Below are 57,671 nucleotides of genomic sequence, written 5' to 3'. Positions count from 1 at the left end.
TGGAAGCTGCAACCACGGCGTACTCGCAGCCCAATGGAAGCAATCTTGCTACCACTGCGGGGGCCGCCCTCAGTCAAATACACTCCGGGAGCATCAGCGCGGGGGGCGGCAGCAATGCCAAAGGCCTTAAGCATCGCGACAGTGGCGCTCTCCAGTGCCGTCACAAGGTCACGTACGCCAATTTTGGCCCGACGCAAATCCAGAAGTGGATAAACTACCAATTGCCCAGGGCCGTGATAGGTAACCTGCCCACCACGATCCACCTGAACTACCGGGATATCCCCAGTATTCAGCAGGTGTTCGGCTTTGCCGGCCTGTCCTTGGGTGAATACAGGCTCGTGCTCCACACACCATATCTCATCAGAGCTATTTTCATCGCGGAGGTCAGTGTAGCGAGACATCGCGCGCCAGACGGTCTCGTAATCTCGCTTGGCGAGGTTGCGCACAACGGTCATCAAAGCACCATATGCACCGCTGGGTGCTCTTTCAACTCTTCAAACAGAGCTTTGAGCTGATCTTCACCGGTAGCGAGGATAAAGAATGTCATTGCGGTGAATTTACCGGTGCTACTGTCGCGCAGGGTAATTCGATCTTCATCCAGCCCGGGGGCATGGCGACGCATCACTTCCAGTACAAACTCGTGCGCTTGGTCATTGGCATCCCGCACCACTTTGACCATATAGTCTTCGCAGGGAAACTCAATTTTCGGGGGTTGCTGATTGGGGTCTTGGCTCATACCACTCTCCGAGGTCCGGCTGTCAGGTATTAAGAAGAAGCTTAGGCACAGCCGGGCGACGATTATACAGCGAGCAGTGTGCAGTGGACAGGGAGTGGCAGGGGGAAGTAGGCAGAGAGTTCGGGGAGCTGGCCAGGGGTGGCTAACAGCCACCCCTATCTCATAAGCTTGGTGAAGTTAGTTAAAGAAGCTGATCACGAAGCGCTTGATGGAATCCCACATCCGCTTAAAGAAACCGGCGCGCTCCACATCCTCCGCCGCTACGGCTTTCACATCGGCAACTGTCTGGCCATCCAGAGTCACAACAACTTTGCCCACTGGTTGGCCTTTCTTAATCGGAGCCTCCAGCTCACCATCAACAATCAGATCAGCTTTAATACCCTCTTCACCACCGCGGGGGATAGTGACAAAGATATCCTTCTCCACTGCGATACCAACGTTGGGCTCCTTGCCACCCCACACTCGCTCGGTTTGCAGGACTTCACCCTGGCCGTACACCTTGTGGGTCTGGTAATAACGAAAACCGTAAGCTAGCAGCTTCTGAGTCTCCGAAGCCCGCTTCTCGTCACTGTCAGTACCCACCACGATTGCAATCAAGCGCATACCACGCTTCATCGCAGAGGCCACCAGGCAGTAACCGGCCTCTTCAGTGTGACCGGTCTTGATGCCATCTACCGCAGAGTCACGCCACAACAGGCGATTGCGATTGGGCTGGTTGATACCGGAATAGCTGAAATACTTTTCAGAGTAGATATCGTAGTGCTCAGGGTGATTGGCGATCAGCGCGCGGGCCAGGATGCCCAGATCACGGGCAGTAGTCATATGCCCTTCAGCGGGCCAGCCAGTGGCATTAACAAAATTGGTATTTTCCATACCCAGAAGTTCTGCCTGCTGGTTCATTACCTCAGCAAACACTTCTTCACTACCAGAGACATGCTCCGCCAGGGCAATACTGGCGTCGTTTCCGGATTGAATAATAACTCCGCGCATCAGGTCCATAACTGGAACCTGGTCGCCAACCTTGACGAACATCTTCGAGCCGCCCTTCCGCCAGGCCTTCTCGGAGATACGCACTTTGTCATCTTCTTTGATACTGCCTTTGAGCATCTCTTCCGAGACAATGTAGGCCGTCATCATTTTGGTAAGACTAGCGGGGGGCACCTCTTTATCCGCTTCGTGCTCTACCAACACCTGGCCGGTATTGGCATCCACAAGTAGGTATGAGGTGGCCGCCAGCTGGGGCGGAGCCGGAATGAGTGATTGCGCCTGGGCCAGGCCCGCACAAAGCAACAGGAAAGAGCAGGCGATAATCCGTGTGATCATAGGTGAGAGTCTCGTTAATCCTCGTGTTCGTAGGCTGGCTGTTAACCCAATATTCATTTTAAAAGATTAATACACGACCATGGTCTGTCACCAAATGCCGTCAGCCAGGAATGTTGACAAAATACAAGAAAATTCGCGCCATTGCGCAGTATTTTGTAAACGGCTATTCAACTGACCGTCACCTATAGTAGCGGTCGCTGACTGCCAGAGCCTAGTGCAGGGCTCGTTGAAACATCAGACTTGGCTATTTATTCATATACCACCTGGGGATCACCCAACTGGTTCTTCTGCACGGTTTCCCGAGCGGTAGCCAGAGCCCTCTGCTGAGAAATTGGCCCAATACGCACCCGATAAAATGTCTTGCCACTACGCGTTACAGGACTGACAGAAACAGGATAGTCAATTGAAGCCGTCAGCTGTGCACGGATCTTCTCCGCCTGGCTGGCATTACGGTATGCACCAACCTGAAGAAAGGTATTTTCCGGTAACTGAATCGTCGTATCCTGCGGCAGGCTACGTGTAACGTCACCGGCCAGTATAGTTTCAGTCACAGGAGGCAGAGAGGCCGGGTCCAGCGCTTCTACCTCAACCCGTGCAATCCCCTTATCCACATACCCCAACTTCTGAGCGGCAGTATAACTTAGGTCGATAATACGCCCATGCACAAAGGGGCCACGATCATTTACGCGCACAATAATACTGCGGCCATTATCCAGGTTGGTTACCTTGGCATAACTGGGTAGTGGCAAAGTTTTGTGCGCCGCGGACATGGCGTACATGTTGTAGATTTCCCCATTGGCAGTACGGCGGCCATGGAACTTGGTGCCATACCAGGAGGCTTGGCCCCTCTCCTTATAACCTTTGACCGCATTGCGCACATGGTAAGTAACGCCCCTTACTTTGTAGGGAGATTTGTTTCCGGCTGGGCCAATGGGCTCGCGTACAGGAGTTGGCTCAGGTGTAGCCAGCATATCCACCGGGGCTGCTGGACCGCTATCCTCAACGCTGTCGAAATCTGAATCGGCTTGCTTACCCGGCTGGGTTTGCGGCCCCCCACAGGCCATCAAGAATAAAGCGGCGAGGAGGACCCCACGCCGCAAACTGCACTGAAACATAATCCCCCCGGCGCGCGGCAACCACTAGTTGCCGTCTCCAAGCCGCTATTATCTGAAACTACTTAATAAAATAGAAAGTTTTTGATTACAGGTGGCGCCATTGGTTCCACGATACTGGCAGTTTTTGCCGGTATGCGGCTATTAAGCTCTGCCTAGGATTTCCCTCCACGCGCTTTGACGATTTCCTGAGCCAATTCATTTACCGCCATAGCGTAGAGGCGGCTGCGGTTATAAGTGGTAATGGTGGAAAAATTATTGAGCCCCAACCAGTACTGCTTGCCCTGCTCTGTCTGCAGGGAGAAGACAATTGCCGGCATTTCCGGAGCAACCTGACTCGTCGCGTTGAAGCCTTTTTCTGCCAGCTCTCCCACAGTCCACTCTGGCAACAGGGTGTCATTGACGATTGTCATATCCGCATTGGGGCGCGGGCTCGCCAGCACGGTAACCGGCTCACCGGGTTTCCAGCCATGTTTGGCTAGATAGTTAGCCACACTACCAATAGCGTCAGTAGTGTTATTCCAGATATCCACCTTGCCGTCATTGCTGAAGTCCACGGCATAGGCACGGTAGCTCGAAGGCATAAATTGCCCGTACCCCATTGCACCAGCATAGGAGCCCCTAAGTGCAAGGGGGTCCATTTCCTGATCCCGGGTCAGAAGCAGGTAATTTTCCAGCTCTTTGGTAAAAAACTGTGAGCGGCGTGGGTAATTGAAAGCCAGTGTAGAAAGCGCATCCAGCACCCGGTAGCCTCCCATATTGCCACCGTAGCGGGTTTCGATACCGATGATGGCAACGATCATTTCAGCCGGCACACCGTATTTGTTCTCGGCTTCAGCCAGGGCTTCCTTGTTCTTATCCCAGAAATCAACACCACCGGCGATGCTCTGTGGGGTCAGAAATAGCTTGCGGTATTCATACCAGGGCTTGGCTTTTTCAGCCGGGCGCCTGATTGCCTTGAGTATCGAGTCTTTGCGCTTGGCCTCACGCATTAATTCCTGCAGCTCTTTGCGGTCAAATTGGTGCTCTTCCACCATGTACTCTACGAATTTCTGTGCATCCGCATTGTCACCATGACCGGGCTCCTGTGCGCAGGCGGCCAGGGCCAGCCCCATCCCAACCAATAGTCCCGAGGTCCACTTCAAAACGACCGCTCCTGTCTTCATCTCGCGTCTCTACACATCCAGTTATTAATGGTCAGCGCAAACTTTCAAAAATGCACTCTGCGCCGTTCTGTCCCTACAGCCATGAGGATACCGAATCCTGCCATCAAGGTAATCAGTGAGGTTCCCCCGTAGCTGATAATTGGCAAGGGTACCCCCACCACTGGCAGTAATCCTGTAACCATACCAATGTTTACAAACACATAGACAAAAAAAGTGAGCGTTATACTCCCCGCCAATAGGCGACCAAATAGGTGTTGCGCCATAAAGCTGATATAAATGCCACGCGCTATAACCAGGACGTAGAGTAATAGCAGCAACAATACACCGCGCATACCCCACTCCTCCGCCAGTACCGCAATAATAAAGTCGGTGTGGCTTTCCGGCAGGAAGTCCAACTGAGATTGAGTTCCCTGTAAATAACCTTTGCCATAGACGCCACCCGAACCAATAGCAGCTTTGGAATTAAAAATATTCCACCCTGCGCCAAAGCGGTCATCATGGGGGTTGAGCAGAGTTAGGATTCGCTGGCGCTGATAGTCACGGAGGCCCCACTGCCAGATCGGCCAAGCCGAAACCAGAACACCCAAGCCCGCAGCACCAATCATTTTCCAGCTCAAACCAGCGAGATAAAGTGCAAACAGGCCTGAGGCCGCAATCAAAATTGAAGTGCCCAAATCCGGCTGGCGCACAATCAGCGCAGCCGGCACTGCCACAATGGCCAAGGCTCCAAAAACAGTCATCAAAGATGGTGGTTGCGCACGCTGGTGCAAGAATGCAGCCACCATCATCGGCACCCCCAACTTCATAATTTCTGATGGCTGGAAGCGGAAGCCGGCAATTTCCAGCCAGCGCTGCGCACCCTTCGCACCAGTGCCAAATAGCAGCACCCCGACTAGCAAGGCACAGCCCCCTAAATAAGCCCATGGCGACCAACGCCGGTAAAAATCCAAGGGTATCTGGGCAACAATAAACATGCCCACAAATGCCAGACACATAAAAATAGACTGGCGCCGCACATAGTTTATATCTCCACCGGAAGCACTAAAAAGCACTCCCAGGCCAACCGAAGCCAACACCAATAGCAGCACTAACAAGGGCACATCAATATGCAGGCGACGAGCCAGGCTTACCGGCTTCCTGAGGCTGCCATGTGCATCGGACAGCCGGTGGGAAAAATCACGGCTAGCCATTATCCGCCCCCTCAGAAAAACTTACATCTGCGGTCGTATTGACTGCTGATTCGGTTCGCGGCACCCACTCAGCAAATAATTCCCTAGCCACCGGCGCAGCCACCCCACCACCGGCTTCACCGTTCTCTACCAATACCGCAACAGCGATACGTGGCTTTTCCACCGGCGCAAAGGCCACAAACAGCGCGTGGTCGCGATGACGCTCCTGTAGCGCCTCAGAGTCATAGCGAGCTCCCTGGGCGATACCCACCACCTGGGCAGTACCTGATTTACCAGCGACACGAAAATCCAGATCTTTGCCAGCTCGCTTACCTGTGCCATAGCTTCGATTAACTACAGCATCCATCCCCTCAAATACCAGATCCCAATTATCCGGATGAGCTTCCAGGTTGTGCAGTATTTCCGGAGGCTGTTCGGCCCCATTAATGGTTTTCACTATCTGGGGACGATAGTGAGTACCGCGATTCGCTAAAGTAGCGGTCATAACTGCCAACTGTAGCGGAGTGGCCAGTACAAATCCCTGTCCCAGCACCGCGTTGAGACTATCCCCCGGGAACCAGGGCATGCCTCGCGCACCGCGCTTCCAGTCCCGAGAGGGAAAAAGGCCAGAACGCTCCATCGGCAGGTCAATACCGGTTTTGGAGCCCAGGCCAAAGTGGGTTGCAATGTCGTGCATGCCGTCGATATCCCAGCGGTGTGCCATATCCCAGAAGTAAACGTCACAGCTCTGTGCCATCGCCTGGATCAGGTCCACCTTTTCACCATGCCCCCAGCGGACATGATCCCGATATATACGAGGATCATTCGGCAGTTTATAGAAACCCGGGTCCTTGATTTTGGTCTCGCGAGTGATAAGTCCCGCCTCAAGCCCTCCAAGCCCCATTAATGGCTTCAGGGTTGAGCCGGGCGGATATTGTCCTTGCACTGCGCGATTAAAGAGCGGCACATCAAGTGAGTCGCTGAGGGCCCGATAATCGGCAAAGCTAATTCCGGTTACAAACAGATTTGGGTCGAAGGAGGGCTTGCTGACAAATGCCAAAACACCACCGGTGTTAACATCGATCGCCACTACAGCCCCACGGCGATCTCCCAGTGCATCGGAAGCCACCTGTTGCAGGTGCGCATCCAGATGCAGGGTCAAGTCGGCGCCGGGCTTGGGATCCTGGCGTTCCAATACGCGCAATACCCTTCCCCGCGCATTGATCTCCACATTTTCATAACCCACCTCACCGAGCAGGGTTTTCTCGTAAGAGCGCTCCAGTCCCACTTTGCCGATACTATTGGTACCGCGATAGAGACGCACGTCTTCTTCAGTGAAGTTACTCAGGTCGCGATCGCTAATGCGACCTACATAACCAACACTATGGGCAAACAAATCCCCCAGCGCGTAATAGCGCACCAATTCGGCCTGCACTGAAACGCCGGGCATACGAAACTGATTAACGCTTATCCGTGCGATTTCCTCTTCGCTCAAACGAAAGCGGAGAGGCACCGGCTCAAACGGCCGACGGCGCTTCATGCGCTTGCGGAATTTAGACACATCGCTATCTTCGAGGCGAATTAAATGACCGATTAATTCAAGGGTTGCGTCCAGATCCTGCACTCGTTCACGGACAATAGAAAGATTGAAACTGGCCCTGTTGTCAGCCAGTAATATTCCATTGCGGTCGTAAACCAGCCCCCGTGTGGGAGCCACCGGGCGCACCTGAATACGGTTCTCATCGGACTGGGTGCGGTAATCGTCGTAATTAACAACTTGCAGGTTATAGAAACGAGCTACCAGAACAGCCAGTAAGGCGATCACACCGACAATAGCCACCAACATACGGTTGCGAAATAACCGCTGCTCCGTGTGTGGGTCCTTAAGGTGATGGTCGTGAGGCATTAGAATTTATTTGAATGAATTTGACTGGCGCGCGAAAAGTCTAATCGCCTACATTACCACAGGGAATGTACGGAGAGAGAACTCGAATTGGCAAATCTCTCCGCCATTCATCGCAAACACTTTACTTGTGGTAAGGGTGCCCCGCCAAAAGTGTCCAGGCCCTATAAACCTGCTCTGCCAAAACCACTCTAACCAGAGGGTGTGGCAATGTCAGTGGTGACAGGGACCAGCGCTGATGTGCATTTGCCAAGCACTCCTGGGAGAGGCCATCGGGACCACCGATCAGCAGGCTGACATTTTCTCCCAGCAGTTGCCAGTCGCGCAGCTGACCAGAAAGCTGCTCGGTACTCCAGGGTTTGCCCTTCACATCCAGTGCCACTACATGATCGCGCGGACCGAGGGCTGCAAGCATTGCCTCCCCCTCTTTTTTCCGCGCCTTTTCGATCAACGCTGCAGAACTTTTCTGGCCGCGTTGCCCAAGAGGAATTTCCACCATTTCCAAGGATATTTCGCGGGGCAAACGCTTGGCGTATTCGGCATATCCCTCCTGAACCCAGCCGGGCATTTTCCCCCCGACGGCAAGAATTCGGATCTTCACCCCACTTAGTCCTTGTGAGGGTCACTGCCATCGGCATCATCACGGGTATTCGGTGTCATCGACCAGAGCTTTTCCAGGTCGTAGAAATTACGCACATCAGCCAACATGACATGTACGACTAGATCGCCATAGTCCACCAAAACCCACTCGCCCTGCTCTTTGCCCTCAACACCAATCGGGCGCACACCTTCCAGCTTAAGTTCATCCACCACATTCTCTGCCAGGGACTTCACCTGACGGCTGGAGGTACCTGTACAGATCACGAGGTTGTCCATTACATCGGAGAGTTCAGATACGTCCAGCGCAACAATGTCTTTGCCTTTCAGATCTTCCAGAGCCTTGAGCGCGATATCTTTAATATTTGTCATAACACCTTGATTCATTACTGGTCACCAATGGCAACCGCTTTTGTATAGAGTTGATGGTCTTCAATGTATTGCAATACGGTGGCCGGCAACAAAAATCGCGGCGACCGACCACTATTCAATAACTGGCGAATTTCAGTCGCCGAGATAGGCAACATGGTCTGCTCGCGCAATACCAAGCTTCCATATGCCTGCTCGTGCAAATCTTTTGCTGCCCCTTGATGGCTCTGTAGCAAGTCCATCAGTTCTGGATTGCCCCCCGCATCACCGCTTTCTGGAAGATGCCAGCCGGGGCGGGTCACTACCACCAGGTGTGCAAGCTCCAATAGCCTCTGCCAGCGGTTCCACCTATGCAGGGTCAACAGGGAATCAGAGCCCATACAAAAACTGATGGATACGTCCGAACCCAGTTCTTTGCGCAGCTCCTCCAGGGTATCCACCGTATAGGTATCACCGCCACGATTTAGCTCCCTCTCGTCCAGCTGCAGCTCATCACAGCCCTGCAGGGCCAAAGCCAACATGTCGCTGCGCTGGCGCGAGGAAACCCCGGGACTTTGGCGATGGCGTGGCTGGTGGCTGGGAAGCAGGCGCATTTCATCGAAATCCAGGGCCTGGCGCAGTTCCAGCGCCATGCGCAGGTGGCCAAAGTGCACCGGATCAAAAGTGCCGCCGAACAGGGCTATCGTATGCCGCTTAGTCGCCAAAATTACCTCGTTACTGGCTCATGAATGAGGGCCGGAATTAACGGCGAATGTGCCCATCCCCAAACACAATCCACTTCTGAGAAGTGAGCCCCTCCAGCCCCACCGGGCCTCGGGCGTGGATTTTATCAGTACTGATGCCGATTTCCGCCCCCAGTCCATATTCAAATCCATCGGCAAAGCGTGTTGATGCATTGATGATCACCGAGCTGGCATCGACTTCCGCCAGAAAGCGACGACTGCGCGTGTAATTTTCAGTAACAATCGCCTCAGTGTGTCCTGAGCCGTAGCGGGCGATATGGTCCATCGCAGCATCCATATCTGCCACCACCCGAATGGACAGTACCGGGGCCAGGTATTCTTCACTCCAATCACTTTCTTTGGCCTCTGCGCACTGGGGCAGTATCTCGCAGGTACGGGCACAGCCACACAATTCCACACCTTTAAGCTCATAGGCTTCTGCCAAACGCGGCAGCATTCGCTCTGCAATCCCCTCCGCCACCAGTAGGGTTTCCATGGCGTTGCACACGCCATAGCGATGGGTTTTGGCATTCAGGGCAATCTCAAACGCCTTCTGTTCATCGGCCAAGTCGTCGATATAAACGTGACAAACACCGTGCAGGTGTTTGATCACCGGTACTCTGGCCTCACGGCTGACCCGCTCAATCAGGCCAGTGCCACCTCGAGGAACGATTACATCCACATAATCTGGCATGGAGATCAGGGCACCAACTGCCTCGCGGTCACTGGTGCCCACCACTTGCACCGCCGTTTCCGGCAATCCCACTTCCCGGAGCCCCTGGGTAATACAGGCCGCGATCGCCTGATTCGAGTGCAATGCCTCACTGCCACCACGCAAAATAGTGGCGTTACCGGATTTCAGGCATAAACTCGCCGCATCAATCGTCACATTAGGGCGGGATTCATAAATAATCCCCACCACTCCCAGGGGTACACGCATCTTGCCCACCTGGATACCACTGGGGCGATAACATAAGTCCTCAACTTCTCCCACTGGGTCAGGCAGGTCCGCAACCTGCAACAACCCCTCGATCATTGCGTCGATGCGCTCATCATTGAGTTCCAGCCGATCGAGCAGCGCCGCATCCAGACCGCGTTCACGACCCGCCTGCATATCCTGAGCATTGGCCTCAGCCAGTTGAATCCGTTGAGCTTCCAATTCTGCGGCAATTGCCCGTAGAGCGCGGTTCTTACTATTGGTATCGGCTCTCGCCATTAGTCTTGAGGCAGAGCGAGCGGCGCGGCCCATCTGTTCGAGTTTGACGCGGGTGGATTGCTGATCAGTGGTATTGGTGGCGGTCACTTGGCGCTCCGTGCGAAATCCGGTCGGCCGCGCAGTATACCCCAGTGGCTATGGGTTGAAACGGCATAAATATAGGATGCCAACGGAAAACAGGTCGCATTCTTACTCCCTCGCCCAGCGGTCCAGGTTCTCGGCGATACTAGCGAGACGCATCAAGGGGTCCTCAACGGCCAACAACTCTACTCGCGCCTTATCCTCTAGGGGAAGCAACTGGGCGAGCTGCCAGGAGAGGGCATCTGCAGAGTCGACACTATCGAACTTGAGTGACAACATCTCAGCGCGATCCTTCAGCTCATCAAGCACCGATAGCAAGCCATCGCAGTCTGCGGGAATGGGTTTGGGCTCTTCGTTTGGCAACCATTCAACCTCCCCGAACAATAAACCGTTATCAGCGCGCTCGGTGCTGGCAATGCGGAAGCGACGCCGACCAACCACCTGTACATTTAATAATCCCCCCTCTCCCTGGCTCCAGTCGACAATGTGTACATAGACACCGAGCGGCCATACGGAGGCGTGTCCTACCTCCCCTCCGGAGCGGATCAATACAACGCCGAAGCCGCTATCACTTTTCAGTGACTCGCTGACAAGATGTAGGTAACGCTGTTCAAAGATACGCAATGGCAGGGTGACCCCCGGATACAGGGCCATACTCAGGGGAAAAAGGGGAATCTTTTGCAATGCTGTTCTCACCAGTTAGCTCATTTTGTAAAGATACCACCCACAGTACTACTCCTAGATAAATAGGAAGGGCGTTTTAGCGCCAATCCGCAGAACTGCGACAGAGTTTCCGCTTTATCCAAGTAATTGCCGGTGGCATGCTCGCCCTACACCCATTAAGCTGCTGCGGTTTATCAACCGAATGGAGACTATTGATGCCCAAAGCAACAGCCCGCCATATTCTGGTAGAGAGCGAAGGCAAGTGCCTGGAACTGAAGCAACAAATCGAGAATGGTGCAGATTTCGGCAAAATCGCCGAACAGCACTCCCAGTGCCCATCAGGCCGTTCCGGTGGGGACCTGGGCGAATTCAGCAAAGGCATGATGGTGCCCGAATTTGACAAGGTCGTATTCTCCGAGGAGCTCCACAAGGTGCACGGCCCGGTGAAAACCCAGTTCGGTTACCACCTGCTGGAAATTACCAGCCGCCAGGATTAATTGCTTGCGAATTAATCTACAAATAAAAAGCCGGGCAACAGCCCGGCTTTTTATTTGTAGAGAGGGGAATTCCCTCAAGCCTTGGCTGCGCCCTCAGGAATGTCCACTTCTCCCTTGTCCACTGAAGAGCCAGCACCCAGCGGCTTAAATATCACCAGCAACAACGGCAGCAGAGTGAGTGATCCAAGCAATGCTGCAGACATCGCCAGTGCGGTCAGTAAGCCAAAGTAAATTGAAGGCACAAACTTGGACAGCGCAAGAATTGAGAAGCCGGCAATAATCGTAATTGCCGTATAGAACATCGCGCGGCCAATAGTCGCATGGCTGCGATGCATGGTCTCCAGGTAATTGCCGTCTTTGGCGAATTCCGCACGGAATCGGTACAGGTAGTGAATCGCATGATCCACACCGATACCCACAGTAATCGCGGCGATGGTGATAGTCATCATATCCAGTGGAATACCGGCGAGACCCATACCACCTAATACCACACAAGCAGCGAGCATATTAGGCACCAGCGCAATAATAGCGATCGACAGGGAGCGGAATAACACCAGGAACATCAGCAGGATGCCCACAAATACCGCACCCAGCGTCAGGATCTGGGACTTAAACAGGCTCTGCAGCATATTGTTATACAGCACCAGCAAGCCGGTCTGGTGGATATTTTCCGGCGCTATGCCCATTTCATTGTGGGCGTAGTTGTAGATACGCTCGATCAATTCGCTACGGCGCAAATTCGGATCGGTTTCCATCACCCGCAAAGTGATACGCGCCTGGTTGTTCTCAACAGAGAGATAGGGATTAACCAGCACGCTACTGATTTCAGGCGGCAGGCTGGTGTTGGCTACTGCCAACTCAAAGTCATTGAGCTGACCGCCTTTTAAATCGCGAGCCACCTTAAACAGGGTCGCCAGGGACTGGACCTTGCCAATTTCCGGCTGCTGCTCCAGGTAATCGTGTAACTGTTCCAATTTGGTGAGGCCGGCCACAGTAAACCAGTAACTCTGCTCCTGGGACTCCTCTTCTCCACCGAAAGGATCATCAGAGGCGAAGGGATCTTCTTCAACCGCGAACGGGTCCTCCTCCGCCTCCATGGCAAAAGGATCCTCCTCACCTTCGAAGGCCGGTTCCGCTTCCTCCGGCTTGTCGAGGATAATATCCAGGGTCACAGTGCCACCCAGGCGGCGGTCAATCACCAACATGCCCTGGTAGATTTCAGTGGAGTCATCAAAGTAATCGATAAAGCGGTTTTCCACTTTCAGCTGGGAAATACCCACCACACTGACCACAGCTGCCAACAGGGAAACGCCCAGTACGATGAATTTATGGCGCTCAGCAAAGCTGGAGAAACGCAGGGTAAACGCGTGCGAATTATCCTGGCTCACCTTGCCCTGGCGCTTGGGCAGGATCATCAGGAAGCTGGGGATAATCAGGAATGACAACACCAGGGCCAGAGTTACACCCATGGTCATCATCCAGCCGAAATCAATCACCGGACGGATACCGCTCACCACCAACGACACAAAAGCAACGATCGTGGTCAGGGCAGTGTACAGACAGGGCTTGGCCATAAAGCGCACCGTCTGCAGCACCAATTCCTCGCGCCCCCATTGCGGATTCTGCGCAATATATTCGCGATAGCGCACTGCCAGGTGGATGGTGATCGCCAGGGTAATAATCAGCAGTAGCGCAACAAAATTGGCGGAGATCACCGTCATGCGCCAGTCGAGCCAGCTGAGCAGTCCCAAAATCATCACTGCTGTAGTGACACAGGTAAGTAGCGGCAACAGTACCCAGCGCGGCTGGCGGAAAATCAGTAATAAGGTAAGGATAATAAAGGCGAGGATACCCACACCAAAAACCACCAGATCACTCTTGATAAAGGTAATCATGTCTGAGGTGATCATGGTTACACCACCGAGGAACAGTTCCGCCTCGCCTTTATAACTGGCGAGAATCCCACGCACCTCATCAACCCGTGCCCGCGCTTCCAGCTCCTGGGCCGTTCGGTGTTCCAGATAAACTGCGCTTACCTCTTCCAGACGCTTAGCCTCTTCCGGGCTCAAACCCTCGCTATTGCGCTTGCGGCGCAGGGCGTCGCGCTCGCGCACCAATTCGATACCACGGCTGTCCAGTTTCAGGTTGGCAAGCAGCGCGGTCGTCTGGCCATCTGGACTTAGAATAAGCTCGCGGTAAATAGGACTGGAGAGGAACTCCTGCCGAGCCAGGTCCCTGTCAGTATCCGGATTGGACAGGGTGCGAATCTCGTCAGTGATATCGGTTAAAGACAGCTTGGGGCTGTACAACAAGGGCACATCGAGAATGGTTTGTACACTGGAAACGCCATCTACCCCGGCCAGCTCATCGCGCAGCTTGGCGAGAGTCTGCAGAGACTCGTCGCTGAACAGATCACCATCGTTGTAGCGGTACGTCACTACCAGGAAGTCGCCACTGGCGTAGCGCTCGGCAATCTCACGGAAATAGTCCAGGGATTTGTCCGCTTCCAGAGTTAGGGAGTCAGCGGAGGCATCGATCTTAAAGCGGGGCAGGCCCATAGCTGCCACAAGGGTGAGTAAGCCAACAACCATTAACACAGCCACAGGCCGTTTGGTCACCAGGTATTCGTAGCAGGTCTTGAAAGCTGACAGCATAAATTTCCGCTTATATCCAATAAATCAGTGGGCCGCGATGCGGCGCATATTTTGATCGCCCTGGCGGTGAATACGCAAATATAAAATTTGCAATATCACGGCGCTATTGGAAATATTTTCAGGGAGTATCGATATGTCCCAGATCGCGCTCGGGAAACAGCAAGTCCCGAACGCGCCGTTTGAGTTCTTTTGCTCCGGGAAAGCCGCCATCACGCTTGCGCTCCCAGATCAAATTTTCACCAATACGGATTTCAAATACTCCTCCAGTTCCGGGTTGTAATGCAACCTGTTGGAGGTCATCGGCAAAGGTATACAGTAGTTCCTGGGCCATCCAGGTGGCTCGCAGCATCCAGTTGCACTGCACACAGTAATGAATCGTGATGCTCGGTTTCACGGTTCTAGCCTCCCTCCAGTCTACTCTCCCCAATGCGGAAGCAGCTTTTGTTCTACCCCCAGCTGGTCTAGTAGTCGTGCCACCACAAAGTCGACAATATCCTCAACTGTGCTCGGCTTTTGATAAAAACCGGGGCTGGCGGGCAGAATCATCGCGCCCATACGAGTGAGTTTGAGCATATTTTCGAGATGAATCTCCGAGTAAGGTGCTTCGCGTGGAACCAATATCAGCTGGCGGCGCTCCTTCAGGGCTACATCAGCAGCTCGCTCAATCAGATTGTTGGAGGCTCCACAGGCCACTGCTGACAGAGTGCCGCCGCTGGCTGGACAAACCACCATACTTGCCGGCGCTCCTGTGCCTGAGGCCACAGGAGAGAACCAGTCCCGTTTACCGAACAGGGTCAGCTGCCCCTCCTTTGCCGCAAAGCGATCGGCAAGAAAGCCCTGCAGGATATCATCATCACCCTCGGGCAGCTGCAGGTCTGTTTCCGTATTGATTACCACCTGAGCCGCATCAGACAATAACAACCAGACACGCACGTTAGCGGCGAGCAGGCACTGTAACAAGCGCAGGCCGTACTGGGCTCCAGAGGCCCCGGTCATGGCCAGGGTAACGGTTTTATCAAAAGTAGGTTGCTGCAAGGTCAATCCCTCGGGTTTCTTGATGGGAAACCCAGGGGTTGCCCACCGGTATTCTTTTCTAGACTGGGCGATGGTATTTCTGTTCCAGAGCGCCGATCAGGCGCTGGTGGATACCACCAAAACCTCCGTTGCTCATCACTACAATATGGCTGCCCTCACCCGCAAGCTGGAGCGCAGATTCCACTCCCCCCTCAATGGTGTCAAAAACTTTGGCTGGAACCGGGGAGTGGTGGGTGACTTCATCCAGAGACCAGTTCATTCCCTGTGGCTGATACCACAACACCATATCCGCACCGCTACAGGAGTTTGCCAGCTGGCCCTGGTGCACGCCCATTCGCATAGTATTGGAGCGCGGCTCAATCAGGGCGATGATCTTATCTTCCCCCACCTTGGCCCTGAGCCCATTTAAGGTGGATTCAATTGCTGTGGGGTGGTGGGCAAAATCATCGTAAACACGGATGCCTGCCACTTCACCCAAGCACTCCATACGGCGCTTCACCCCCTCAAAACGCCCCAATGCGACGGCACTCAATTCCGGTACAACACCCACGTGTCGAGCTGCAGCCATGGCGGCGAGGCCATTGCGCACATTGTGCATACCAGTGAGTTCCCACTCCACTCGCGCCACCTCAGCCCCTTCAAGCTGCACAGAGAAGCTGCTGCCATCCGCCGCAATATCGTGAGCCAACCAGTCTCCCGTGCGAATGCCCGGCGGGCCTTCAACACCGAAACGCTGCACCTCAGTCCAACAGCCCTGCTCGAGAACCTGTTCAACATTTTCCTCAGCTGCAGCAACAATCAGACCATTGGCCGGTACGGTACGTACCAGGTGGTGAAACTGCCGTTGTATCGCCGCCAGATCATCAAAGATATCCGCGTGATCAAATTCCAGATTATTGATGATCACTGTGCGTGGGCGGTAATGCACAAACTTGGAGCGCTTGTCGAAGAAGGCAGTATCGTATTCATCCGCTTCCACAATAAAGAAGGGAGACTCCCCCATACGTGCCGACACACCGAAATTGCCAGGCACACCGCCGATCAGGAATCCAGGCTGCATATCTGCCGCTTCCAGAATCCAGGCCAGCATACTGGCAGTGGTGGTTTTGCCATGGGTACCGGATACTGCCAGCACCCAGCGTCCACCGAGGAAGTGGTCACATAACCACTGGGCGCCAGAGGTATAAGGCAAACCTTTTTCCAACACCGTCTCTACTGCGGGATTACCCCGGGACATGGCATTACCAATAATGACCAGATCCGGGGCTGGCTCCAATTGTGCCGGGTCATAACCCTCGGTGATCTGGATACCCGCCTGCTGCAACTGGGTGCTCATTGGTGGATAGACGTTCGCATCGCTGCCGGTGACCCGGTGTCCTTCGGCCACGGCCAACTGGGCCAGACTGCCCATAAATGTGCCGCAAATACCTAATATGTGGATATGCATGGCGGAAATGTGTACTCCTGCTGGTTGCGGCGCAAGCTTAACACGGCAAATCAAGCCAGTAATTGCCAAATCCCGCACTTGCAATGCAATTTACTCGCTATTCCATTAGACTCCGCCCCCGCACTGGTCGGCCTCATCCCCTGTACGGTGGTAGGAATTTTCCAACAATGGCCGACACCCGATACGAGCTCCCGGAATTCCCTACTAGTACCGCTAATTGAATAGTGAGTACTGGGAAGAATTACCGGATCGGGACACTTCCCTAGATTTCTACGTATACAGGATAACCATGTCGAAGAAGAACGCCTTTTACGCACAGTCCGGTGGTGTGACTGCCGTGATCAACGCATCCGCCTGCGGCGTAATAGAAGCTGCCCGTGAAAACCAGGACAAGATTGGCAAAGTCTACGCGGGGCTGAACGGCATCCTCGGCGCACTGCGCGAGGAACTGATCGACGTGAGCCAGGAAAGTGTGGAAGACATCGCCGCATTGCGCCACACCCCATCCGGCGCCTTCGGCTCCTGTCGTTACAAGCTGAAAAGCCTGGAAGAAAACCGCGCGGAATACGAGCGCCTGATCGAAGTGTTCAAAGCCCACGATATCGGCTACTTCTTCTATAACGGCGGCGGAGATTCTGCAGATACCTGCCTGAAAGTATCCCAACTATCTGAAACCATGGGCTACCCAATCCAGGCCGTACACATTCCCAAAACTGTGGATAACGACCTGCCGCTGACCGACAATTGTCCCGGCTTTGGCTCAGTGGCCAAATATGTAGCGGTATCCACCAAGGAAGCCGCAATGGATGTCGCCTCCATGTGCGCCACCTCCACCAAAGTCTTTATCCTGGAGGTGATGGGCCGCCACGCAGGCTGGATTGCCGCAGCGGGTGCCCTGGCCCAGGAAGAAGAAGGCGATGCACCGCATATTATCCTGTTCCCGGAAGTGGCCTTCGATAAAGAAAAGTTTCTCGCCAAAGTACAGAAGACCGTGGATGAAAAAGGCTACTGCGTTATTGTCGCCTCAGAAGGCGCCCAGTACGCAGATGGCACCTTCCTCGCCGATGCCGGCACCACCGATGCTTTTGGCCACAAGCAATTGGGCGGTGTAGCCCCGACTCTTGCCAATATGATCAAGAGCGAACTGGGCCTGAAATATCACTGGGCACTGGCCGACTACCTGCAGCGCGCTGCCCGCCATATCGCCTCCGCCACCGATGTGGAGCAGGCCTACGCCGTTGGTCGCGCCGCTGTAGAAATGGCGGTAGCCGGCAAGAACGCGATTATGCCGGCAATTATCCGTGCAGAAGGTGAAGAGTACAGCTGGTCTATCGCGGAAGCGCCGCTGTCTGAAGTGGCCAACGTGGAAAAATTCATGCCTGAAGAATATATCAGCGAAGACGGCTTCGGTATCACTGAAGCGGGACGCAAGTACCTGCTGCCGCTGATCCAGGGTGAGGATTACCCCCCCTACAAAAACGGCATCCCCCAGTACACAAAACTGAAAAAGCAGCTGGTGGAAAAGAAGCTGGACACTGAGTTTAAAGCGTAATCTAAAAACTCTTTAGCCCTGGTTCAAAAAAGCCCCCGAATAAAACCGGGGGTTTTTTATTGGCGCAGCTGGAAAAATTACTTTTGTAATCCTGTATCTGACCAAACTGCAAATTCATTACCGCAGGGCTCGGCAAAGTGAAAGCGCCGACCTCCAGGAAAGGAAAAAATAGGTTTTATTACTTGGGCACCGCAGCTCTCGACTTTTTGTAAGGTATCCTCTAGGTCAGAACTATATAACACTACCAGCGCTGCACCGTTGACTGTTGAACTGTGCAGATTCGCCTGAAAAAAACCACCATCCAACCCTGCACCAGAAAAAGCAGAATACTCGGGGCCGTAATCCGTAAATTCCCAGCCAAAAGCTTCAGAAAAGAAAGCCTTGGTCTTTTCCAGATCCTTCGATGGGAACTCTACATAATTAATCTTTTCGTGATTATCCATATAACCTTCTCCCGGTATTCTAATTAAATGACATCCTAATCCGTGATGGGCTTATCTGGCGTGTCCACAACTCGGAAACTGCCATTGGCCACCGCCAGGGGTTGGTCATTATGCATAATAACTGCGCGATCCATCATCAGATCAAAATCCAACATGGCGTAAAGAACAACTCCACTTCGTCCCTGGTAGATATCCGGACGATAAACCAGTGCTGCCATGCGTACTCCCATTGGTGCATACGAATAACTGGCTTTGCCGACCAGTTTGCCCCCCGCAGTAACATAACAACTGGACTCGGTTTCATAACTGACAATATGAGTGGATAAATCGGGAAAATCTCCCCCTTCGGAGTAATGGGTGCCAGTCCACTCCAGACTTAATCCCACAAGACTTTCAAATGTACGTGACATAGAAGGGACTCCCCCCTGCAATCCAATTGGTATGAACAGACTCAAGTATGGCCGTTCTTTCGGGGCGCAGAAATCCAGGAGCTTAAAAATTTATTAAGAGTGATTAATTTTTTGAGGGGAGCGAAATAAAAAGGACCGCACCACCAGGGTGCGGCCATTCGCTTCTAGGGAAAAGCTATCAACTTCAAGAATCCTGGAGAAGCGACGACAGGGAGCTGATAACCCCATCGCCAGGACAACCAGAATATTTATTATTAATCAAAAATTGATATATATCAGCGTGGCCAGGAAATTTTGACTTCACGAGAGGCGCTATCTTCAGCACCATCGCCATCACTCACTGTGAGGGTAATTTCGTAATTTCCAGTTTGAGAGTAACGGTGTAACGCCCAGCGTCCACTACGTTGTACGCCATCACCAAAATTCCACTGATATTGAAGTTTGTTATCGCCATTATATTGACTGCGATCTTCTACCCATACCCAGCGAAAAAAGCGATGTAATTTAAAATTCGCTTGCAGAGAGGCAACGTCATCTTTCACTTCAATAATTTGCTCAATAGTGGATATCGCACCACGATCATCTTTTACCTGCAAACGTACCAAGTAACTACCTGGGATATCGAAACTGTGGCTGGGGTTTTGCTCTGTGCTTCTCGCACCATCACCAAAGTCCCAAGACCAGCTCACCAGGTTCCCATCTTCATCGCTACTGTTGTCGATAAAGTGGAATATAAGACCCTCAGACGCCCAGCTAAATTCAGCCGTGGGGACCAGGTTGTCTGCACCCAGGTCCAGCTCAACGATTAAAGGGTCGTGATCCGATGCTCGGTAAGGCCCCGCGGAGTACAGATTTTCCTGCTGCTCTACGCTTTTATATTCGGTGTTGTAATCCAGCGCACGCGGCTCATCGGCATTGATATGCCAATCCACTGTGGCAGTTACCAGTGGAGCCAGGGAAGCGCTGGCAAGAGCATGATCCAGGTAACCGGACTGGCCGTCATACACATAGGAATAAGCTTCGCCTGCTCCGTACCATTCCAGCAGATCGGTATAACCTGCACCCTTAAGCGCGGTAATGGGGTTTTCCATGGCGTAGCTGTTGAGATCACCCAATACCAGCACGCGATCGATGCCAGTTCCTGCAGGGTCTCTATCGATCCAGCCAGCCAAGGCATCCGCAGCCAGAGTGCGTAGGGAGTTCCAGCAGCCCTGTCCATCCCCCTGATCGCTGTTTAGGCTGCCATCACTGGGGCAACTGCCCTTGGATTTAAAGTGGTTCACAACCACGACAAGACGCTCACCGGAGGAAATCTCAGCAAATGCCTGTAACAGCGGTTGGCGATTACCATCGTCGAAGGGATAATCCTGCAGTGTGACAGCACTGCCGATCGGCATAACACGGTCGCTGCGGTAGATCATACCTACGGCAATTTCATCGTCGCCGAGCTGTGGGAGCTCCGGATTTACAAACTGGTAGCTCTGCCCTGAGCCTGCGCTGTTCAATCCATTGACCAAGTCCTGGATTGCACTGTCACTACCGTAGCCATCATTCTCAATTTCCATCAGGCCAATGACATCGGCATCCATACGCAGGATTGCAGAAATAATTTTATCTCTCTGGCGCTCGAACTCTTCCGGGGTGTCAGCACCACGAGCTGTGGGGAAGCCGCCTCCGCTGCCATCGCCATTGAAGTAATTCAGCACATTAAAACTGGCAATACGCAAACTGCCTTCACCAGGCAGTACAGGAGCTTCCTCACGCAGGTTTATGGGAGAGAACTGCGGTATCTCAACCGGGTGTACTCGATAGGCACCAAACCCATAAGCCATCACGCCGGTAAGTTCTTCCAGAGTATCGCCACTGCGCAGCGTGTTGTATGCGCTCAAACCCGGTGCCGGATAAGGCATTTCTTCAGGGTTTTGTACGGTGGAGCCATCATCCAGAATAATTTGATTGAGCTCGTTGGCCGCTGCCTGGGCAATAGCCGCTGAGCCGGGAGCATTATTGTGGGTAGGGATGTAAAGTCTGCCGCTGGAAAGAACAATCTCACCATAACGGCCCAGGTTGTAGTGACCATTGACTGTCAGGCTTTGCGGGAATTTTACCAGCATACCCTCGAGCTGCTCCTGCTCTTGGGCTGAGTTAAATGGCATCTGCACATTGGCAGCCGTTACCTCGTAACCGCTACCACAAACGCTAACGCCGTCCACCTGATTCAGCTCGGTAAAATCGTAAAACTCATCAACAATACCGCCAACCCGTACCAGATCTCCAACCTGAACATCCACCCCGAAAGCATTATCGTGAATAAACAGACCTTCAGAAGTCGAGTCCTGGCCATCCTGATCACCATCCTCTTCCTGCAGGAAGAAGCCGGCAAGGCCGGTATTGGAATCTTGGAAATTGCCAACCACTACGGCTTCAATTTCGTGGCGTTCACCCTCCAGCGAACTTGCGAACCCCTCACCCTGTATCTGGCTGATTAGTGTCGCTGTATCACCACAGGCACCTAACTCGATTCCACCGCTGCCATCGCCACCGCCTGTATCACCCTCAATATGCCAACCCAGGTGGCCGAAGTTATTCTGGCCAACACTGGACCACTCCTGGGCGGGATTGAACGCACTATTGCCATCGGTACGACCACTGACCACATCCAGGTTGCGTATCAGAGTCTGATTCTGGGTACCGACACTGCTATTGCCCCACTGGCTACCGGGGTCAGTACCAATTTGACCGATTACATCGACGAAACCGTTAGGGCCAGCAAGTGCTACCGCATCGTCACCATTGAACAGGCCACCGCTATAAATCTGGTCGGCCACATCCAGCATGGCTGCATCAGAGCTGCCGTGAGCGAGAACAAACACTTCATCATCACCCAGGGTTCCAGAGAGTGTGATATTTACAGCGGCAGAATCGGAACCATTGAAAAAAAGCTGTATCGAGTAATTACCCAGATCTACAGCCGCTCCGGTACCGTTATAGATTTCCAGTGCCTTGTTATTGCCGCTGCCCTCGATATATTCCGAGATTATGAGGTCGTTGGCCTGGACCTCTTCAGCCATCAGTGGAAGACCCAGGGCTGCCAGAGCAGCCAAGCCAAATTCTTTCATCGCCATTTTTCCCAATTGCCGGATTCGCATTTAGCGGCGCAAAGAGTGGCGGGGAATTCCTAAATTTCGATGAAACAAATGTTAAGGTTAAGTTTCAGTGACTCGACTTGGCGACTCATCCTCAATTTGCACTCAACTTGAGTAGCAAGCTCTCTCCCTTTAACAAAAAGACAAGCTGATAGTTGCATTTGTCACCAGACAGTATATAGTCACTTATATAAGCACTTATATAAATATTAATTTATGGATTACAGTCAATTGGGAACTCGCCTCAGACACCTGCTTGAGCTACTGGATGGCGATGTCAGTAAGAGCTATAGCAGCTGCGGTATAGAAAATTACAAACCGCGGTATACCCCAGTAATGCGCACTCTAATGCAAAAAGGCGACGTTACCATCGGCGAGATAGTAGCCAGTGCTCAACTGTCCCAACCTGCCGTCAGTCAAACCGTTAAAGATATGGTGAAACAGGATCTGGTAGAAATAGTGAAAGGAGTAGATGCGAGAGAGCGCAAGGTTAGACTGACCCACAAAGGCGCATTACTTCTACCGCGCTTGAAAGCTCACTGGCAAGCCACTGTATCTGCAGAAAAGTCCTTAAATGCAGAGCTACCCATGCCATTGTCAGATTTGCTGGATACCGCCATCAACGCCCTGGAAAGAAGCCGTTTTCAAGATCGTATACAGAGGCAATTACCCGAGGAGATCAAGAAACAATGAAGCCAGTCATAGCGCTTTTCCTGCCCTTGCTATTCTCTGCCCATTCAGGCCAAGCTGAAGAAAAATGCCAGTTCACTACCAATTCAGTCATCAAAGCGGCATCTGCCGCTGTCGGAGATAAATACGTACTGGCAGATAAAGCTGATATCCTGTCGAAACAAATAGCTGAATTAGCAGACTCCGCCGAATTAGAGCAGTATTGCAACAATACCCAGATATTCTCCAAAAAAATCACTGATAAAATCCGCGAGTTATCCGGCGACAAGCACTTCTACTTGGAACATGTTGGAGACCAGGATGAGTCAAATAACTGGATAGAACAATGGCGAATAGAAGCCCCAAAAAATAATTATGGAGTGAAGAAAATCGAGATACTATCTGGCAACATCGCCTATATATCCCTTTCCTCTTTCCATACTTTTGAAAATGCCAAGTCCACCCTAGGGGCAGCTTTTACACTGATCCAACATAGTGATGGCCTAATTTTGGACCTGCGTAACAATGGCGGAGGCGATGAAAATACTGCAGGCGCTATTCTGGAATCCCTTATCGATACCACTAAGCCATTCCCCTTTGTAATAGAAAGCAGGGAAAAGAAAATAAAACCAAGTCGTATCACCACCCTACCCTGGCCAGCCTATGGTACGGAGAGACCACTGGTAATCTTGATTAATGACCGCTCCTTCTCCGCCGCTGAAAGTGTTGCATTCTCGTTGCAGCAATTGGGTAGAGCCAAAATTATCGGCACAGCCAGCGCCGGTGGGGCGCACATGATGGATACACCCCAATCCCTACCCTTCGGATTTGAGATTGGCATTCCCAGTAGCCGCCCGGTTTCTACATTGACTGAAGGCCCGGTTAATTGGGAAGGACACGGTGTAAGTCCAGATATTGAGACCGGTGATCAAGATAGCTTACAGGTTGCTCTAAAAACGATAAAAGAACAAAATTAATCGTGAATCGTTTACAAGGACCTCGGTAATGGAGTTTAAGGATTAACGATGGCCACCTCCCTTCGACTAATAACCAAGGATAATTACGAGGCTGTTTGCGATCTAGATGTTGCCTTGGAGCAGCAGGAATATGTCGCATGCAATCTGTGGTCACTGGTAGAGGCACAGTTCAATACTGGATATGAAACCCGCGCGATTTATTTTGGAGAAAATCCAGTTGGTTTTTTTATGTGGGTCAAGGAAAACCATGAAAAGATGTCTATATGGCGTTTTATGGTTGACCAGAAATACCAGCAAAAGGGAATAGGCAGGACTGCTCTGAAGTTAGCCCTGCATGAGATCAGGCAGACCCCCAATATTAAGCAAATAAAGATTTGCTACAACCCCAAAAACCCAGTTGCTAAAGATTTCTACTCTAGCTTTGGCTTTGTAGAAGTTGGAATAGATGACGATAACGAGGACATGCTTGCCATAATCGACCTCTCCAATACAGAAGTCCAAGTTGAGCCCTGTACGTACCAGTAGCTTTAGAGCATAAAGTTATGATTACTTAGCGAAATGGACAAACAGGCTTAACTCCGCTCCAAACGGTTAAGCTCTGATCTTCCTTGTTGTCGGTAGGCGCTCCACTCCGGCTCTTAAAAGAGCCCTCCTCTATAGTCAATCGCATTAGCGCTGTGCCCTTGCGTTCCTGGATGTTGGGAGGGCGGACCTGCTCCCATCGGTCAGGCTCAATATCGTTCATTATGACTTTAAAAGCCTCATCGAACTCCCGGGATTCATGCACACGTTCCCCACGGCAAAACAACACTGCCGAACGATAGTTGGCACTGTGGTGAAAAGCAGATTTTGCCAGCACCCATTCATCGTATTGTGCAAATGAAATACAGATTGTTTCCCCCGCATCTACCAGCTTCTGCAAACGGCTTTTATTTGCCACATGGAAATACAGGAAGTCTCTCTTCCGCCATACAGTCAATGGAATAATGACCACCTCCCCATTCTGTATAAATCCAACATGGCCGAGCTTTAGCTCATCTACCAGCTGATACACAACCTCCCTTTGATAGCTGGCTCTCTTTGCCGCCCGACGTATCCTGCTCTTTGCAGTGGCAGGCAACTCAGGGCCAAAATGATTGGTAGTGTCCATAGAAACCTCCTTACTAACCGCTGCTCATTCAATCTATATCGCCAATCTAAGAAGTTACTGGTACTCTGAAAAGGTCCAGTTTTTGCTCTTTCATGGTGCCAGTTTTGAGTGTTCCAGACTTCACTGACCTAACCCTGGATCGGGCCCAACCACTACAGGCCCAGCTGTATCGAATGCTTGTACAGCGCATTTGCAGTGGTCGGTTGAGCACCGGCAGTAAATTGCCATCTTCCCGCAGAATGTCGGCGTCTCTGGGAGTGAGTCGCAATACCATTACGCAGGTATTGGAACAGTTAAAGGCCGAAGGCTTCCTCACCAGTAGATCTGGTCAAGGCGTGTTTGTCTGTGCATCACTGCCGCCACATGTGGAAGCCCCCCAGCGAATGAGCTGGCAATCGGATACTGATCATCCACCACAGCTGTCAACTTTCGGGGAATCGTTAAGAAATGCACCGCTTGTCAGGGAGAAGCTATTGCCCTTTACACCGGGATTACCGGATCTCGATAGCTTTCCTTTTCATCTATGGAATCGCCTCTATCGGCGGCATCAAGACAGAACAGCACTCATCGGCTATGGCCCCAGTCAGGGCTATCAGCCATTAAGACAGGCATTGGCAGAATACTTACGTAACTCCCGGGGAGTCCGCTGTAGCGCCGAGCAAATCATTATTACTAACGGTGCCCAGGAGTCCTTGAGTCTCTGTGCACAAGTCATACTAAATCCGGGGGATACCGTAACCATGGAAAACCCCGGCTACCGACGGGCACGCATCGCTTTTCAATCTGCCGGCGCAGACCTCCATTTGGCAGGACTAAAAAATGGCTCTCTGGATGTAGAATCACTGACAAAGCGCAATCACACCGCCAAGCTTCTCTATACCACCCCTACACACCAATATCCGATGGGTGGAGTAATGCCTGCCAGTGACCGCTTAAGGCTGCTGGACTGGGCAGCAAGCTCTGAAGCCTGGATATTGGAGGATGACTACGACAGCGAATTCTCATTTGTACACAAACCCGTGGCAGCGCTGCAAGGAATGGCGGAGGACACACCTGTACTTTATATGGGCAGCTTTAGCAAAATTCTTCAGCCCGGTATTCGTCTGGGCTATATGGTGGTTCCCAAATCAGTGATACAGGTATTTAACCACGCCAAAGAGATGCTATCTGGTCACTCACCTCTTCTTTCCCAGGCCATAGTTGCCGACTTTATTGAAGAGGGACATTTCGTACGACACCTGCGTAAAATGCGCATCAACTATCGGGAAAAATGGCTGCATTTTTGCGATTTGGCACGACATAAACTTGAACCCCTGGCGCAACTCATCGCAAGTAGTGCCGGAATGCACGTGGTACTCGCCACGCCCGGCAGGAATGACCTAGAACTGTCAAAGCAATTAGCCGAACACCGCATCGGTAGCACTCCACTTTCTTTTTTCTATCCCGACAAATCCTTGAACCATGGCCTGGTATTAGGGTTTGCCAATACCAGTAAACAGCAGCGAGAGGACTGTATAGATCTTCTGCAGCGTTTTTTGACAAACTCATCCAGCTAGCAAACTTTCAATATCACTATTATTGGCAACAGCATTTCTATGCTATGACCAATAGAAAATACTGTTAGTGCACCTCCTATGCACACTCACCCTGCACATGCCTGATCAACCCTAGCCTGAAGTTATCCACACCCTCCTATTGCCGATAAAGACAACAACTGGGATAGATACACGCTGAAATAGCGAACTTTTTTTGGCACAAGTATTGATCTATGGGAATCGAATTCAACTAGGATAGGATTTATGCACAATTCCAGCCAAACTTCAGATACTAGCCAAACAAAAACGGCAACCTCGTCAACTGCATGGCTAGCTATGATAAGCCTCTTTTTAGGCGCCGCCTGTATCCAACTGGTCATTATGCGCTACCTTAATGGCGAGGTGGCACCGCAGGCCTTTGCAGCCGCATTAGAGCAGCTTATTCGAACAGAAAAAGCCCCCACAGCCATTCAATCTTTAGCCATATTTTTCACCCCGCACATCACCAGCCTGACCTACTCACTGCATTTTGCCATTCTACTTGCCGGGGCACTCTTAATATTACGGATATTAATGCCCCTAGGCGCCCTACTCATGTTTCTGAGCTTCATAGTATTATGGGGCTTTACTTATATGGGCGAAAATAGCTGGTTCTTTGAATTTTTATCACCGGCGTTGTATGCATTAGTCTTAGCGGTAAGCAGCTATAGCCTCACCCCAAATATTCAGAAACCATCCGATCACCCCTCATCTCATCCAACGCCCTATTACCAGCGTCTATTGGGCGGTATTCTGGCACCCGATATAAGCTTTTTGTCCTGGTGCCTCTGGGTGATTGTGGCATCTAGCGTGCTGTTTGCGATATTTTTGATGTCGCGCAATGGCGGCAATCACATACTTCTAGCCAGCCTATTATCCAGTATCACCATTGCCATCCTAGCAATACTTTCGAAATTTTTAGACCGATATCGCGTAGTCGCACAGACACAACAATCCAATCTGCTGGTAGGGCGTTGGATTAACCTGTTCACCATCACCATTGGTGTTATGTTGATTTTCCAGGTTTATGAAGACAGCTTACTGAACTGGTTTACCGTAGAGGGCTATAGGGGACTGGTAAACTCCTATGTAGAGTACGGAAACACCCCGTTATGGTTTCGCAACGCATTAGCCTGGGTTGCAGAACATGCCAATATTTTTATGCCCATTCAAAGGGTTTTCGAAGTCTCTGCTGCAATCTGCATGGTCATATTAGTTTTTCGTTTCCCTATTGTTCTATTGACCACCGGGCTATTCGCCATTCTTTCCTTTACCGAATTCGGAGTAACCAATATTTGGCCCCCAGCACCTGGCAAGCCCCCGGCCTGGGTGTTTGAGCTACTACTCACAACGTTAGTGAGCTTAACCTGTGGCCTCTACTATCTTTTTGATGCTTTGAAATACAAATCCTGGCATTACTGGCTGCTTGGTTCCAAGGTGTTTGAATCCATATCTAACCTGGATAAACGCCTACTTTTTGTCTTATTTTTCATCTTGGAAATAATTTTATTTTCTGAAGGAGCCATCAGTAAAGAAAACGATATACTGGCATTACATTTTGCATTACTCGCACTGATTCCTTTATTTTATATATTGATACTTATAGATATCTTTAGAAAAGATATCACAACGCTCTAACCATCAATTAGATTTAAACTTGGTTAAAATGATATCTGGCCAGGCTCAACTCCTCACTTTATCATTCACATAATTAATCCGTAGAAAAAAATTCGTTAAAAATACAACATGAGGATAAAGTACCCCATTTGATAAGCCGCTACTTTAGCTAGAACAAACTAATACTACAAAACTACTCTTAAAGACAGATATCTATTGATACCTGCCAAATAGCACATAAAAAATTTTTAAAAAAATTATCTGATAAGCGTAATTTCTGTGCCGCTTTCACTCTGATCAACCCAGGTCCAGCGGGCACTGGGATTGACGTCAGGGAAATAAATATAGTAATCGCCGGAGAGTGGAACTGCCGAAAGCTTAACAGTACTGTTTACACCTATACAGCCGCTTGTATCGCTAACGATATAGAATAAATCTGATATCTCTCCACTCGTTTTTGGTAAGTCATCATAAAATTCGGCAGTGTCTATCAGAGGCTCTTTTTCATCTACAACAAATAATATTTGATCTGCCAGATACTGTTTGATCTTAATTATGTCTTTATCTTCCAAGCAATTTTGATTATTATTTCCGAATCCCTTGAAGTGTAAATTAAGATCATACCTATCAGCTTCCGTCTTTGTATCAACCACTTCGGGCAAGCCAATACCCTCATCATTGGTCTTCATATAAGTCCCAGAAGGACTGACGAGATAGACCCTATCAACACCCACACCTGCAGCCTTTGATTGACTGGCGCAAACCAACCCTGCAGCTAACAATATAAATTTAAAATTAGATCGAATATTCATTTTCCCAGCATCCTTTTTTACATTTAATCTAAAATTATATTGATTCCATCATCATACCTGATTTTAATTCGATTATTTTTTAATTGAGTAGATCCAGAAAAATAACTTAAAACTGACGAATACCTCACAAAGATAACAGAACCATCAAGCTAGACCCGATATTTCAGAAAATGGAAGATACACAGGTGTAAACACTTAAATTAAACATAACACAACGACATAAACTTCGAATAAGAGCGATTTTTAAGCTAAGAAACACTATCGAAAATATTGTAATCAGTCTGCACTCCAGGAAAATCAAACTAAAATTAGAAGAAAATATAGTAAGTGATGAGACTAAGTTAGACACTTCGCAATTCTAAAAGATTTCGCATTCGCTTAGAAAGCAGCAGAATTTTATCAATGGTTGATCTCGCCCCAGTTTTACCCAAAAAGAAAAAATGGCCTCCCGGAAGGGACTCTGAGAGATAGTTTTCAGAAGTCTTAACTAAGCGCTTTAGTTCTTCCCAACGTGTTAGAGAAAGCTCCTTAAAACTCTTATCTCTTAGCACTTCCCTAATTAAAACTCGACTTCTAATAAATGCCCAGTCGGCTGTATTTAGCAGTACGTTTTCCGCATCACAAAGTGAATCTCCGTGGATAACTACAGGAAAAGGATAATCTTCATAACCAAAAGTATTAGCTGACTGGATGCTTCCTTGAATATCATCAATAAAGCGGTTTTTCTTATACATTAAACCGGTGCCAATCAGGCCTACTGGTGTAGCGCCCAGCATACGCTCTCGATAGACTTCTTTCTTTAGAATAGGATGGCCATTATATTTACCTTGATCTTCCAAAGCTTGAAAAAACCAAGGATATAGACATTCTCGATTGGCTAAGCCCTCGGGTGTCATGGTGATATTTTCTGAATTAGCCTTTGGCATAAAGCCGGGAACTGCAGGATCTCCAGACATTGCGACAAACATCGCAATTGAAATCTTCTTTCCAATAACCTCCTTCCCAAGAGCTCCGGCAATCTTACACCCCATACTCCAGCCGCAAACGATCACCTCACGTTGTAAGTTATTCCTAGAAACCACCTCATCAATCACTTCAGCGACTTGCTTTCCCCAATCGGCAATCGTAAAGCTGGGATAGAAGCCATCAAAAACCTTATTGGCAATTGGGAAAGAGACAGCCAGGAAGGGATGGCCTGAGCGATGAACCCAGTAACTGATAAAATCCTCTTCCCTGGCCTCAGGGCAGCCATAGAAGATACGTGCCAGATGAGAGTTACCCGGTATGAACACCATTAAAGGTTTGGATTTTTCCGCAGCAATATATCGGTAAAGAACAGGAAAGCCAGCTGCAGAGCCCAAGACTTCCCCTTCTTGCAATATCCCAGGCTGTATTTTTTTCATGCCTTTACCAAGACTGAAGCCCTACAGGCACGCTTCGATACAGGGTTAAAGAAACCACTATAGAGAAAGTAATTAAATACTGCACCAGCCTGATTAACCGGGCGCTTTGCCCCAGACTTCCTCCAGTCGCTGATCTCGCCCACAACGGAATCGGTAGTACTTATAACGCAGTGGATTACGCTGGTAATAATCCTGATGGTAAGCTTCCGCAGGATAAAATATAGCTGCGGGTTTTATCTGGGTCACCACTTTCTTACCCAGCTCGGCCTCTACTTTCTTCTTACTTTCCTCAGCCAGTTGTTTCTCTTCTTCATTGCCGTAGAAAATTTCAGCGCGATACTGGTCACCCCGATCACAGAACTGTCCACCAGCATCAAATGGGTCCACATTGTGCCAGAAGATATTGAGTAAATCCGAGTAACTCACTTTGTTAGCATCATACTTAACCTGAACCACCTCAGCATGACCGGTACCACCAGCGGAGACCTGATCATAAGTGGGATTTTTCACGTGACCACCGCTGTAACCTGAGGTGGTTTCCAGCACGCCATTGACTTTGTCATAGGGTGGTTCCATACACCAGAAACAACCACCGGCAAAAATAGCGGTACGGATATTTGGGGAATCCTGGGCATATCCCAGGGTGGCAGCCAGGAGAATAAACAGAGTAAAGACGCCGCGCATAACTAATTCCTGTGGACAATTCTATTGATAGGTAATCTTCTGTCGGCTTACAGGGTGAAACTCTTACAGTGTGACACTGCCCTGGCAGGCACGCAGGAAAATTTCGCGATATTCCACTGCGTTAAAAGACATGGGATTACTGGCTGCAGACGGATCTTCTGCAGCCATACGTCCAATCTTATCGGCATCATCGCTACCAATACCAATTTCTTCCAAAGTATGAGGAATACCCAGCTGCTTACGCAGGCCAATAACCCAGTTAAGCACTGCATCAAAGCCGCTCTCAAACATATCTTTCCCGGTCAATTGCAATGAGAGTGCCAATTGTCCCATGGGAACCTCTATGGCTGGCCTGTTCGCTACAAGGACATAGGGCATCAATATGGCATTGAGTAAGCCGTGATGTTTATCGTAAAGGCCACCAAGTGGATGGGCGAGTGCATGGATCGCACCCAAACCACGCTGGAAGGCTGTGGCCCCCATACAGGAGGCAACCAGCATCTGCTGACGTGCTTTTAATTCAGTGCCTATCATATAGGCCCGTGGAAGGTAACTTTTAATCAGGCGCATACCCTGTAGGGCAATTCCCTCAGCCATAGGGTGATACATAGGTGAGTAATAGGATTCCAAGTTGTGAGAGAGGGCGTCCATCCCAGTCGCCGCGGTAATTTCTGGTGGCAATCCCAAGGTAAGTTCGGCATCGAGAATCACAATATCCGGCAAGATATTAGGGTGGAAAATCAAGCGTTTAATTTGCGCAGCTTCATCGGTAATCACTGCTACACGCCCTACCTCCGAGCCTGTTCCAGCAGTGGTAGGTACTGCAATCACTGGCACCATACCATTAGGATCGACACGCTTGTAATTATCACCAATATCCTCGAATTCCCAAATGGGCCGGCTCTGCCTGGCCATTAACGCGATTGCCTTGCCGGCATCAATCGCTGAGCCACCACCAAAGGCAATGACTCCATCGCAATTTTTACTCCTTAAAATTTCGACGCCTTGATCAATATTCTCACTATTAGGGTTGCCTTTTATCGCTGAGAAAACTTCTAGTTCTAGGCTATTTTCCCGACAGGGAGTATAGGCACGCTCAATCAGTGGCATAGTGGCAAGACCGGGATCTGTCACCACTAAGGGGCGCTGTATATTCAATTCAGCACAGGCCTTGGCAAGATCCGCTATTCGCCCGGGTCCAACCCAAATATTGGTAGGGAAATTCCAGTTTACCCGGTATTTATCCACATTTGCCTCTCTATTTATCCAGTCCAGCCAATGCCCTCAATGACTTTCTGAAAACAGCTAATCTGCAACCTGTAAACGGGGCTTTATTGAGTTAACCAGATTAAAAATCAATGTACGGTTTATCGAGTTACAATCTTCCCAGTACCCTATTCCAAAATGATCCTCACCATTTGCCATAGACCAAATCTCTCCACACATCCCTTCATCTTCATAGCTCAGAAAATAGCCGGAAAATTGTCCCAGTTGAATTGCGGTAAGGGCTGCCTCACCCTCGTCGTAGTCATTTAGGAAAGTTTCAGTTTGTTGCTGTGCAGTTATCCCTTGAGAAAACCCTATTTTCAGTTGCGCATTGCTACACCGTTTCCTTAGCTCCATGCCCATTTCTCCATCAACCGTCTGTATGTACCACTTTTCCGGGAGGTCTATTGAATAATTTTCTAGCTCGTATTCCGCGGCACTAATCAATAACGGAGAAAAAAATGACAATACTATGCAACAATGTATGTACTTCACCTCAACACCTCCACCCAAATACCCACTCTATGTAACTTATAACTCACTAACTATTCAACGGTGTGAACTTTCATTGTGATAGATTTAACCACTTCGATTACCGGCGAGAAATCCACCGAATTACAGTCACTTTGAAAGTGTGCAACCAGTAAATCGATTCCATCGCCCAAAAACCAGTTTGCCATACACTTTCCTTTCGATTTAAAAGTGACGAAATAACCGGAATAATTACCAATCTGCACTGAAGAAACCGGATGTTCCAATGGATGTTGTTCTAAAAATACGTCAGGATCGCCACCATCTTTTAATAATCCCTCTCTCAGAATGTAGGCCATCAAGTTACCGGTGCCTTTCTGTCGAAATTGAATTCCTATCTTGTTGTAAGGGTCTTCGTACCTTGACCACTCACCGGGAACATCTAAAGTAATATTTTTATAAAGATAAGGTTCCGCTTTTAGCACCAATGAATTGAGTAAAAGTAACCCTGCAACACAACTTTTAATCAACCTCACAGAAATTCCCTCTTTAACGGTTCCCTAGCCTTAAATTTTAAAATGGAAGGACTTGGGTCTAGTTAACTGCTCAAATCCAACCCGGGACAAAGTACACCCCCTTCCGGACCGCTTTACCCCAGTCCAGGCCAACTCTGGGTCCAGGTAATCACACCGATTAAGGAAAACTGTGCCTACCTGTAAATGATCCCCAATTGCCAGGGCGACCTCTTCATCCTGTGAAAAAATTGCTGCGGTGAGGCCAAACTGGCTGTTATTCATAAATTCTAGAGCCTCGCCATCATCATGCACTTTTTGCACCCCCAATACCGGTCCAAAAGACTCCTCACGCATCAGGCGCATTTTTTGGCGTACTCCAGTCAATAACTGTGGTGCCAAATACTGGGTACCGCGTTTATCCAGCGTGAAGTCACTGGTGCTCAGGTGCGTCTTGGCGCCCTCGGCCACAGCTTCGTCTATTTGTACACGTACTCGATCAGCGGCTTCTGCACGAACGAGGGGGCCTAGTGTGGTGTCCGGATCATCCGGGCGGCCAAGCTGATATTTGCCAACCAGAGCGACGGCACGCTCTACAAATTCGTCGAATAGTTTTTCTTGAACATAAACACGTTCAATGCCGCAGCAGGATTGACCTGAATTAAAAAATGCGCCATCTACAATTGTCTCCACCGCCAGCTGAAGATCCGCATCTTCCCGTACATAGGCAGGATCTTTACCTCCCAGCTCCAAACCCACCTGAATAAAGCGGCCTGCTACGGTGCGCTCCAAGTTTGCCCCGGCTTCTACCGAACCCGTAAAAGCGATGTGCTGGATTTCCTCCGCGCATGCCAACCTTTGGGTGTAAGCGTGATTCAGGTGTAGAAACTGAAATACCCCGTAGGGTAGTCCTGCCTCTCTAAACGCCTCAACCATTCGCTCTGCACAGAGAGGAGTTTGCGCAGAGTGCTTCAAAATTACAGCATTGCCCGCCAATATTGACGGCACCACTGCATTTACAGCCGTCAGGTAAGGGTAATTCCAAGGGGCAATTACAAGGGAAATACCCAGCGGTTCGCGACGAATAAACCGGGAAAACCCCGGCTTGGCTGACAGCTGGATATCTGCGAGGGCCTCTTCCGCAATATCTGCCATGGCTGAAGCGCGCTCGGCAAAACCATCAATTTCCCCGGGGGCGAAACGTATTGGCCTTCCCATCATCCAACAAATTTCCTCAGCCAGACGATCTCTGCGCTCCGCAAAAAATTCCACTGCGCGGTGTACAATAGCGATACGTTCGATGAGAGGGGTTAGGCGCCAGGCCCGCTGGGCCGATGCCGCTCGATCCAAAGCCACACGAATTTCAGCTTCGCCAGCCAGCGCTCTTTCCAGGTACACGCTGTTATCTACAGGGGAAATACATCGCAGGTGGTGCATATTGGAAATCCCTTTAATTAATTTTCACCGGTTTCCTACCAGTGAAGGAAAGACAACTGGGTTACGCTTTCAAAAAGACGGGCAACTGCCCAATTAAAGTACAGATGTGAATGGCTTAAATCAGATTATTTCGAAATACCTATCCAGCTCCCAGTCAGTCACATGACGGCGATATTCACGCTCTTCCCATTCGCGACTGGCCGCGAAGTGCTCAACAAATTCACTGCCAAACAACTCCTTAGCAGCTTCAGAGCTTTTGAAACGCTGGGCTGAATCCCACAGGGTAGCGGGCAACGTTTGCTGGATCCCGGGCGTCAGTGCATAGGCATTGCCCTCAATAGGATCGCTTGGCTGCCATTGCTGCATCACGCCATACAGCCCAGAGCCGAGCGCTGCAGCCAGAGCTAAATAGGGATTGGCATCGGCGGCACCAAGGCGATATTCCACTCGCTGCGATTTACCGTTGCCAGGAATAGCGCGCAGCGCTGTAGTCCGATTCTCAACTCCCCAATTAGCGCCGGTAGGCGCCCAAAAGCCGGGTACCAGGCGACGGTAACTATTTACAGTGGGCGCCAACATGGCCAGAAACTCAGGCATCAGGCGCTGTTGGCCAGCAATAAACTGGCGCATAATTTCGCTGACCCCTGTGGGTTGGCTTCTATCAAAAAATGCCGATTCACCATTGTCCGCACTGCGCAATGAGAGGTGGATATGGCCACTTTGTCCGGGGTAATCACTGGACCAACGCGACATAAATGTCGCCATTAATCCCATGCGTTGAGCCAGGATTTTCATAAATGTTTTAAACAGGGCGGCCTTGTCCCCTGCAGCCTCTGCTTTATCCACTGCAATTGCGGCTTCAAGAACTCCTGGACCCGTTTCCGTATGCAACCCTTCCAGCGGGAAATCCATGCGCTCCCCCATATCCAGGATTTCCCCGTACAGTTCGGAATGCACAGAGTTGCGCAATATTGAGTAGCCAAACCAGTCCGGGGTGAAAGGCTTCAGATCGCGAAAGCCCTTTTCGCGCACGGAATGCGGCGTTTCATCGAATAGGAAATATTCATACTCAAGGGCAGCAAAGGGCTCAAAGCCCGCTGCCCGGCAGCGCTCCACCACCCGGCGCAAAGCCGCGCGGGGGCATACTGCCTGGGCCCGCTGATCAAACTCAGCCAGAAACAGCAACATATTCTCTTCAAAGGGAATATCTCGGCAGCTATCTGGAAGTATCCGCACAGGAGCATCCGGATACCCTGTATGCCAACCGGTATAGCGGGCGTTGTCATAGAGCTGGTCTTTTACATCCCAGCCCAGCACCACATCACAAAAAGAGAAGCCCTTATCCAAGGAAGAGAAAAACTTTTCGCGGCTCATATATTTGCCGCGCATGACACCATCGATATCGAAAAGGCCCACTTTGACATGACTGAGGCCGCGCCCTTCGACAATCGCACGGGCCTCCTGAACGGTTTTAACCTCCCTGGCTTTTAGCATTTCCGTCCCTGCCCCGTTGTTGTTATCAATGACTTACAGGATAGACCCGCCAGCCAAATCCTGACGCCCGATATTTCCCCAGGGGCGTGACTTTCAGCTGTGCCGAACTGCATATATAATCCGCGCTCCAAATTTTTCGTTTTACCCAGTTCAGGACCAGCAATGAGCTTTGACAAGATCCCCGCAGGTAAGGACCTGCCCAGCGATATCAACGTTATCATCGAGATCCCTGCCAACTCCGACCCCATCAAATACGAGGTGGACAAGGACTCTGACGCCGTATTTGTGGATCGCTTCGTTGCCACTCCGATGTTCTACCCGGCTAACTACGGCTACGTGCCTCAAACCCTATCCGAAGACGGCGACCCCCTCGACGTGCTGGTTGTCGCGCCTTACCCGGTAATGGTTGGCTCTGTTATCCGCTCCCGTGTAATCGGCGTTCTGAAAATGACCGACGAATCCGGTGTAGACGCCAAACTGCTGGCGGTACCTCACACCAAGCTGACCAAGCTGTATGATCACGTACAGGAAATTGGCGACCTGCCGGAATTGCTGCTCAAGCAAATCGAGCACTACTTCGAGAATTACAAAGCCCTCGAAGCCGGCAAGTGGGTAAAAGTAGAAGGCTGGGCCGACGCTGAAGAAGCCCGCAAAGAAGTGCTTTCCTCTCGTGAGCGTTACCTGAAGGAAGAAGGCTGAGAGCCACTTCCTTTAGCTAGGCTCTTGGGCACAAAAAAACCGGCTTTATGCCGGTTTTTTTTGTGCGTGGAGACTCCCTCAGAGGGAATGATTTATGTTTAGTCCAGATCCCACTTGGGAATATTGACTGGGGCAGCCTCCGCCTCAGCGCGCTCACTCTTATCAAGCAAAAGTCCTTCCGCCGCACGCAGGCTGATATGGTCAGTGGAAACCTCGACCGCAGCCACTTGCTTGCGCTCATGATCTTTGACCAAATTTCCCTCCATGGGCGCAAGCGTCCAATTGGGTATCGGGGAACTGTCGGATTCAGGTGTTTCCTCAGGCTGAACAGCCTGTGCCTGTATGGTTTTGGGCCTGGCGGTTGCTATCCCACTCTCATCCTTCAAGGTTACCTGGGCACCGATTTTGGCCAAAGTGGCTTGAAACTGCTCTGCCTGGGCTTGGCTGAGGCCTTTTCGCAAGATCAGTGGACGACCACTGAAAAGTTTCTCCACTGCCTGCGGGGTGCTCTTAAACAGGCGCGCCATATTGGATTTCACATCGTTCGCAGTAAATCCGTCGATCAGGTCACCGCGGAAAACCAAGCTATAGGTGGCTTGCGACATTACTTAATCCCTGTGTTATTCATCCGGGTCCAGAGTCTGGTCCATGGTAAAGGCAGGAGCTCCCTCAATTCGGCCACCAACTTGGCGCGCTGGCACACCAGCTACCGTGGTGTGATCGGGCACATCGTGTAATACCAGGCTGCCAGCAGCAATCTTGACATCATCTCCCACCCGCACAGGCCCTAATACCTTGGCACCGGCACCAATCATCACTCCGTGACCGATTTTTGGGTGGCGATCGCCGGAGCCCCGGCCACTGCCACCAAGGGTCACAGAGTGGAGGATGGATACATTGTCCCCCACTACACAAGTCTCCCCCACAACCAGACCAGTCGCATGATCAATCATAATGCCGCCGCCAAACTTCGCCGCCGGGTGAATATCCACAGAAAACTGCTCCGACACCCGGCTTTGGAAATACAAAGCCAGGGTGAAACGCCCCTGCTTCCAAAGCCAATGGGCAATTCGGTGGGATTGCAGCGCGTGGAAACCTTTGAAATAAAGAAACGGAGTCAGGTATTGATCGCAGGCCGGATCACGATCGTACCAAGCGCAAATATCAGCATGCATCCGACTGGAGATTGAGGGATCACTCTCCAGAGCGGAAGCAATAACTTCCTGCAGTGAAGTGGCAGTCAGCGCATCATGATCCAACACAGCAGCCAACTGGTCGGCAATTGCATGCTCCAGCGATTTGTGGCGCAGGATAGTATTGTGGAAATAACTCGCCAGGATCGGTTCACCACTGGCAGCGGCAACGGCCTCCGCACGCATGGATTTCCAGACATCACGGGGCTCGATCGAGCTGTCGATAATGATTTCCTCGCCGGTCTTTTCCACTTTCCTGTTACTTCCCAATTGTATATGCCAAGGGCTGAAGCCCCGCGAAGCTTGGCAGGAATGGCAGGACCTTTCAAGCGCCGCCCACTGGGGAATCCGGGGGCATAACAAGGCGGCGCCCGCTTCGTTCTCAGAGCGGCATAATCTCCGGATAACAGTGATCCGGGATCCACACAAAGCGCGTATAGATTTCCTCAAGATGCTCACACACGGTATCACACAGGGCCAGGTCACCGCGGCGCAGCTGTTCCTGCAGGCGCTCAATCGTCAATAGATCCTGCAATTCCTTCGCACGCGGTGCATAACTCAGGTGCCAGCGCTCAGGGGCCACCCCCCCCTGATCTGTGGCGAAGGGGCGAAACAAGCCATAGCTCTGCGCGGAGGCAATACGCTCATCCAGCCAGAGATGAAATGGGCCAAAAATGCCATTGTCCGCCACTTCCTGGGGGGTTAGCTGAACATCGTAGCCCTCCGGGAGGGCAGCCGCATCGATCATATCGAAGTCGGTGCCCCAGTGGTGGCGGGAAGCACCTGGCAATGCCGACCAACGCAATATGGCCATGACCAGCTCTCGCGGTGGCAATCCGGAAATTTCCAATGCCACTCCCTCGCTGTCGAGCACCGGCCTGAGTCCCTGTGCCTTGCCGTTCCAGATCGTGCGCTGGCGCTCAAAGCTACGAAAGCCTGAGGCGATCTGGGGATCAAAGCCTGCCTCGCGGGCATCACGTCTCAGGCGCTGGAAGGCCACCAGGGCCTCGGGGTGCAGCAACTGGCCCGAAGTTGGATCGAGGATGACATGCTCATCGGTGAGTCCAAAGAGCATACGTTGTAGCGGAACAGATAACATTTGACTCCTATAAGCGGGCGATTTTTGTAATGCGGTCTAAAGTGAACAAACCCAAGGTGCCTACTCTATCAAAGAGCAATACGGAATAAGCAGGTCAGCCCGGAATTGTAGGAAAAGCAATTGGCGCTGTCACAAAGGTACCGATGGTTAGGTTTACTGATCGACAATTAAATTATGTTAAGTTCAGCCCGCGATCGATGGAGAGATCGTATTAACTGAACGTTAAACCTTGTAGGGAAAACTGAATGCACCCGAGTCAATCAGAGTTACTGAAACTGAAAAACCTGGGCCTGGCCTCTGTAAATATCCTGCACTCTATCGGCATCCGCTCCCATGAAGACCTGCGCCGCATAGGCCCAGTGGAGGCGTTTATCAGTATTCGCAATCGCGGCATCAATGCCTCCAGAGTCATGCTCTACGCTCTACAAGGCGCTTTATTGGACGTCCACTGGAACGACCTGGACCCAGACCTGAAGCAAAAGCTGGCCAGCGAGGCTGACCGACTGCTGGCCACTCAAAACTTAGACTAACGCGAACAGCCCAGATTTCTCCCAACGATTTAACGCCCGGATAGCCCCTGCGGGGATGGAAAGGGCGCTCGGCATGGTATTGCATATCGCCCGACTGTCACACAAAACGCCCCGCCCTATCTAAACTTACTCAAAGACGATTAGATGGAGAGAGCCGATGTTACGCATTGGGCTATTCCTGCTGACTAACTTGGCGGTCCTGGTTCTGGTCGGCATTATTTTCAACCTTTTTGGCATAGGAGGTATCCTCCAGGCCAATGGCGTTGACCTGAACCTCGGCGCCTTACTACTTCTCTGTGCACTATTTGGTTTTGGCGGCTCTTTCATCTCGCTACTGCTTTCCAAAACCATTGCACGGATGACCACCCGCACCCAGATTATTACCGAACCCCGCAGTGCCGATGAACAATGGCTGGTAGAGACAGTGCGGGAACTTTCACGCAAAGCCAACATTGGCATGCCAGACGTGGGGATATTCCCCATGCCCCAAGCTAACGCCTTTGCCACAGGCTGGAATCGCAACAACGCCCTGGTTTCTGTCAGTGCCGGACTGTTACAGCGTTTTAGCCGCGAGGAGGCGCGTGCAGTTATCGGGCATGAGATTGGACACGTGGCCAATGGGGACATGGTAACCCTGGCTCTGATCCAAGGAGTCGTGAACACTTTTGTCATGTTCTTCGCGCGCCTGGTCGGTTTTTTTGTCGACCGGGTAATCCTGCGCAACGAGCAGGGACTGGGAATCGGCTACTACATCACCTCTATCGTCATGGATATCGTCTTTGGTTTCTTTGCCATGATTATCGTCGCCTGGTTCAGCCGCAGGAGGGAGTACAGGGCAGACCACGCAGGTGCAACACTGGCTAGCCCCAATTCCATGATCGCAGCTCTGCAGAGACTCAAGGTGGAATCCGAGCGGGGCCACGAAGAGCCACTGCCTGGCAATATGAAAGCCTTCGGAATCTTTGGCAACATGGGCGCACTGCTGGCCACACACCCACCTCTGGATGATCGCATCCAGGTTCTGCAGAATTTCCGTAAATGATTTTCACGCAACTGCACAAGCGCTGTTGTTTCGAATTATCCACAGGTGCAGATTTTATTCTGGTAAAAAAAAGCCTGTGAATAAACTGATTCTGCAGGTACAGGTTTGCATAAACGTCGCTGTCTTTTCGCCCCCGGCTCAGGCGAGGTAAACTTTCCAGCAAATTGACAAAGGAAAGACTGCTATCCATGACAGCGCTAAAAACTCTGCCAATTATTTTTTCCTTAATGCTCCTCTGCCTCACATCTCCCCTGTATGCACAAGTCCAGGACTTCGCTACCGATGATGAGCGCAACACCATGCAGGTGTTCAATTTTGCCAGCCCGTCGGTGGTTTACGTTACCAACGAAGCCCTGGTGCGCGATCGCAGGACCCTGCGACTGCATGCTGTACCCAAAGGTGCCGGTAGTGGTTTTATTTGGGACGAACTGGGGCACGTGGTTACCAATTTCCACGTAATTGAAGGTGCGCGCAAAGTTACCATTACACTACAAGACCGCAGTGAATGGCCTGCCCAGCTGGTGGGCTCAGCTCCAGAGAAAGACCTTGCCGTACTGAAAATTGAAGCGCCTAAAGAGCGATTAAAACCTCTTGTAGCCGGTACTTCCAGCAACCTCTCGGTGGGGCGCAAGGTACTCGCCATCGGCAATCCGTTCGGCTTGGACACCACGCTCACCACTGGGGTGGTGAGCGCTCTGGGGCGTGAAATTGAAGCTGTCAATAATCGCACCATCCGTAATGTAATCCAGACCGATGCTGCCATTAACCCCGGCAATTCCGGCGGCCCACTGCTGGATTCCCTCGGGCGCTTGATCGGCGTCAACACGGCCATTTACAGCCCCAGCGGTACCAGCGTGGGAATTGGGTTTGCCATTCCGGTGGATACAGTCAAGAAAATCGTCCCGGAACTGATTGCCCACGGCCGCCTGGTTCGCCCCATACTCGGCATTGAATCCGCACCGGATCAATGGAGCAGTCGTTACGGTTTCGAAGGCGTAGCCGTATTGCGCATAGCCCCGGGGCTTCCCGCAGAGAAAGCGGGCTTACAAGGCATTTATCGCACACGCCAGGGAGGGTGGCAGCTGGGGGATGTGATTGTTGAAGTGGAGCAGCAACCCATCCGCAGCTACGACGATCTGCTCAACGCTCTGGAAAAACATCAGGTAGGTGACGAAATTACTTTGGGTATCATGCGCGACGGGACAATACGCTACACCTCGATTACACTCGCGGCGCCGCAATAGAGCAATAATAGATCCCAGAGCCGACTTTATGCAGAAATACTTCCTGTGCCGCTACGATGAATTGAGCGAGGGACAGTCGAAAGGCTTTTCCCTCGGCGATACTGCCGCCGGAACTGACAATGTCTTTGCCGTGATGAAAGAGGGGGAGGTTTATGCCTATAAAAACACCTGTCCACACCGCGGTATCAACCTCGACTGGCAGGAAGACCAGTTTCTCGATCCGGATGGGGCCCTGATCCAATGTGCCTCTCACGGGGCTCTGTTCCTGATTGAATCCGGTGAGTGTATCGCTGGCCCCTGTACCGGCGATGCACTGACACCTGTGCCTGTGGAATACGCCCAGGACGGCCTCTACGCCCTGCTGCCGGAGTAGGGTTTATCTTGCCGGGCCGTTCCTGCCCGGCCATTCATATCAACCCCCTCAGCGAAATGGCAGTTCCTGCGCGAGGACAATTTCACTGGCGCCTAGTTGCGCCTTGTAAGCGAGCACCTGCACACCGGCTGAAACCGCACTGTCGAGGGCGTCAGCATAGGCGGGGTCAATCTCACGCGCGGCCTCAACACTTTCGATACCACTGTGCTGAACACAATAAAAGAGTACTGCACGCACTCCGTCTTCAGCCAATTTCTGCAATTCCCGCAAATGTTTAGCGCCGCGGGCACTCACTGCATCGGGAAAGTAACCGCGCTCCCCATCTGCCAAGGTGACATTCTTAACCTCCACATAGCAGTCCCCCTGATCACCGGACAACAGAAAATCAATACGGCTATTCTCATCCCCGTAACGCACTTCCCGGCGCAGGGACTCGTAGCCTTGGAGTTCGCCAATTACCCCGGAGCGTATTGCCTCCTCCACTAGAGCATTAGAGCGCCCCGTATTTACACCGGCCAGGGCGCCATCGGGGGTGGTGGTGATCTCTAAAGTATGGCGGTACTTGCGTTTGGGATTACCCGAGTCCGAATACCAACAAGCGCCACCCTCAACCCAACAGTTCTTCATGGAGCCGGTATTAGGGCAGTGAATAGTGAAAACCTCCCCTTCTGAGGACTCCACATCTGCGAGAAAACGTTTGTAACGACGCAACAGGGTTGCCTTTTGCAACGAGGGGGTAAACTTCACGGGCTGGCACTCTTGTACATTTCAGCGCCACAAAATAGCAGACAACTATTTGTGGCGCGAATCGCGTAGATTTGATAGCTTCCTCGCTCTCGGTCGCCGGGGTATCGGCGGCGGAAACAAGGATTAGCCTGCCACCGCAAGCTTTTTGACAGGTGAAAAAAGCATCAAACAAAAAGATTCCGGTCTAGGCTAGATTGAATTTGGTGGTATCGCCCCCATTATCGGGGGCCCGTATAGAAAGAGAGGCAACGACTATGCCCAAAACTGCTGCGAGCACCGATTCTCTGCACGGCTTTGAGCCCTACAAGGAGACTAAGGGCGAAGAGTACATGAATGAGAAGCAGCAGGAGCATTTCCGCAACTTGCTGTTAGCCTGGAAGGCCGAACTGATGGCGGAAGTGGACCGCACCGTTTCCCACATGAAAGACGAGGCCGCAAACTTTCCCGATCCCGCCGATCGCGCCAGTCAGGAAGAGGAGTTCAGCCTTGAACTTCGCACCCGCGATCGCGAGCGCAAACTGATCAAGAAGATCGACGCCACCCTGGAGCTGATTGACCAGGATGACTACGGTTTCTGTGAAGCTTGCGGGGTTGATATTGGAATCCGCCGCCTTGAGGCTCGCCCCACCGCAACCCTGTGTGTGGACTGCAAGACTCTGGCTGAAATCAAAGAAAGACAGATTTCAGGCTGATCCATAACTAATAGAAATCCGGTGATCCCTAAGGGGCACCCGGCGCGAAGGGGCGGTCGACGGGACCGCCCCCTGTCATTTTGAAAAGTACTCACCCCTATATTGGTCGATTCGCTCCCTCCCCAAGCGGCCCCCTGCACTTTGGCTCTTTGGTGTGCGCACTTGGCAGCTACCTGGATGCCCAGTCCCATGGAGGCCACTGGTTGCTCCGAATGGAGGATCTCGACCCACCGCGCGAAGAGCCCGGCGCGGCCACCCGCATCCTGAATTCCCTGGAGACCCACGGCCTGCATTGGCACGGTGCCGTGGAATGGCAGAGCAAGCGGCACAGATTGTACGAAGAGACCCTGGCGCAACTGCGTGAACAAGACCTCCTGTATCCCTGTTACTGCTCACGCAGCCAAATCCGCCAAAATGGCGGGCACGACAACCTTGGTTGCAGAGTCAAACACAGTGGCAGTGGCCCCTCTGCCCTACGCCTGCAATGTGCTGGTGACGAGGAGGTATTCGAGGATATCTGGCGCGGGGAACAACACCAACCGGTACGTGAAGACACGATCCTGAAGCGTCGCGATGGCCTGTACGCCTATCAGCTGGCAGTAGTGGTGGATGATATTGCCCAGGGGGTTACCCAAGTGGTGCGTGGCGCCGACCTTTTAGATACCACTGGCGCACAGATCCGTCTGTTCCACATACTCGGCACAACCCCTCCGGTCTTCGGGCACCTGCCTCTGGTAATGGGCCCAGGGGGAAAACAGAAACTCAGCAAGCAAAACCACGCGCCAGCTATCGATGACAATAAAGCGGCAGATAACCTGTGCGCCGCATTAATTTTTCTCGGTTTCCATGTGCCCGAAACACTGAGACAGGAGAAACCAGAACATATTCTGAAGTGGGCCACAGCCCGTTGGCAACGACACCAAATTGATAAGCGCGACCGGCAATTGCACTGAACTGCTGAGACATTTAACATTTTTGCGCCAGCCGCACCCACATTTTGGGTAATATACGCATATCCCAATAGCGCCTTGCCCCTAAATCCAAGGTGATCCCGGCCACCATTAATGCCTTTTCCCAAACGGGTTTCCAAGACTGTCTATGAGCAATCGCACCCTGTTAATACTGCTCGTGCTAGTGGGCTATGTGTTTTCACCCACCATTTTTACCTGGATGATCAATCCCGTTGGCGCCTGGTATCGCCCTTTTATTCTCTGGTTCGTTTTGATCCTGTTGGCGATTTTTATCCAATGGAGACGCAAATCGAATGAGCTTTGAAATAGCCCATATCGCCCTGATTGGCGTCGTTTATATTGCCACTCTGTTCTTTGTGGCCTTCGCCACCTCAAAGGGCTGGCTGCCCGCACGCTGGGTACGCCACCCACTCGTTTATGTCCTCTCCCTGGGGGTTTCGCTGTCTGCCTGGACTTTCTACGGTATTGTCGACCTGGCCTGGCAGTATGGTTATGGCGTATTGGCCTACTACCTGGGCACCGGCGCTATGTTCTTATTTGCGCCAGTAGCTCTAGAGCCGCTAGCGCGGCTTGCCCAGCGCTACCAACTGTACTCCCCAGCGGATCTACTGGTTTTTCGCTACCACAGTCGCCAGGTAGGCATTCTCGCCACCCTGTTCATGTTACTGGCACTGTTACCACTGGTAGCTCTGCAGATACAGGCGGTATCTGAAACCCTGGCTCTTTTATCCCGGGATAGTGTTGCCGCGCTCGGTTTGCCAGACAGTGGGGTTTCCAGCAAGAACCTCATTGCTTTCTTCTACTGTGTGCTTTTGGCGGTGTTTACCAGCATGTACGGCGCGACCCGCGAACGGGGCGAGGGCCTGGCCAGTGCTATGGCGCTGGAATCCCTGGTTAAGCTGGTTGCTCTCACTGCGGTAGGTGGCTATGCCGTTTATGGTGTATTCGGCGGTTTCTCGGGGCTCGACCAGTGGCTACTTGAAAACAGCGATATGCAACAGCTGCTTTACACCCCCATTGAACAGGGCTCCTCCCACACCTTACTGTTGGTATTTATCGCCACCGCTGTGGCCATGCCGCACATCTTTTATCTCAGTATCGCTGAACGCCCCACAGGCCAGGCCTTGCGTACCGCCAGCTGGGGCTTCCCGCTGTTCCTGCTACTGATGGCGCTGCCAATCTTTCCGATTATGTGGGCGGGCTTCGCCCTGGATGTGGCAGAACCGGTGCAGTACTTCTCGCTGGCGGTGCCGAGAGCCAGTGGTTCAGCGCTGCTCACCACGCTGGCCTTTATCGGCGGTCTCTCCGCTGCCACCGGCGCGCTCATTATGATTACCCTGGCATTGTCCACCATGGTAATGAATCATTGGCTGCTGCCCGGTACACGCTGGCACTCAGAGGACAATATGTATCGCCAGCTGGTGTGGCTGCGCCGTGCGCTGATTGCCGCGCTGTTTATTGCCGGCTTTGCCTTCTACCTTCTGTTGAACAACCGCCTCTCCCTATCGGACCTGGCATTACTGGCGTTTATCGGGTCATTGCAATTCCTGCCGGGAATATTCGCGGTAATTCACTGGCCACGCGGCAACCGGCGCGGCTTTATCGGGGGACTGCTGGGCGGTATGCTGATTTGGGGCTGCGGCCTGATGTTGCCGTCTATTTTCGACTTAACCGGCATCACTCTGCCCGGTACATCGATTCAGATACCTCTAGGAATGTCGATCTGGACACAGATCACCACTCTATCCCTCAGCATCAACATTCTGCTATTTGTCGGGCTGTCACTCTTTACGCGCACCAGTAACCTGGAGCAATACGCTGCTGATCTTTGTAGTGATGACACTATTGCTCAAGCGTTACGATTAGGTCTCGATGTGGAATCCGCAGCAGATTTCCGTTTGCGTCTTGCGGAGAGTCTCGGTGCCGCCACCGCCAATAAAGAGGTCAAGCGCGCCCTCAACCAGCTCGACCTGCCGGATGATGAGCGTCGACCTTACGCCCTGCGCCAGCTGCGCAACAAGCTTGAGGCCAACCTCTCCGGGCTGCTTGGGCGGGTGCTGGCAGGGCAGATTATCGACCGCCACTTCCCATTCCAGAACAGCGATCAACCGGCTAACAAGGATATCCACTTAATAGAAACGCGCCTGGGGCGCTATAAACACCAGCTCACCGGGCTCGCAGGGGAGCTAAACAACCTGCGCCTCTACCATCGCCAGATGCTGGAAGAGCTGCCCATGGCTGCCTGCTCCCTGGGCCGGGACGGTGAGGTACTGCTTTGGAATTACGCCATGCAGGACCTGACCGGTATTGCAGCCGGCGAGGTAATCGGCTCCAAGCTGGAGTACCTCGCCGAGCCCTGGCGCGGGCTGCTGGCGGAATTTGCCGAATCCTCTGATGCCAGCCGTTTTAAGCAGCAGGTGAGTCTGGATGGCAACAGCCACTGGCTCAATTTACACAAGACGCGCCAGAAGCGCAGTCGCAACGATCGTGTACGCAACGAGCGCGGCGACGGCCAGATGTTATTGCTCGAAGACATTACCGAAACCCAGGTACTGGAACAGGAGCTGATTCACAGCGAGCGTCTGGCTTCGGTAGGGCGCCTCGCTGCCGGAGTCGCCCACGAGGTTGGCAACCCTGTGACCGGCATTGCCTGCCTGGCACAGAACCTCCAGTTTGACTGTGACAACCCAGAAGTACTGGACACCGCCGACCAGATACTTAGTCAAACCCAGCGTATCAGCCGGATAGTGCATTCATTGGTCAACTTCTCCCACAGTGGCAGTCAGGAGAGCGAGCATGCCCCAGTAGACCTCTATGCCTGTGTGCAGGAAGCAGTAAACCTTCTGTCCCTGCAGCGCGATAAAACTGAAGTGCGTTTCGACAATACCGTACCTGAGGACCTGATCGCTCCGGGAGATAACCAGCGCCTGATCCAGGTATTTATCAACCTGCTCAGTAACGCCCGCGATGCCAGCCCCGATGGCGGTCATATTCTGATCGAGGGCTACATCGACAACGGCAGCGCCTGTGTCTCTGTAACTGACAACGGGCCCGGTATCTCAGCCAAGCACCGAGACCGTATACTCGAGCCATTTTTCACTACAAAAGAACCCGGCGAGGGCACCGGCCTCGGCCTGGCGATGGTATACAGCATCGTTGAAGAGCATGGAGGCCAACTGGAGTTAGTGAGTCCCGCCAACCGGGAGACGGGACGTGGCGCCAAGTTTATTGTGCAGCTGCCACTGGCGGGTTGAGGCGTAGATTGCCAAATTGAATATTTTTTGATCAAAAAGCAACCAATTCTCAGTATTTGAGTTGCATAGAAACGGCGCGCAGGTAAAACTAGGCGCTTATTGAGCATTTTGTAACCAGGCGTAACACATGAGCCACATCCTGATCGTCGAAGATGAAGCCATTATTCGAACGGCGCTGCGCAAACTGCTGGAGCGGCATCGCTACAAGGTCAGTGAGGCGGGGTCAGTACGCGAGGCCCTGAGCAAATACCGCGTAAATGAAGTGGACTTGGTGATCTCCGATCTACGCCTGCCCGGTGCCCCAGGCACCGACCTGCTCAAGCATGCTGGCGAAGTTCCGGTGTTGATTATGACCAGCTACGCCAGCCTCAGATCTGCGGTGGATTCCATGCGTATGGGCGCGGCAGACTATATTGCTAAGCCCTTTGATCACGATGAGATGATTGCCACTGTGCGGCGAGTTATCGGCAAGGCTGAGCAGAGCCGCGCACAGGCACCCTCAGAGAAAGATAATACCGGCACGATTGCCGGGATGATCGGTAGCAGCCAGGTGATGCGAGAGCTTTACAGCCGTATCCACAAGGTCGCGCCAACAGACGCCACTGTGCTGGTACATGGTGAAACCGGTACCGGTAAGGAACTGGTGGCCCGCGCCATTCATGAGGAGAGCCGCCGGGCAGGCAAGCCGCTGATATCTGTTAACTGTGCAGCCATTCCCGAAACGTTGATCGAGTCAGAGCTATTTGGTTACGAAAAAGGCGCTTTTACCGGCGCCCAAAGTGCCCGTGAGGGGCTTGTTGCTGCCGCTGATGGAGGCACTCTGTTTCTCGATGAAATTGGCGAGCTTCCCCTGGAAGCCCAGGCTCGCCTTCTTCGGGTGATCCAGGAAGGGGAAGTACGCCCTATCGGCTCTATCGAGTCACGTAAGGTCAATGTGCGACTGGTAACAGCAACCCACCGCAACCTCCGTCAACTAGCGGCAGAGCGCAAGTTCCGTGAAGACCTTTACTACCGTATCAATGTCGTACAAATGACCCTGGCACCTCTGAGAGAGCGTGGACGAGACGTGCTTGCACTGGCAGAGCACCTACTGGAAAGGTTTTGCACCAAAATAGAGCGCTCCCTGCTCCGCTTATCTCCAGAGGCCATCCAGGCTGTTACGACCTACACATGGCCCGGCAACGTACGCGAGTTGGAAAACGCTATTCAGCGCGCTGTGATCCTCACCGATCGCGACAGTCGGGAGATTAACCACAAGACACTGGATATCGACCTGGACCTGGTGCCTGTGGAAGAGACTGGTGAGATTCCTCGCCCCAGAAGCCTGCACACAGACCCCCGTGAGGACTTGTCACTGGAAGATTACTTCGCCCGCTTCGTGATCGAGCATCAAGACACTATGAGTGAAACTGAGCTGGCCAAAAAGCTGGGGGTCAGCCGCAAATGCCTGTGGGAGCGCCGTCAAAAACTGGGCATCCCCCGCAAGAAAACCCGCCGTAGCGCAGTTGCAGAGGCCTGATGCCCTCTTTCGGGGCTTAGGCCCTCACCGCGGCCCCCAGGTACCCCCCCTCTAAATACTCCCCCTCTACTGTGGGTATACCGCACGCTGTCCCTTTGTGCTCCTCAACTACCACATCGGTAACAAAAGAAGTGTTACCCAAGACGCCCTGCAAGTAACAATTGCCGCACTTTACGTAACGCAATGGACTTAAAAAAAGTTCCGTCAAATTTCGTAAAGATTGTAACTTATTGATTTATATCAATTTTTAAAAGTTGGCACACTAAGTGCTTTACCCTTAGTACAAAATTTGAAAACGGCCAACAATAAAAATAAATGACCGTTAAAAGCCCTATAACTACTCACAATAAGCGGGCGAAACACAATAAGAATAATGGGGAGGCCGACAATAAAAGCAATGAGTGGCCAAAACCGTAAGAACAACAATAAATAATAACAATAAACCTTAAGAAAGAATAAAAATAACAACAAGCGCGTTGCAAACTGACTGAATTGTACCTGGGAGAGGGTGTTTGCTTGATAGCAAATTGAGAGCGCAAGGAAGCCGCTGCCTTCATACTGGTAATAATAATTCCCAAATCTTTTCTCCAAACTTCCCGGCACCCGCAGATTGCGGGCGCATTCCTTTGCGTGTGTTAGAATCGCGCCCGCGAATCCAACTCACCGGCAATCGATGCCATTGGCACCCCTGGTTACGGACTTCGCCCCCTGGGCCCGCCCAGGTATATGAGGCCCCAGCAGTGCCGCAGAGAACTCCCTGGTCAAAAGGGGTAGAGACGCGCGGGTACCAAACCTGCTGCCACCGGAAGTGTGGCCTGAGCACCAGCAGGGCTTTTCCGGTCATTTACGAATGGCAGCAGTCAAAATAGACAGCCGTATGCTCAACAATCTGATTAGTAGTATTAAGCGCTGGCGCAAGCCGGCCAACAAAGGCCCCCGGGTCATCGCCCGCAATGACCACAATATCTCCCGCCGAGAGATCAGCCGCGCGGCCCTGACAGTTATGAAGCGTCTACAGGATGCTGGTTACCAGGCTTATATTGTCGGTGGCGGTGTTCGCGACCTGATGCTAGGCGGCCACCCTAAAGACTTCGATGTTGCTACCGATGCGACGCCAGAACAGGCCAAGGAATTATTCCGCGGCGCTCGTATTGTGGGAAGGCGTTTCCGTATCCTGCATGCTCGTATCGGCCGCGAGGTCATTGAGGTAACCACTTTCCGCGGACACCACAATGATGGCGAAGAGCATGAAGCAAGGCAGTCCGAGCACGGTATGCTGCTGCGGGACAACGTCTACGGTGATCTCGAAAGTGACGCCATGCGCAGGGACTTCACCGTCAATGCGCTCTACTACACCACTAATGGTTTTGCCATCCACGATTACACTGGTGGGGTCGAGGATATTGAAAAGCGCTTGATCCGTATGATCGGCAAGCCCACCACCCGCTATAAAGAGGACCCTGTACGGATGCTGCGCGCGGTACGTTTCGCCGCTAAGCTGGACTTCGCGATCGAGAGCAAAACTGCAGAGCCTTTACAGGAGCTTGCGCCATTGCTGCGCAATATCGCTCCAGCCCGCCTGTTCGATGAGATACTCAAATTACTAATGAGTGGACAGGGCGAGCGTACTTTTGAGCATTTGCACCGCTACCATTTGTGGCAGCACCTGTTCCCGGACAATGCCCGCCAAATTGAGAAGAGCCCCGCTGCCCTGGAGCTGACCAGGCGAGCACTGCGCAACACAGACAAACGTATCCAGGCGGATATGCGCGTCACCCCCGCCTTCCTTTATGCCGCCCTGCTGTGGCCAGCAGTAAACGAAGAGCAACAAAAACTGGTGGAAAAAGGTATTCCACCGGCGCCAGCCCTCGCCCAGGCAGCCCAAAAGATTACCAGTAACCAGCTGGCCCATACCGCTATACCCAAACGCTTCTCTATCCCCATGCGTGAGATCTGGGACCTGCAGCACCGCCTGCCCCAACGTGGTGGCAGCCGCGCTCAGCGCCAAACGGAGCATCCCCGGTTCCGTGCAGCTTATGACTTCCTGCTGCTGCGCGAGGAAAGTGGCGAAATTGAGACCGGCCTTGGTAAGTGGTGGACGGACTTCCAGCAAGCCGATGACGAGCTGCGTCAGCAAATGGTGCGCAAACTACAGCGCAGTGGCGGAGGTAATCGCCGCGGCCGTAACTCTCGCAGTGGACGCCGGCGCAAACCCAGGGCAGCTGAGTGATGGAAAGAGTTTATATCGGGCTCGGCAGTAATCTGTCTGAGCCACAGAGGCAGCTGCGCAGTGCCCTCACAGCAATGGACAAAATCCCCAGCAGCTGCCTACTGCGCTGTTCCAGTTTTTATAGCAGCGCCCCCATAGGCCCAAGCGGGCAACCGGATTATGTCAATGCAGTGGCTGAGTTGAACACGTCACTCTCACCGATTGAGCTACTCGACCAGTTACAGTCTATTGAGGCCGCTCACGGTCGCGAGCGCTCAGTGCGCTGGGGAGCGCGCACCCTCGACCTGGATATATTGCTATTTGGAGAAAAGCAAATTGATAACGTGCGCTTGCAAGTACCACACCCACGTATGGCAGAGCGCAACTTCGTACTCCTGCCACTGGCAGAACTGGAGCCCCAGTTACAGCTGCCTAACGGCGATCCATTACAGCAATTGCTGCAGAACTGTCCGCAAAACCGCCTGAATAAAATCTGAGCAACCTCCGATAGCGCGATAAAAGTACTCGACTGAGCGCCCCGCTTAATAGTACTTTGGCGCCTGCAGCCCATCAGGGAAGACGCCCCAACAAGAGGAGTCGAACACGTGGTTATCGACAACAGCGAAACCAATCCGTGTGAATTCGGCCTGTCGGACAGGACTTTGCCGAAATTTATTGCCGTGGAAGGCAATATCGGCGTAGGTAAAACCACATTGGCCAAGAAGCTTGCCACTACCTTCAACTATGACACTCTACTGGAACTGCCAGAGGAAAACCCCTTCCTCGAACGCTTCTACAGCGACCCCAATAACGCCGCGCTACCGACTCAACTGCATTTCCTTCTGCAGCGGTCCCAACAGATTCAGGCCCTGCGTCAAGACGACCTGTTCGAGCCGGTACGGGTGGCAGATTTTCTGATCGAAAAGGACCAGCTGTTCGCCCAGGTAACCCTGGATAAGGACGAGTTGGCGCTCTACCAGCAAGTTTTCCAACACTTAACCTTAGAGGCTCCCAAGCCAGACTTGGTAATTTACCTGCAGGCACCGCTGGAAGTACTACAGGCACGCATTCGCAACCGCGGTATTCCCGCAGAGCGCGCCATTAGCAATGAGTATCTGGCAACGCTCAACGACGCCTACACCCAGTTTTTCCACTTCTACGACAGCTCACCATTGCTGATCGTCAATAGTGAGGAAATCGATATTGTCGATAGCCCTAAGGATTACCGTCAGCTGGTCGAGTACATGCTTACAGTGACCAAAGGCCGACACTACTACAACCCGGGAAGTTAATCGTTATGTATGCACCTTCTGAATTAGAGAAGCTCGTCACCGTTCAGACCCTGCGCAAAATGAAGGCAAATGGTGAAAAGTTTATTACCGTGGCCCTTTACGACGCGCCTATGGCAGCCATGGCACAAAAAACCGGAGTAGAAACATTGTTGGTGGGCGATTCCCTGGGTATGACAGTACTCGGGTATGACAGCACGGTACCGGTAACCATGGAGCAAATGATTTACCATGTGGAAGCAGTAGCGCGCGGCAACAAGAAATCCCTGATCATGGGCGATATGCCGTTTATGACCTATGCCACTCCGGAACAGGCTTTGACCAATGCCACCCGCATCATGCAGGCAGGCGCCCATATGGTGAAAATTGAAGGCGGCGCCTGGTTGGTCGATACCGTTAAGATGCTCACTGACCGGGGCATCCCCGTCTGCTCCCACTTGGGACTCACTCCTCAATCGGTTCACAAACTCGGAGGCTACCGTGTTCAGGGCCGCGATGAAAAGCATGCAGAACAGATGCTTGAGGATGCCATCCTGCTAGACCAGGCGGGCGCTGACCTGTTGGTACTCGAGTGTGTCCCAACCGCCCTGGCAAAACGTATCACCGAAACAGTTTCAATGCCTACCATAGGCATCGGCGCCGGTCGTGACACGGATGCCCAGGTATTGGTTATCAACGATATTCTCGGTCTCACCGAACAACCGCCAAAATTTTCCAAGAACTTCCTGGTAGAGGCAGAGGACATCCCCGGGGCCCTGCGCAAGTACGCTGAAGACGTCAAGCTCGGCATCTTCCCTGGCGACTCCCACACTTTCAGTTAATATCATTTGCCCGGACATTAAACAGCCTCGGCACTCTCGCAGGCAGCTCCATCGGAGGCTGCCTGCCCAGCGGTAACATTATGAACTTCGATCAACTACTCCTTGAGTGGAATCCAGGCCAGGACAACATCGCTGTCCCCGAAGGCTGGAGCCAGGGGCGTGCCACCTTTGGCGGCCTGGTAGCAACAATGCTCCAGGAAAAAATGACAGCGGAAGTAGCTGAGGACAGCAGCCTGCGCTCTGCAACCTTCTCATTTGTCGCCCCAGTAGGCGCAGAAGCGGTACAACGCTCCGCAGAAGTTTTACGTGCCGGGCGCTCCGTCACTCAAGTGCAGGGTCATCTGTGCCAAGGCGGCACTGTCGTACTTGCGGGGCTGGCCAGCTATGGTCGAGGCAGGGATTCCTCAGTGAAGGTGGGCGTGGCAACAGCACCAGAATTTAGCAAGCCTGAACAATGCATGGCGCTCCCCTACATTGAAGGTGTAGTGCCGGAGTTTACGCAGAAATTTGATTACCGTATTGCCCTGGGTCAATTGCCTTTTAGTGGAACTCAAGAGAGGCAGTTGGGCGGTTGGGTACGCTTTAAGGATGGCAGTGAGAATACAGTATCCATTAACCATCTCCTCGCCCTGATTGATGCCTGGCCCCCTGCCACTTTGCCAATGCTTAAAACACCAGCTCCAGCCAGCTCATTAACATGGACAGTGGAGTTTATGGAACCCCTCCCCAATCACAAGGCATCTGACTGGTGGCAGTATCTTGCCGAAGTTGAACAGGCAGGGGATGGCTACGCTGTGATCCAAGCCCGCCTATGGGATGTCAGCGGCAAACTTGTCGCCCTGTCCCGGCAAATGGTCACAATTTTTGGCTAAAAAAACGAATTAGCCATGCCCTATGGAAGAAGTGCCTTAGATCTTTCAATCCTTACCTGCCCCACGAGTTTGGCGCAATTCCATCTTTTCTTTTATTGATTTCATTATTTTTTTCCCAAAAAGTACATTTTGGCGCCGCCATTACATAAAAATAAAATAAAGAAAATATTTTTTACTCCAATTTGTAATCTACGCTTTCCATCATCCCCACCCGCGGAGGGACAAAGCCTCAACTCAAGAGCTTTACAAATCCCTCCACAATTAACTCGCGGTAACAAATGTGGAGAAATCAATAATGATAAAAAAAATATTTATTTGTCTCGCCTTGCTCACCAGTTTTCCAGCCAGCGCAGCAGATTTTGAAGACGTTTGGGATGCTATTACCTCGTGCAACTGGTTCGAATTTATTGGCGATGTCGATGACACCGGCTCGAAAGACCTGGACGGCTACGAGTATGGTGACACCAGCTTTAAAGATGCCAACTCAGGCACCTTTAACATGATTGTGTACAATATGGACGGTTTTTTACAATGTATAGGTGGTAATAGTAAGTCAGATTTCAAACAAATTATTCGCACGTTCAATGACAATCCCAAAGATCTGTGGTTAATGCAGGAGGTTTGGAACAAAACCAAAGCCAACTATCTAGATGACGACGATAAGCTAAGCAACGACACCGTTCCCTATCGTTCAAAACACTGGAAAGGTAGTGGCACCTCTTTTGGCAACGGTCTACTGACTTTTTCTAAGTTCCCCTTTGATCGGGACAATCGTGATGATAACGATTATTCCTTCGCGACCTATGAGGAGGAAACCTTCAATAAGTGCTCAGGCAACGATTGTGATACCGAAAAAGGCTTCACCGTAGCCAAGGTCGAAGTGACTGAAAATTATCATGTGCATATTTACAACACCCATATGGATGCAGGCCATCAGGATGAAGACCTCAGCGCCAAGGCAAAGCAACTCGATCAAATCGCCGATATGATCGTTGCACACTCGAGTAATGCCACCGTTATTTTGGCCGGCGATTTCAATATGGCATTTGATGAAAATGATAATGACTGGCGCGGTGTCAATTATCAGACATGGAAGGCCTTCTTTGAGAAGACCGGAGGCAAGCACGCCTGCCAATACATGCTCTCCGGCAGCGATACCAGCCTGGAGGCCTGTGCCGATGAGCTTCAAAACGACACTGACCATGTAGTGGTTATCAACAATAATCCCAACTACACACTGGAAGTCACCAACTATTTTATCGGGTCCCCAGCTTATTCTGGATTAAGTGATCACGATCCAGTTTTTGTAGATTTTTCCTGGGCAAAAAACTAGCCAGATAAAGAGCTTCCTTCACAGGGGATTGGAGGGAGCCTCAGAGCCACTTTTTCCAGTAAAAAAAAGCGACTTGTCCGGCAAGTGCTATTGCCAGCAGAATACAAAATGCCAGGAACCCCTCTCGAGCTTGCGCCCATGGAATCCCACCGACATTAATTCCAAACAACCCGGTTAAAAAGCTTAAAGGCAGGAAAATTGCTGCAACCATCGACAAAACATACATACGACTGTTGAGTTGGTCGGAATTACGACTCAGCAGCTCCTCCTGGGCAATCGCCGCCCGCTCACGCACTGTATCTATATCATCGATGTGCCGCTGCAAGCGTTCGTTGATATCCGCCAGTAAGACATGGCTCCCTTCATCAAACCAGGGTACCGACTCCTGCTGCATACGAGTTAAAACCTCCCTCTGCAGACAGAGGTATCGTCGCAGGGCAATTGTCCGCTTGCGAAACTGGACTAAATTCGCACCCAGGCCCTTCACCGACCACTCGAGTAACTGATCCTCAAGCGCGTCAACCTTTTCTTCAAAGTCATCAACCCGGTCTCCCATGCGCAGCACAAGCAGATCAGCCAGGGACACTACCAGTGCTGCAGTACCACGCGGTCCACAACCACTGCGCAGACGGGAAATCAAATCCTCCTCTGCCAACAGGCGTCTTTTACCGGTGCTGATAATACGGTTCTCTTCCACCCAAATTCGAATAGAGACCCGGTTTTCCCTCCGGGACTTGTGCTTTGGGTCCACTCCACACATTGCAAGGAAAAGTCCATCATCGACAGCCAGGGTGCGCGGTCGAATCTCTTTAGCCAACAACGCCTCTACAACCACAGGCTGCAGCCCACTATTATCGCGTATCCAAGCTGAAACCTCTTCATCAGCGCTATCGAAGTGAAGCCACAGCAAGCCCTGGCGGGGATGCCAGGACTCCACTTCAGGCCAGGTCATTTCCCGACCTGAGCCATTCCTATCAAGCAGGGTTGCGTGAATATGCCCAGATTCCATGGACTTAAAATTCCATTCGCTAAACATCCGGTGGAGAAGTCACCCTCCACCGAGGGTTTTAAATAGCGTCAAGTTAGCCCCGTTTCACTGCAGCGATACAAAAGAGGTGGGGCTCGATAATTACTCATTCTGGCTCAGGTGCGCCAGCTCTGCTGCATGCTGTTCCCAGTTCTGCCCATCGAAAGGCTGCACTTTAAGTCCCCGCGGCCGCTCATCCAGACATCGAGCATTGAGACTGTAGCCATCAGGGTTTGAGCGTGGGATATAAAAAGACTTCACCCCACAGCGGCTACAAAAATAGTGCTTGGCAACACCTGTATTGAAGGTGTAGCAGCTGAGCACATCCTCTCCGCTCACCAGCTCAAAATTCTGCGCAGGCACTATCAAGTGCAAATAGCCTAGCTTTTCACACATAGAGCAATTACAAGCGTGAGCTACCAAGGGGTCATCATTGTTACGCTTATACAG

57 protein-coding genes (2 of these 57 running past the window's edge) are annotated in these 57,671 nt (G+C 51.8%); 23 read left to right on the top strand and 34 right to left on the bottom strand.

What is annotated here, in order from left to right:
• The 12 genes from lipB to ACJJIP_RS03225 form a co-directional block, all read right to left on the bottom strand.
• Positions 1-455, bottom strand: partial view of a lipoyl(octanoyl) transferase LipB gene (lipB, locus tag ACJJIP_RS03280; protein ID WP_353375976.1) — the 5' portion only. It extends 250 nt beyond the left edge of the window; 455 of the gene's 705 nt are visible here — the first part of the coding sequence; its start codon is at positions 453-455; its stop codon lies off the left edge, out of view.
• A complete protein-coding gene (locus tag ACJJIP_RS03275; RefSeq protein ID WP_444946216.1) occupies positions 455-736 on the bottom strand; it encodes an HP0495 family protein in 282 nt (93 codons plus the stop codon). Before ACJJIP_RS03275 ends, lipB begins: the two co-directional genes overlap by 1 nt.
• Positions 737-913: 177 nt before the next feature.
• Positions 914-2,059, bottom strand: a complete 1,146-nt coding sequence (locus tag ACJJIP_RS03270; protein WP_020412463.1) for a D-alanyl-D-alanine carboxypeptidase family protein — start codon at positions 2,057-2,059, stop codon at positions 914-916.
• Positions 2,060-2,307: 248 nt separating this feature from the next.
• Entirely contained in the window at positions 2,308-3,174 is an 867-nt protein-coding gene (locus ACJJIP_RS03265) for a septal ring lytic transglycosylase RlpA family protein (RefSeq protein WP_444946215.1), read from the bottom strand.
• A gap of 152 nt (positions 3,175-3,326) precedes the next feature.
• The gene (gene mltB, locus ACJJIP_RS03260; RefSeq protein WP_020412461.1) at positions 3,327-4,337 is read right to left on the bottom strand and encodes a lytic murein transglycosylase B; all 1,011 of its coding nucleotides are present in this window, start codon (positions 4,335-4,337) and stop codon (positions 3,327-3,329) included.
• A gap of 44 nt (positions 4,338-4,381) precedes the next feature.
• Positions 4,382-5,527: a rod shape-determining protein RodA gene (gene rodA, locus ACJJIP_RS03255; protein WP_020412460.1), complete on the bottom strand. Its 1,146-nt coding sequence runs from the start codon at positions 5,525-5,527 to the stop codon at positions 4,382-4,384.
• Complete coding sequence (gene mrdA / locus ACJJIP_RS03250) at positions 5,520-7,412, bottom strand: penicillin-binding protein 2 (RefSeq protein ID WP_026304987.1); 1,893 nt, start codon at positions 7,410-7,412, stop codon at positions 5,520-5,522. The genes rodA and mrdA overlap by 8 nt, the downstream gene beginning before the upstream one ends.
• 121 nt (positions 7,413-7,533) lie before the next feature.
• Positions 7,534-8,010 carry a 23S rRNA (pseudouridine(1915)-N(3))-methyltransferase RlmH gene (gene rlmH, locus ACJJIP_RS03245; protein ID WP_444946214.1) on the bottom strand — a complete coding sequence of 159 codons (477 nt, stop codon included), beginning with the start codon at positions 8,008-8,010 and terminating at the stop codon, positions 7,534-7,536.
• Between the two features lie 5 nt (positions 8,011-8,015).
• Positions 8,016-8,393, bottom strand: coding sequence for a ribosome silencing factor (gene rsfS, locus ACJJIP_RS03240; RefSeq protein WP_020412457.1), 378 nt, complete (start codon positions 8,391-8,393; stop codon positions 8,016-8,018).
• Positions 8,393-9,079 (bottom strand): nicotinate-nucleotide adenylyltransferase, encoded by a 687-nt coding sequence (gene nadD, locus ACJJIP_RS03235; protein WP_444946213.1) that lies wholly within the window; start codon positions 9,077-9,079, stop codon positions 8,393-8,395. The genes rsfS and nadD overlap by 1 nt, the downstream gene beginning before the upstream one ends.
• 37 nt (positions 9,080-9,116) lie before the next feature.
• Entirely contained in the window at positions 9,117-10,400 is a 1,284-nt protein-coding gene (locus tag ACJJIP_RS03230; RefSeq protein WP_444946212.1) for a glutamate-5-semialdehyde dehydrogenase, read from the bottom strand.
• Positions 10,401-10,502: 102 nt separating this feature from the next.
• Positions 10,503-11,090 (bottom strand): LON peptidase substrate-binding domain-containing protein, encoded by a 588-nt coding sequence (locus tag ACJJIP_RS03225; protein WP_245556667.1) that lies wholly within the window; start codon positions 11,088-11,090, stop codon positions 10,503-10,505.
• Between the two features lie 182 nt (positions 11,091-11,272).
• Here ACJJIP_RS03225 and ACJJIP_RS03220 point away from each other — a divergent pair, with 182 nt between their 5' ends.
• The gene (locus ACJJIP_RS03220; protein ID WP_020412453.1) at positions 11,273-11,554 is read left to right on the top strand and encodes a peptidylprolyl isomerase; all 282 of its coding nucleotides are present in this window, start codon (positions 11,273-11,275) and stop codon (positions 11,552-11,554) included.
• 74 nt (positions 11,555-11,628) lie between these two features.
• Here ACJJIP_RS03220 and ACJJIP_RS03215 read toward each other — a convergent pair whose 3' ends face one another.
• From ACJJIP_RS03215 to mpl, 4 genes are all read right to left on the bottom strand, one after another.
• The gene (locus ACJJIP_RS03215) at positions 11,629-14,208 is read right to left on the bottom strand and encodes an efflux RND transporter permease subunit (RefSeq protein ID WP_020412452.1); all 2,580 of its coding nucleotides are present in this window, start codon (positions 14,206-14,208) and stop codon (positions 11,629-11,631) included.
• Positions 14,209-14,326: 118 nt separating this feature from the next.
• Positions 14,327-14,602, bottom strand: a complete 276-nt coding sequence (locus tag ACJJIP_RS03210) for an Rdx family protein (RefSeq protein WP_026304984.1) — start codon at positions 14,600-14,602, stop codon at positions 14,327-14,329.
• A gap of 20 nt (positions 14,603-14,622) precedes the next feature.
• Positions 14,623-15,204, bottom strand: a complete 582-nt coding sequence (locus ACJJIP_RS03205) for a flavin prenyltransferase UbiX (protein ID WP_051089485.1) — start codon at positions 15,202-15,204, stop codon at positions 14,623-14,625.
• Positions 15,205-15,301: 97 nt separating this feature from the next.
• On the bottom strand, positions 15,302-16,690 hold the full coding sequence (mpl, locus tag ACJJIP_RS03200) for a UDP-N-acetylmuramate:L-alanyl-gamma-D-glutamyl-meso-diaminopimelate ligase (protein WP_026304983.1): 1,389 nt from the start codon (positions 16,688-16,690) through the stop codon (positions 15,302-15,304).
• Positions 16,691-16,979: 289 nt separating this feature from the next.
• Here mpl and ACJJIP_RS03195 point away from each other — a divergent pair, with 289 nt between their 5' ends.
• Positions 16,980-18,242, top strand: coding sequence for a 6-phosphofructokinase (locus ACJJIP_RS03195; RefSeq protein WP_020412448.1), 1,263 nt, complete (start codon positions 16,980-16,982; stop codon positions 18,240-18,242).
• Between the two features lie 77 nt (positions 18,243-18,319).
• Here ACJJIP_RS03195 and ACJJIP_RS03190 read toward each other — a convergent pair whose 3' ends face one another.
• The 3 genes from ACJJIP_RS03190 to ACJJIP_RS03180 all read right to left on the bottom strand — a co-directional run bounded on the left by ACJJIP_RS03190 (position 18,320) and on the right by ACJJIP_RS03180 (position 22,214).
• Positions 18,320-18,685 (bottom strand): VOC family protein, encoded by a 366-nt coding sequence (locus ACJJIP_RS03190; RefSeq protein ID WP_444946211.1) that lies wholly within the window; start codon positions 18,683-18,685, stop codon positions 18,320-18,322.
• A 35-nt stretch (positions 18,686-18,720) separates the two neighbouring features.
• Positions 18,721-19,095, bottom strand: a complete 375-nt coding sequence (locus ACJJIP_RS03185; RefSeq protein ID WP_020412446.1) for a hypothetical protein — start codon at positions 19,093-19,095, stop codon at positions 18,721-18,723.
• 275 nt (positions 19,096-19,370) lie between these two features.
• Positions 19,371-22,214 (bottom strand): ExeM/NucH family extracellular endonuclease, encoded by a 2,844-nt coding sequence (locus ACJJIP_RS03180; RefSeq protein ID WP_444946210.1) that lies wholly within the window; start codon positions 22,212-22,214, stop codon positions 19,371-19,373.
• A 258-nt stretch (positions 22,215-22,472) separates the two neighbouring features.
• Between ACJJIP_RS03180 and ACJJIP_RS03175 the strand changes: the two genes are divergently transcribed.
• The 3 genes from ACJJIP_RS03175 to ACJJIP_RS03165 are packed head-to-tail and all read left to right on the top strand — an operon-like array spanning position 22,473 to position 24,412.
• Positions 22,473-22,934, top strand: coding sequence for a MarR family winged helix-turn-helix transcriptional regulator (locus ACJJIP_RS03175; protein WP_211214909.1), 462 nt, complete (start codon positions 22,473-22,475; stop codon positions 22,932-22,934).
• Positions 22,931-23,887 (top strand): S41 family peptidase, encoded by a 957-nt coding sequence (locus ACJJIP_RS03170; RefSeq protein WP_444946209.1) that lies wholly within the window; start codon positions 22,931-22,933, stop codon positions 23,885-23,887. The genes ACJJIP_RS03175 and ACJJIP_RS03170 overlap by 4 nt, the downstream gene beginning before the upstream one ends.
• A gap of 48 nt (positions 23,888-23,935) precedes the next feature.
• Complete coding sequence (locus ACJJIP_RS03165; RefSeq protein WP_444946208.1) at positions 23,936-24,412, top strand: GNAT family N-acetyltransferase; 477 nt, start codon at positions 23,936-23,938, stop codon at positions 24,410-24,412.
• A gap of 25 nt (positions 24,413-24,437) precedes the next feature.
• On the opposite strand, the gene ACJJIP_RS03160 is transcribed toward ACJJIP_RS03165, so the two are convergent.
• Positions 24,438-25,037, bottom strand: a complete 600-nt coding sequence (locus ACJJIP_RS03160; RefSeq protein WP_444946207.1) for a pyridoxamine 5'-phosphate oxidase family protein — start codon at positions 25,035-25,037, stop codon at positions 24,438-24,440.
• A gap of 104 nt (positions 25,038-25,141) precedes the next feature.
• On the opposite strand from ACJJIP_RS03160, the gene pdxR reads away from it, so the two are divergent.
• Together pdxR and ACJJIP_RS03150 are read left to right on the top strand one after the other, a co-directional pair.
• The gene (gene pdxR / locus ACJJIP_RS03155) at positions 25,142-26,593 is read left to right on the top strand and encodes a MocR-like pyridoxine biosynthesis transcription factor PdxR (RefSeq protein ID WP_444946206.1); all 1,452 of its coding nucleotides are present in this window, start codon (positions 25,142-25,144) and stop codon (positions 26,591-26,593) included.
• Between the two features lie 243 nt (positions 26,594-26,836).
• Positions 26,837-28,249 carry a hypothetical protein gene (locus ACJJIP_RS03150; RefSeq protein WP_444946205.1) on the top strand — a complete coding sequence of 471 codons (1,413 nt, stop codon included), beginning with the start codon at positions 26,837-26,839 and terminating at the stop codon, positions 28,247-28,249.
• Positions 28,250-28,485: 236 nt separating this feature from the next.
• Here ACJJIP_RS03150 and ACJJIP_RS03145 read toward each other — a convergent pair whose 3' ends face one another.
• From ACJJIP_RS03145 to ACJJIP_RS03110, 8 genes are all read right to left on the bottom strand, one after another.
• Positions 28,486-29,040, bottom strand: a complete 555-nt coding sequence (locus tag ACJJIP_RS03145) for a hypothetical protein (RefSeq protein ID WP_444946204.1) — start codon at positions 29,038-29,040, stop codon at positions 28,486-28,488.
• A 341-nt stretch (positions 29,041-29,381) separates the two neighbouring features.
• Positions 29,382-30,443 carry an alpha/beta fold hydrolase gene (locus tag ACJJIP_RS03140; RefSeq protein ID WP_444946203.1) on the bottom strand — a complete coding sequence of 354 codons (1,062 nt, stop codon included), beginning with the start codon at positions 30,441-30,443 and terminating at the stop codon, positions 29,382-29,384.
• Between the two features lie 93 nt (positions 30,444-30,536).
• A complete protein-coding gene (msrA, locus tag ACJJIP_RS03135; protein WP_444946202.1) occupies positions 30,537-31,127 on the bottom strand; it encodes a peptide-methionine (S)-S-oxide reductase MsrA in 591 nt (196 codons plus the stop codon).
• Between the two features lie 63 nt (positions 31,128-31,190).
• Positions 31,191-32,375, bottom strand: a complete 1,185-nt coding sequence (locus ACJJIP_RS03130; RefSeq protein WP_444946201.1) for an iron-containing alcohol dehydrogenase — start codon at positions 32,373-32,375, stop codon at positions 31,191-31,193.
• A gap of 57 nt (positions 32,376-32,432) precedes the next feature.
• Positions 32,433-32,888 (bottom strand): hypothetical protein, encoded by a 456-nt coding sequence (locus ACJJIP_RS03125; protein WP_020412434.1) that lies wholly within the window; start codon positions 32,886-32,888, stop codon positions 32,433-32,435.
• A gap of 50 nt (positions 32,889-32,938) precedes the next feature.
• Complete coding sequence (locus ACJJIP_RS03120) at positions 32,939-33,400, bottom strand: hypothetical protein (protein ID WP_444946200.1); 462 nt, start codon at positions 33,398-33,400, stop codon at positions 32,939-32,941.
• 30 nt (positions 33,401-33,430) lie between these two features.
• Positions 33,431-34,813 carry an aldehyde dehydrogenase family protein gene (locus ACJJIP_RS03115; RefSeq protein WP_444946199.1) on the bottom strand — a complete coding sequence of 461 codons (1,383 nt, stop codon included), beginning with the start codon at positions 34,811-34,813 and terminating at the stop codon, positions 33,431-33,433.
• A 120-nt stretch (positions 34,814-34,933) separates the two neighbouring features.
• Positions 34,934-36,307: a glutamine synthetase family protein gene (locus tag ACJJIP_RS03110; protein WP_353375960.1), complete on the bottom strand. Its 1,374-nt coding sequence runs from the start codon at positions 36,305-36,307 to the stop codon at positions 34,934-34,936.
• A 162-nt stretch (positions 36,308-36,469) separates the two neighbouring features.
• Between ACJJIP_RS03110 and ppa the strand changes: the two genes are divergently transcribed.
• A complete protein-coding gene (gene ppa, locus ACJJIP_RS03105) occupies positions 36,470-37,006 on the top strand; it encodes an inorganic diphosphatase (RefSeq protein WP_020412430.1) in 537 nt (178 codons plus the stop codon).
• Between the two features lie 98 nt (positions 37,007-37,104).
• Here the strand turns inward: ppa and ACJJIP_RS03100 are convergent, their stop codons facing one another.
• The 3 genes from ACJJIP_RS03100 to ACJJIP_RS03090 all read right to left on the bottom strand — a co-directional run bounded on the left by ACJJIP_RS03100 (position 37,105) and on the right by ACJJIP_RS03090 (position 39,298).
• Positions 37,105-37,611, bottom strand: coding sequence for a hypothetical protein (locus tag ACJJIP_RS03100; protein WP_444946198.1), 507 nt, complete (start codon positions 37,609-37,611; stop codon positions 37,105-37,107).
• Positions 37,612-37,626: 15 nt separating this feature from the next.
• Positions 37,627-38,451, bottom strand: coding sequence for a serine O-acetyltransferase (gene cysE, locus ACJJIP_RS03095; RefSeq protein WP_444946197.1), 825 nt, complete (start codon positions 38,449-38,451; stop codon positions 37,627-37,629).
• Positions 38,452-38,581: 130 nt separating this feature from the next.
• Positions 38,582-39,298, bottom strand: a complete 717-nt coding sequence (locus ACJJIP_RS03090; protein WP_157533404.1) for a M15 family metallopeptidase — start codon at positions 39,296-39,298, stop codon at positions 38,582-38,584.
• Between the two features lie 245 nt (positions 39,299-39,543).
• Here ACJJIP_RS03090 and ACJJIP_RS03085 point away from each other — a divergent pair, with 245 nt between their 5' ends.
• The 4 genes from ACJJIP_RS03085 to ACJJIP_RS03070 all read left to right on the top strand — a co-directional run bounded on the left by ACJJIP_RS03085 (position 39,544) and on the right by ACJJIP_RS03070 (position 42,487).
• Positions 39,544-39,828: a TfoX/Sxy family protein gene (locus tag ACJJIP_RS03085; RefSeq protein ID WP_020412426.1), complete on the top strand. Its 285-nt coding sequence runs from the start codon at positions 39,544-39,546 to the stop codon at positions 39,826-39,828.
• Between the two features lie 157 nt (positions 39,829-39,985).
• Positions 39,986-40,870: a protease HtpX gene (gene htpX, locus ACJJIP_RS03080; protein WP_020412425.1), complete on the top strand. Its 885-nt coding sequence runs from the start codon at positions 39,986-39,988 to the stop codon at positions 40,868-40,870.
• A 188-nt stretch (positions 40,871-41,058) separates the two neighbouring features.
• Positions 41,059-42,114 (top strand): S1C family serine protease, encoded by a 1,056-nt coding sequence (locus ACJJIP_RS03075; protein ID WP_444946196.1) that lies wholly within the window; start codon positions 41,059-41,061, stop codon positions 42,112-42,114.
• 28 nt (positions 42,115-42,142) lie between these two features.
• Entirely contained in the window at positions 42,143-42,487 is a 345-nt protein-coding gene (locus ACJJIP_RS03070) for a Rieske (2Fe-2S) protein (RefSeq protein WP_020412423.1), read from the top strand.
• Positions 42,488-42,535: 48 nt separating this feature from the next.
• Here ACJJIP_RS03070 and sfsA read toward each other — a convergent pair whose 3' ends face one another.
• Positions 42,536-43,234, bottom strand: coding sequence for a DNA/RNA nuclease SfsA (gene sfsA / locus ACJJIP_RS03065; RefSeq protein WP_020412422.1), 699 nt, complete (start codon positions 43,232-43,234; stop codon positions 42,536-42,538).
• Between the two features lie 254 nt (positions 43,235-43,488).
• On the opposite strand from sfsA, the gene dksA reads away from it, so the two are divergent.
• The 11 genes from dksA (at position 43,489) to ACJJIP_RS03010 (ending at position 56,194) form a co-directional block, all read left to right on the top strand.
• Positions 43,489-43,926, top strand: a complete 438-nt coding sequence (dksA, locus tag ACJJIP_RS03060; protein ID WP_020412421.1) for an RNA polymerase-binding protein DksA — start codon at positions 43,489-43,491, stop codon at positions 43,924-43,926.
• Between the two features lie 80 nt (positions 43,927-44,006).
• Positions 44,007-44,879, top strand: coding sequence for a tRNA glutamyl-Q(34) synthetase GluQRS (gluQRS, locus tag ACJJIP_RS03055; protein ID WP_444946195.1), 873 nt, complete (start codon positions 44,007-44,009; stop codon positions 44,877-44,879).
• 145 nt (positions 44,880-45,024) lie between these two features.
• Positions 45,025-45,201 (top strand): hypothetical protein, encoded by a 177-nt coding sequence (locus ACJJIP_RS03050; protein WP_169337099.1) that lies wholly within the window; start codon positions 45,025-45,027, stop codon positions 45,199-45,201.
• On the top strand, positions 45,191-48,151 hold the full coding sequence (locus ACJJIP_RS03045; RefSeq protein WP_020412418.1) for an ATP-binding protein: 2,961 nt from the start codon (positions 45,191-45,193) through the stop codon (positions 48,149-48,151). The genes ACJJIP_RS03050 and ACJJIP_RS03045 overlap by 11 nt, the downstream gene beginning before the upstream one ends.
• Positions 48,152-48,278: 127 nt before the next feature.
• Positions 48,279-49,670: a sigma-54-dependent transcriptional regulator gene (locus ACJJIP_RS03040; RefSeq protein ID WP_020412417.1), complete on the top strand. Its 1,392-nt coding sequence runs from the start codon at positions 48,279-48,281 to the stop codon at positions 49,668-49,670.
• Positions 49,671-50,520: 850 nt separating this feature from the next.
• A complete protein-coding gene (pcnB, locus tag ACJJIP_RS03035) occupies positions 50,521-51,900 on the top strand; it encodes a polynucleotide adenylyltransferase PcnB (protein WP_444946194.1) in 1,380 nt (459 codons plus the stop codon).
• The gene (folK, locus tag ACJJIP_RS03030) at positions 51,900-52,376 is read left to right on the top strand and encodes a 2-amino-4-hydroxy-6-hydroxymethyldihydropteridine diphosphokinase (protein WP_444901017.1); all 477 of its coding nucleotides are present in this window, start codon (positions 51,900-51,902) and stop codon (positions 52,374-52,376) included. Before pcnB ends, folK begins: the two co-directional genes overlap by 1 nt.
• A 108-nt stretch (positions 52,377-52,484) precedes the next feature.
• Positions 52,485-53,171, top strand: coding sequence for a deoxynucleoside kinase (locus ACJJIP_RS03025; RefSeq protein ID WP_444946193.1), 687 nt, complete (start codon positions 52,485-52,487; stop codon positions 53,169-53,171).
• 5 nt (positions 53,172-53,176) lie between these two features.
• Positions 53,177-53,989: a 3-methyl-2-oxobutanoate hydroxymethyltransferase gene (gene panB / locus ACJJIP_RS03020; protein WP_020412412.1), complete on the top strand. Its 813-nt coding sequence runs from the start codon at positions 53,177-53,179 to the stop codon at positions 53,987-53,989.
• Positions 53,990-54,069: 80 nt separating this feature from the next.
• Entirely contained in the window at positions 54,070-54,861 is a 792-nt protein-coding gene (locus ACJJIP_RS03015; protein ID WP_444946192.1) for an acyl-CoA thioesterase, read from the top strand.
• Positions 54,862-55,156: 295 nt separating this feature from the next.
• Positions 55,157-56,194: an endonuclease/exonuclease/phosphatase family protein gene (locus ACJJIP_RS03010; RefSeq protein WP_444901015.1), complete on the top strand. Its 1,038-nt coding sequence runs from the start codon at positions 55,157-55,159 to the stop codon at positions 56,192-56,194.
• A gap of 40 nt (positions 56,195-56,234) precedes the next feature.
• On the opposite strand, the gene ACJJIP_RS03005 is transcribed toward ACJJIP_RS03010, so the two are convergent.
• Entirely contained in the window at positions 56,235-57,203 is a 969-nt protein-coding gene (locus ACJJIP_RS03005; RefSeq protein WP_026304979.1) for a zinc transporter ZntB, read from the bottom strand.
• Between the two features lie 120 nt (positions 57,204-57,323).
• Positions 57,324-57,671, bottom strand: the 3' portion of a protein-coding gene (locus ACJJIP_RS03000) for a GFA family protein (protein WP_444946191.1). It continues 63 nt past the right edge of the window; the window shows 348 of its 411 coding nt (coding positions 64-411); its start codon lies beyond the right edge, outside the window; the stop codon is at positions 57,324-57,326.

The organism is Microbulbifer variabilis (genome assembly GCF_052467165.1).
The sequence above is the reverse complement of the archived record's forward strand: the minus strand, read 5'-3'. Positions and strand labels throughout refer to the sequence as shown.

Excerpts from the sequence above, each read along its gene's own strand:
- ACJJIP_RS03270 (WP_020412463.1), bottom strand. The coding sequence starts at position 2,059 with ATGATCACACGGATTATCGCCTGCTCTTTCCTGTTGCTTTGTGCGGGC.
- ACJJIP_RS03150 (WP_444946205.1), top strand. The coding sequence starts at position 26,837 with ATGCACAATTCCAGCCAAACTTCAGATACTAGCCAAACAAAAACGGCA.
- ACJJIP_RS03145 (WP_444946204.1), bottom strand. The coding sequence starts at position 29,040 with ATGAATATTCGATCTAATTTTAAATTTATATTGTTAGCTGCAGGGTTG.
- ACJJIP_RS03015 (WP_444946192.1), top strand. The coding sequence starts at position 54,070 with ATGAACTTCGATCAACTACTCCTTGAGTGGAATCCAGGCCAGGACAAC.
- ACJJIP_RS03115 (WP_444946199.1), bottom strand. The coding sequence starts at position 34,813 with ATGCACCACCTGCGATGTATTTCCCCTGTAGATAACAGCGTGTACCTG.
- ACJJIP_RS03110 (WP_353375960.1), bottom strand. The coding sequence starts at position 36,307 with ATGCTAAAAGCCAGGGAGGTTAAAACCGTTCAGGAGGCCCGTGCGATT.
- ACJJIP_RS03090 (WP_157533404.1), bottom strand. The coding sequence starts at position 39,298 with ATGTTATCTGTTCCGCTACAACGTATGCTCTTTGGACTCACCGATGAG.
- dksA (WP_020412421.1), top strand. The coding sequence starts at position 43,489 with ATGCCCAAAACTGCTGCGAGCACCGATTCTCTGCACGGCTTTGAGCCC.
- mpl (WP_026304983.1), bottom strand. The coding sequence starts at position 16,690 with ATGCATATCCACATATTAGGTATTTGCGGCACATTTATGGGCAGTCTG.
- ACJJIP_RS03005 (WP_026304979.1), bottom strand. The coding sequence starts at position 57,203 with ATGGAATCTGGGCATATTCACGCAACCCTGCTTGATAGGAATGGCTCA.
- ACJJIP_RS03265 (WP_444946215.1), bottom strand. The coding sequence starts at position 3,174 with ATGTTTCAGTGCAGTTTGCGGCGTGGGGTCCTCCTCGCCGCTTTATTC.
- rodA (WP_020412460.1), bottom strand. The coding sequence starts at position 5,527 with ATGGCTAGCCGTGATTTTTCCCACCGGCTGTCCGATGCACATGGCAGC.
- ACJJIP_RS03190 (WP_444946211.1), bottom strand. The coding sequence starts at position 18,685 with ATGGATAATCACGAAAAGATTAATTATGTAGAGTTCCCATCGAAGGAT.
- msrA (WP_444946202.1), bottom strand. The coding sequence starts at position 31,127 with ATGCGCGGCGTCTTTACTCTGTTTATTCTCCTGGCTGCCACCCTGGGA.
- ACJJIP_RS03075 (WP_444946196.1), top strand. The coding sequence starts at position 41,059 with ATGACAGCGCTAAAAACTCTGCCAATTATTTTTTCCTTAATGCTCCTC.
- ACJJIP_RS03205 (WP_051089485.1), bottom strand. The coding sequence starts at position 15,204 with ATGACCGGGGCCTCTGGAGCCCAGTACGGCCTGCGCTTGTTACAGTGC.
- ACJJIP_RS03170 (WP_444946209.1), top strand. The coding sequence starts at position 22,931 with ATGAAGCCAGTCATAGCGCTTTTCCTGCCCTTGCTATTCTCTGCCCAT.
- rsfS (WP_020412457.1), bottom strand. The coding sequence starts at position 8,393 with ATGAATCAAGGTGTTATGACAAATATTAAAGATATCGCGCTCAAGGCT.
- ACJJIP_RS03040 (WP_020412417.1), top strand. The coding sequence starts at position 48,279 with ATGAGCCACATCCTGATCGTCGAAGATGAAGCCATTATTCGAACGGCG.
- ACJJIP_RS03215 (WP_020412452.1), bottom strand. The coding sequence starts at position 14,208 with ATGCTGTCAGCTTTCAAGACCTGCTACGAATACCTGGTGACCAAACGG.
- ACJJIP_RS03180 (WP_444946210.1), bottom strand. The coding sequence starts at position 22,214 with ATGAAAGAATTTGGCTTGGCTGCTCTGGCAGCCCTGGGTCTTCCACTG.
- ACJJIP_RS03045 (WP_020412418.1), top strand. The coding sequence starts at position 45,191 with ATGAGCTTTGAAATAGCCCATATCGCCCTGATTGGCGTCGTTTATATT.
- ACJJIP_RS03100 (WP_444946198.1), bottom strand. The coding sequence starts at position 37,611 with ATGTCGCAAGCCACCTATAGCTTGGTTTTCCGCGGTGACCTGATCGAC.
- panB (WP_020412412.1), top strand. The coding sequence starts at position 53,177 with ATGTATGCACCTTCTGAATTAGAGAAGCTCGTCACCGTTCAGACCCTG.
- folK (WP_444901017.1), top strand. The coding sequence starts at position 51,900 with ATGGAAAGAGTTTATATCGGGCTCGGCAGTAATCTGTCTGAGCCACAG.
- ACJJIP_RS03085 (WP_020412426.1), top strand. The coding sequence starts at position 39,544 with ATGCACCCGAGTCAATCAGAGTTACTGAAACTGAAAAACCTGGGCCTG.
- ACJJIP_RS03220 (WP_020412453.1), top strand. The coding sequence starts at position 11,273 with ATGCCCAAAGCAACAGCCCGCCATATTCTGGTAGAGAGCGAAGGCAAG.
- ACJJIP_RS03165 (WP_444946208.1), top strand. The coding sequence starts at position 23,936 with ATGGCCACCTCCCTTCGACTAATAACCAAGGATAATTACGAGGCTGTT.
- ACJJIP_RS03160 (WP_444946207.1), bottom strand. The coding sequence starts at position 25,037 with ATGGACACTACCAATCATTTTGGCCCTGAGTTGCCTGCCACTGCAAAG.
- ACJJIP_RS03070 (WP_020412423.1), top strand. The coding sequence starts at position 42,143 with ATGCAGAAATACTTCCTGTGCCGCTACGATGAATTGAGCGAGGGACAG.
- ppa (WP_020412430.1), top strand. The coding sequence starts at position 36,470 with ATGAGCTTTGACAAGATCCCCGCAGGTAAGGACCTGCCCAGCGATATC.
- mltB (WP_020412461.1), bottom strand. The coding sequence starts at position 4,337 with ATGAAGACAGGAGCGGTCGTTTTGAAGTGGACCTCGGGACTATTGGTT.
- ACJJIP_RS03010 (WP_444901015.1), top strand. The coding sequence starts at position 55,157 with ATGATAAAAAAAATATTTATTTGTCTCGCCTTGCTCACCAGTTTTCCA.
- ACJJIP_RS03185 (WP_020412446.1), bottom strand. The coding sequence starts at position 19,095 with ATGTCACGTACATTTGAAAGTCTTGTGGGATTAAGTCTGGAGTGGACT.
- ACJJIP_RS03275 (WP_444946216.1), bottom strand. The coding sequence starts at position 736 with ATGAGCCAAGACCCCAATCAGCAACCCCCGAAAATTGAGTTTCCCTGC.
- pcnB (WP_444946194.1), top strand. The coding sequence starts at position 50,521 with ATGGCAGCAGTCAAAATAGACAGCCGTATGCTCAACAATCTGATTAGT.
- ACJJIP_RS03140 (WP_444946203.1), bottom strand. The coding sequence starts at position 30,443 with ATGAAAAAAATACAGCCTGGGATATTGCAAGAAGGGGAAGTCTTGGGC.
- htpX (WP_020412425.1), top strand. The coding sequence starts at position 39,986 with ATGTTACGCATTGGGCTATTCCTGCTGACTAACTTGGCGGTCCTGGTT.
- ACJJIP_RS03050 (WP_169337099.1), top strand. The coding sequence starts at position 45,025 with ATGAGCAATCGCACCCTGTTAATACTGCTCGTGCTAGTGGGCTATGTG.
- ACJJIP_RS03195 (WP_020412448.1), top strand. The coding sequence starts at position 16,980 with ATGTCGAAGAAGAACGCCTTTTACGCACAGTCCGGTGGTGTGACTGCC.
- mrdA (WP_026304987.1), bottom strand. The coding sequence starts at position 7,412 with ATGCCTCACGACCATCACCTTAAGGACCCACACACGGAGCAGCGGTTA.